The 56,380-nt window shown below is 71.0% G+C and carries 53 protein-coding genes and 1 pseudogene (1 of these 54 cut by a window edge); 21 read left to right on the top strand and 33 right to left on the bottom strand.

The features are described 5' to 3' along the window. The 17 genes and pseudogenes from DAETH_RS00270 to DAETH_RS00190 form a co-directional block, all read right to left on the bottom strand. Positions 1-832: the 5' portion of a pyridoxal phosphate-dependent aminotransferase gene (locus DAETH_RS00270; RefSeq protein WP_264775974.1), read on the bottom strand. The gene continues 194 nt to the left of window position 1, outside the view; 832 of the gene's 1,026 nt are visible here — the first part of the coding sequence; its start codon is at positions 830-832; the stop codon falls past the left edge of the window. After that, positions 829-1,773 (bottom strand): CobD/CbiB family cobalamin biosynthesis protein, encoded by a 945-nt coding sequence (locus DAETH_RS00265; protein ID WP_264775973.1) that lies wholly within the window; start codon positions 1,771-1,773, stop codon positions 829-831. The genes DAETH_RS00270 and DAETH_RS00265 overlap by 4 nt, the downstream gene beginning before the upstream one ends. 184 nt (positions 1,774-1,957) lie before the next feature. Beyond that, complete coding sequence (locus DAETH_RS00260) at positions 1,958-3,670, bottom strand: VWA domain-containing protein (RefSeq protein ID WP_264775972.1); 1,713 nt, start codon at positions 3,668-3,670, stop codon at positions 1,958-1,960. Between the two features lie 16 nt (positions 3,671-3,686). Next, positions 3,687-4,076: a type II toxin-antitoxin system VapC family toxin gene (locus DAETH_RS00255; RefSeq protein ID WP_264775971.1), complete on the bottom strand. Its 390-nt coding sequence runs from the start codon at positions 4,074-4,076 to the stop codon at positions 3,687-3,689. Continuing rightward, positions 4,073-4,315, bottom strand: coding sequence for a type II toxin-antitoxin system Phd/YefM family antitoxin (locus DAETH_RS00250; RefSeq protein ID WP_264775970.1), 243 nt, complete (start codon positions 4,313-4,315; stop codon positions 4,073-4,075). The genes DAETH_RS00255 and DAETH_RS00250 overlap by 4 nt, the downstream gene beginning before the upstream one ends. A gap of 43 nt (positions 4,316-4,358) precedes the next feature. Continuing rightward, complete coding sequence (locus DAETH_RS00245) at positions 4,359-8,768, bottom strand: cobaltochelatase subunit CobN (protein WP_264775969.1); 4,410 nt, start codon at positions 8,766-8,768, stop codon at positions 4,359-4,361. Beyond that, entirely contained in the window at positions 8,765-9,448 is a 684-nt protein-coding gene (locus DAETH_RS00240) for a HoxN/HupN/NixA family nickel/cobalt transporter (RefSeq protein WP_264775968.1), read from the bottom strand. The genes DAETH_RS00245 and DAETH_RS00240 overlap by 4 nt, the downstream gene beginning before the upstream one ends. A gap of 22 nt (positions 9,449-9,470) precedes the next feature. Beyond that, the gene (gene cobO, locus DAETH_RS00235; protein WP_264775967.1) at positions 9,471-10,085 is read right to left on the bottom strand and encodes a cob(I)yrinic acid a,c-diamide adenosyltransferase; all 615 of its coding nucleotides are present in this window, start codon (positions 10,083-10,085) and stop codon (positions 9,471-9,473) included. Further along, positions 10,082-10,957, bottom strand: coding sequence for an ABC transporter substrate-binding protein (locus tag DAETH_RS00230; RefSeq protein WP_264775966.1), 876 nt, complete (start codon positions 10,955-10,957; stop codon positions 10,082-10,084). Before DAETH_RS00230 ends, cobO begins: the two co-directional genes overlap by 4 nt. Before the next feature lie 305 nt (positions 10,958-11,262). Further along, entirely contained in the window at positions 11,263-11,829 is a 567-nt protein-coding gene (locus tag DAETH_RS00225) for a histidine phosphatase family protein (RefSeq protein ID WP_264775965.1), read from the bottom strand. A gap of 4 nt (positions 11,830-11,833) precedes the next feature. Continuing rightward, positions 11,834-12,574: an adenosylcobinamide-GDP ribazoletransferase gene (locus DAETH_RS00220; RefSeq protein WP_264775964.1), complete on the bottom strand. Its 741-nt coding sequence runs from the start codon at positions 12,572-12,574 to the stop codon at positions 11,834-11,836. Between the two features lie 147 nt (positions 12,575-12,721). Then, a complete protein-coding gene (locus DAETH_RS00215; protein WP_264775963.1) occupies positions 12,722-13,606 on the bottom strand; it encodes a metal ABC transporter permease in 885 nt (294 codons plus the stop codon). After that, positions 13,603-14,529: a metal ABC transporter permease gene (locus tag DAETH_RS00210; RefSeq protein WP_264775962.1), complete on the bottom strand. Its 927-nt coding sequence runs from the start codon at positions 14,527-14,529 to the stop codon at positions 13,603-13,605. Before DAETH_RS00210 ends, DAETH_RS00215 begins: the two co-directional genes overlap by 4 nt. Continuing rightward, positions 14,526-14,807 (bottom strand): hypothetical protein, encoded by a 282-nt coding sequence (locus DAETH_RS00205; protein WP_264777457.1) that lies wholly within the window; start codon positions 14,805-14,807, stop codon positions 14,526-14,528. Before DAETH_RS00205 ends, DAETH_RS00210 begins: the two co-directional genes overlap by 4 nt. 42 nt (positions 14,808-14,849) lie before the next feature. Further along, positions 14,850-15,331 (bottom strand): annotated as a pseudogene (locus DAETH_RS00200) (metal ABC transporter ATP-binding protein); the annotation flags it as partial. Then, positions 15,328-16,239: a metal ABC transporter solute-binding protein, Zn/Mn family gene (locus DAETH_RS00195; RefSeq protein WP_264775961.1), complete on the bottom strand. Its 912-nt coding sequence runs from the start codon at positions 16,237-16,239 to the stop codon at positions 15,328-15,330. The gene DAETH_RS00195 and the pseudogene DAETH_RS00200, both read right to left, overlap by 4 nt. Then, complete coding sequence (locus DAETH_RS00190) at positions 16,236-16,913, bottom strand: metal-dependent transcriptional regulator (protein WP_264775960.1); 678 nt, start codon at positions 16,911-16,913, stop codon at positions 16,236-16,238. Before DAETH_RS00190 ends, DAETH_RS00195 begins: the two co-directional genes overlap by 4 nt. Before the next feature lie 128 nt (positions 16,914-17,041). Between DAETH_RS00190 and DAETH_RS00185 the strand changes: the two genes are divergently transcribed. The 6 genes from DAETH_RS00185 to DAETH_RS00160 all read left to right on the top strand — a co-directional run bounded on the left by DAETH_RS00185 (position 17,042) and on the right by DAETH_RS00160 (position 21,930). Then, a complete protein-coding gene (locus DAETH_RS00185) occupies positions 17,042-17,620 on the top strand; it encodes an RNA polymerase sigma factor (RefSeq protein ID WP_264775959.1) in 579 nt (192 codons plus the stop codon). 39 nt (positions 17,621-17,659) lie between these two features. Beyond that, positions 17,660-17,935, top strand: a complete 276-nt coding sequence (locus tag DAETH_RS00180; RefSeq protein ID WP_264775958.1) for a hypothetical protein — start codon at positions 17,660-17,662, stop codon at positions 17,933-17,935. Continuing rightward, positions 17,932-18,732, top strand: coding sequence for a LolA-like protein (locus DAETH_RS00175; RefSeq protein WP_264775957.1), 801 nt, complete (start codon positions 17,932-17,934; stop codon positions 18,730-18,732). The genes DAETH_RS00180 and DAETH_RS00175 overlap by 4 nt, the downstream gene beginning before the upstream one ends. A gap of 33 nt (positions 18,733-18,765) precedes the next feature. Then, entirely contained in the window at positions 18,766-20,037 is a 1,272-nt protein-coding gene (locus DAETH_RS00170; RefSeq protein ID WP_264775956.1) for a DUF1800 domain-containing protein, read from the top strand. A 274-nt stretch (positions 20,038-20,311) separates the two neighbouring features. Next, positions 20,312-21,487, top strand: coding sequence for a DUF1501 domain-containing protein (locus DAETH_RS00165; RefSeq protein WP_264775955.1), 1,176 nt, complete (start codon positions 20,312-20,314; stop codon positions 21,485-21,487). Continuing rightward, on the top strand, positions 21,475-21,930 hold the full coding sequence (locus DAETH_RS00160) for a hypothetical protein (RefSeq protein ID WP_264775954.1): 456 nt from the start codon (positions 21,475-21,477) through the stop codon (positions 21,928-21,930). The genes DAETH_RS00165 and DAETH_RS00160 overlap by 13 nt, the downstream gene beginning before the upstream one ends. Positions 21,931-22,074: 144 nt before the next feature. On the opposite strand, the gene DAETH_RS00155 is transcribed toward DAETH_RS00160, so the two are convergent. Both DAETH_RS00155 and DAETH_RS00150 read right to left on the bottom strand, forming a co-directional pair. Further along, positions 22,075-22,275, bottom strand: coding sequence for a hypothetical protein (locus tag DAETH_RS00155; protein ID WP_264775953.1), 201 nt, complete (start codon positions 22,273-22,275; stop codon positions 22,075-22,077). A gap of 85 nt (positions 22,276-22,360) precedes the next feature. After that, positions 22,361-23,299: a GNAT family N-acetyltransferase gene (locus DAETH_RS00150; protein ID WP_264775952.1), complete on the bottom strand. Its 939-nt coding sequence runs from the start codon at positions 23,297-23,299 to the stop codon at positions 22,361-22,363. A 383-nt stretch (positions 23,300-23,682) separates the two neighbouring features. Here DAETH_RS00150 and tkt point away from each other — a divergent pair, with 383 nt between their 5' ends. After that, the gene (gene tkt, locus DAETH_RS00145) at positions 23,683-25,668 is read left to right on the top strand and encodes a transketolase (protein WP_264775951.1); all 1,986 of its coding nucleotides are present in this window, start codon (positions 23,683-23,685) and stop codon (positions 25,666-25,668) included. 264 nt (positions 25,669-25,932) lie between these two features. Here tkt and ahbA read toward each other — a convergent pair whose 3' ends face one another. After that, entirely contained in the window at positions 25,933-26,988 is a 1,056-nt protein-coding gene (gene ahbA / locus DAETH_RS00140; protein WP_264775950.1) for a siroheme decarboxylase subunit alpha, read from the bottom strand. Between the two features lie 136 nt (positions 26,989-27,124). Here ahbA and DAETH_RS00135 point away from each other — a divergent pair, with 136 nt between their 5' ends. After that, entirely contained in the window at positions 27,125-27,418 is a 294-nt protein-coding gene (locus DAETH_RS00135; RefSeq protein WP_264775949.1) for an Lrp/AsnC family transcriptional regulator, read from the top strand. Between the two features lie 266 nt (positions 27,419-27,684). Here the strand turns inward: DAETH_RS00135 and DAETH_RS00130 are convergent, their stop codons facing one another. The 4 genes from DAETH_RS00130 to ddrC form a co-directional block, all read right to left on the bottom strand. After that, positions 27,685-28,974, bottom strand: a complete 1,290-nt coding sequence (locus tag DAETH_RS00130) for a DUF4388 domain-containing protein (RefSeq protein ID WP_264775948.1) — start codon at positions 28,972-28,974, stop codon at positions 27,685-27,687. Positions 28,975-29,124: 150 nt separating this feature from the next. Further along, positions 29,125-30,243 (bottom strand): LptF/LptG family permease, encoded by a 1,119-nt coding sequence (locus DAETH_RS00125; protein ID WP_264775947.1) that lies wholly within the window; start codon positions 30,241-30,243, stop codon positions 29,125-29,127. Beyond that, complete coding sequence (locus tag DAETH_RS00120) at positions 30,240-31,295, bottom strand: LptF/LptG family permease (RefSeq protein ID WP_264775946.1); 1,056 nt, start codon at positions 31,293-31,295, stop codon at positions 30,240-30,242. Before DAETH_RS00120 ends, DAETH_RS00125 begins: the two co-directional genes overlap by 4 nt. Positions 31,296-31,472: 177 nt before the next feature. Further along, positions 31,473-32,171, bottom strand: coding sequence for a DNA damage response protein DdrC (gene ddrC, locus DAETH_RS00115; RefSeq protein WP_264775945.1), 699 nt, complete (start codon positions 32,169-32,171; stop codon positions 31,473-31,475). A 268-nt stretch (positions 32,172-32,439) separates the two neighbouring features. Here ddrC and DAETH_RS00110 point away from each other — a divergent pair, with 268 nt between their 5' ends. The 3 genes from DAETH_RS00110 (at position 32,440) to DAETH_RS00100 (ending at position 35,263) form a co-directional block, all read left to right on the top strand. Next, on the top strand, positions 32,440-34,308 hold the full coding sequence (locus tag DAETH_RS00110) for an acetate--CoA ligase (RefSeq protein WP_264775944.1): 1,869 nt from the start codon (positions 32,440-32,442) through the stop codon (positions 34,306-34,308). A 57-nt stretch (positions 34,309-34,365) separates the two neighbouring features. Further along, positions 34,366-34,572 carry a hypothetical protein gene (locus DAETH_RS00105; protein WP_264775943.1) on the top strand — a complete coding sequence of 69 codons (207 nt, stop codon included), beginning with the start codon at positions 34,366-34,368 and terminating at the stop codon, positions 34,570-34,572. A gap of 103 nt (positions 34,573-34,675) precedes the next feature. Next, on the top strand, positions 34,676-35,263 hold the full coding sequence (locus tag DAETH_RS00100) for a uracil-DNA glycosylase (RefSeq protein WP_264775942.1): 588 nt from the start codon (positions 34,676-34,678) through the stop codon (positions 35,261-35,263). 177 nt (positions 35,264-35,440) lie between these two features. On the opposite strand, the gene ubiE is transcribed toward DAETH_RS00100, so the two are convergent. Together ubiE and DAETH_RS00090 are read right to left on the bottom strand one after the other, a co-directional pair. Next, positions 35,441-36,187 (bottom strand): bifunctional demethylmenaquinone methyltransferase/2-methoxy-6-polyprenyl-1,4-benzoquinol methylase UbiE, encoded by a 747-nt coding sequence (ubiE, locus tag DAETH_RS00095; RefSeq protein WP_264775941.1) that lies wholly within the window; start codon positions 36,185-36,187, stop codon positions 35,441-35,443. A 34-nt stretch (positions 36,188-36,221) separates the two neighbouring features. After that, positions 36,222-36,617, bottom strand: coding sequence for a GNAT family N-acetyltransferase (locus DAETH_RS00090; protein ID WP_264775940.1), 396 nt, complete (start codon positions 36,615-36,617; stop codon positions 36,222-36,224). Positions 36,618-36,722: 105 nt separating this feature from the next. Here DAETH_RS00090 and DAETH_RS00085 point away from each other — a divergent pair, with 105 nt between their 5' ends. From DAETH_RS00085 to DAETH_RS00045, 9 genes are all read left to right on the top strand, one after another. Next, a complete protein-coding gene (locus DAETH_RS00085) occupies positions 36,723-37,448 on the top strand; it encodes a roadblock/LC7 domain-containing protein (RefSeq protein ID WP_264775939.1) in 726 nt (241 codons plus the stop codon). Continuing rightward, entirely contained in the window at positions 37,445-39,034 is a 1,590-nt protein-coding gene (locus tag DAETH_RS00080; RefSeq protein ID WP_264775938.1) for a hypothetical protein, read from the top strand. Before DAETH_RS00085 ends, DAETH_RS00080 begins: the two co-directional genes overlap by 4 nt. 43 nt (positions 39,035-39,077) lie before the next feature. After that, positions 39,078-40,991, top strand: coding sequence for a hypothetical protein (locus tag DAETH_RS00075; RefSeq protein ID WP_264775937.1), 1,914 nt, complete (start codon positions 39,078-39,080; stop codon positions 40,989-40,991). A 33-nt stretch (positions 40,992-41,024) separates the two neighbouring features. After that, on the top strand, positions 41,025-41,471 hold the full coding sequence (gene tsaE / locus DAETH_RS00070) for a tRNA (adenosine(37)-N6)-threonylcarbamoyltransferase complex ATPase subunit type 1 TsaE (protein WP_264775936.1): 447 nt from the start codon (positions 41,025-41,027) through the stop codon (positions 41,469-41,471). Positions 41,472-41,568: 97 nt separating this feature from the next. After that, positions 41,569-42,759, top strand: a complete 1,191-nt coding sequence (locus DAETH_RS00065) for an acetate kinase (RefSeq protein WP_264775935.1) — start codon at positions 41,569-41,571, stop codon at positions 42,757-42,759. Beyond that, positions 42,756-44,867 carry a phosphate acetyltransferase gene (pta, locus tag DAETH_RS00060; protein WP_264775934.1) on the top strand — a complete coding sequence of 704 codons (2,112 nt, stop codon included), beginning with the start codon at positions 42,756-42,758 and terminating at the stop codon, positions 44,865-44,867. The genes DAETH_RS00065 and pta overlap by 4 nt, the downstream gene beginning before the upstream one ends. 433 nt (positions 44,868-45,300) lie before the next feature. After that, positions 45,301-45,762: a hypothetical protein gene (locus tag DAETH_RS00055; protein WP_264775933.1), complete on the top strand. Its 462-nt coding sequence runs from the start codon at positions 45,301-45,303 to the stop codon at positions 45,760-45,762. Between the two features lie 92 nt (positions 45,763-45,854). After that, positions 45,855-46,580 (top strand): guanylate kinase, encoded by a 726-nt coding sequence (gmk, locus tag DAETH_RS00050; RefSeq protein ID WP_264775932.1) that lies wholly within the window; start codon positions 45,855-45,857, stop codon positions 46,578-46,580. A gap of 28 nt (positions 46,581-46,608) precedes the next feature. Continuing rightward, positions 46,609-47,148: a macro domain-containing protein gene (locus tag DAETH_RS00045; protein ID WP_264775931.1), complete on the top strand. Its 540-nt coding sequence runs from the start codon at positions 46,609-46,611 to the stop codon at positions 47,146-47,148. A 123-nt stretch (positions 47,149-47,271) separates the two neighbouring features. On the opposite strand, the gene DAETH_RS00040 is transcribed toward DAETH_RS00045, so the two are convergent. From DAETH_RS00040 to DAETH_RS00030, 3 genes are read right to left on the bottom strand one after another with little or no spacing between them, the layout of a single operon-like run. Beyond that, the gene (locus tag DAETH_RS00040) at positions 47,272-47,949 is read right to left on the bottom strand and encodes a tRNA (adenine(22)-N(1))-methyltransferase TrmK (protein ID WP_264775930.1); all 678 of its coding nucleotides are present in this window, start codon (positions 47,947-47,949) and stop codon (positions 47,272-47,274) included. Then, positions 47,930-48,178, bottom strand: a complete 249-nt coding sequence (locus DAETH_RS00035; protein ID WP_264775929.1) for a hypothetical protein — start codon at positions 48,176-48,178, stop codon at positions 47,930-47,932. The genes DAETH_RS00040 and DAETH_RS00035 overlap by 20 nt, the downstream gene beginning before the upstream one ends. Next, a complete protein-coding gene (locus DAETH_RS00030; RefSeq protein WP_264775928.1) occupies positions 48,175-48,735 on the bottom strand; it encodes an MOSC domain-containing protein in 561 nt (186 codons plus the stop codon). Before DAETH_RS00030 ends, DAETH_RS00035 begins: the two co-directional genes overlap by 4 nt. A 206-nt stretch (positions 48,736-48,941) precedes the next feature. Here DAETH_RS00030 and tyrS point away from each other — a divergent pair, with 206 nt between their 5' ends. Next, positions 48,942-50,177: a tyrosine--tRNA ligase gene (gene tyrS, locus DAETH_RS00025; RefSeq protein WP_264775927.1), complete on the top strand. Its 1,236-nt coding sequence runs from the start codon at positions 48,942-48,944 to the stop codon at positions 50,175-50,177. Between the two features lie 283 nt (positions 50,178-50,460). On the opposite strand, the gene pyk is transcribed toward tyrS, so the two are convergent. The 4 genes from pyk to dnaA form a co-directional block, all read right to left on the bottom strand. Further along, positions 50,461-51,909 (bottom strand): pyruvate kinase, encoded by a 1,449-nt coding sequence (pyk, locus tag DAETH_RS00020; RefSeq protein WP_264775926.1) that lies wholly within the window; start codon positions 51,907-51,909, stop codon positions 50,461-50,463. Positions 51,910-52,014: 105 nt separating this feature from the next. After that, a complete protein-coding gene (eno, locus tag DAETH_RS00015) occupies positions 52,015-53,283 on the bottom strand; it encodes a phosphopyruvate hydratase (protein ID WP_264775925.1) in 1,269 nt (422 codons plus the stop codon). 205 nt (positions 53,284-53,488) lie between these two features. Further along, positions 53,489-54,571 carry a DNA polymerase III subunit beta gene (gene dnaN, locus DAETH_RS00010; protein WP_264775924.1) on the bottom strand — a complete coding sequence of 361 codons (1,083 nt, stop codon included), beginning with the start codon at positions 54,569-54,571 and terminating at the stop codon, positions 53,489-53,491. Between the two features lie 381 nt (positions 54,572-54,952). Next, complete coding sequence (gene dnaA, locus DAETH_RS00005; protein WP_264775923.1) at positions 54,953-56,380, bottom strand: chromosomal replication initiator protein DnaA; 1,428 nt, start codon at positions 56,378-56,380, stop codon at positions 54,953-54,955.

Here is a 56,380-nt window from a genome sequence, read left to right as displayed (position 1 = left end):
TGCCGTGGTGCTCGACCGGGCCGAAGTTCGAGAGCGCCGCCGCGAGGACGCGCGCTTCCCGGGCCACGCGGGGCAGCGTTTCCCCCAGAAACCCCTCCCCCTGGGGCAACGCGGCGAGGACGGCGGCGGTCGAGGCGGGGAGGTGCCACGCGGGGGCCAGGTTGTCGAGGCGGGCGGCCACCTCCGGGGAGGCCAGCGCGTAGGCGGGCCGCGCGCCGACGAGCCCGTGCGCCTTGCCGGGCGAGAGCACCCGCACCACGGCGGGGTGGGGGGGTAGGGTCGGGGCGGCGGTGAAGGGTGCGTACGCCTCGTCCACGATCAGGAGCGCCCCGGCGGCGTGGCAGGCGTCGGCGAGGCGGCCCAGTTCCTCCGCCGTGTGCGCGTGCCCGGTGGGGTTGTGGGGGTGCCCGACGTACACGAGCGACACCCCGGGCGTGATTCCGGCGACAGCCCGCTCAGACGTCGTCACCCGCACCCCGGCGCCGACGAGAGCGGCGGCGCGGGCAAGTTCGCCGAAGGGGGCATGAACGCTCAGCAAAGTTCCGCCTGGCGGCAGGAAGGCGCGGGCGAGGCGATGCAGCAGGTCGGACGCGCCCACCGAGAGGGCCACCCCCTCCGCGTCCCAGACGTGCCACCCGGCGAGGCGGGCCCGCACGTCCCGGTAGGTCGGGTCGGGGTAATGGGCGTGGTCGGCGGCTCGAATCGCCTCCACGAGAACGGGGTTGGGACCGTACGGGGTGGCGTTCACGCTGAAATCCAGCCCGGTGAAGGGGCGGGAGGTCGGCCCGCCGTGTGGGGCGCGGGGCAGGAGGGGCGGGAGGAGGTCGGTCACCTACGCCCCCTGCGGGGTGCGGGCAGCAGCAGCGAGAGCACGGCGAGCGCGAGCGTCCAATGGGCAAGGCGCAAGGCGCGTGGCACGTCTGCCGCCTCCGGGTCCCGTCCGCCCGAGTTCAAAACGTACACCCCCCGCTTGTCGAGCCGCACCCCGAGCGCCCCCGCGAAGGCGCTCATGGGATGACCCGCGTTCGGGCTGGGGGTGGCGGGGGCGTCCCGCCGCCACCCCCGCCACGCGCCGGGGAGATCCAACCCCGCCGGAAGGGCCGCGAGGACCGCGCACAGGGCCGTCAGCCGGGCGGGCGCGAGGTTGAGGAAGTCGTCGGCGCGGGCAGCAGGCTTCCCCGCGTGTTCGAGGTCGGGCGTGCGGTAGCCCCATATGGCGTCGGCGGTGTTCGCGTACCGGTAGAGGGCGGCGAGGGGCAGGCCGCCCGCGCGAAACATCAGCAGGGGCGCCACCACGCTGTCCGAGAGGTTCTCCGCGAGGCTCTCGACGCAGGCGCCCGCCACCTCCGCCTCGCTCAACTCTCCCGTCTCCCGGCTGACGAGGTGCCACGTGAGAAGCCGCCGCGCCTCAGGGAGATGCCCGGCGGCGAGGGCGGCGTGGACTTCCCCCACCGCCCCGAACAGGGCCCGCCGCGCGAGGAGGGGTTTGAGGAGAACGCCGCGCGTGACCCAGGCGCCCGCAAGGCGTTCGGCCAGCCACCCCGCGCCCGCCGTCAGGCCCGCCCCGAGGGCCCACCACGCGCCCCCCTCGGTGAGTTGCCCCAGAGGTGTCCTCGCGCGCCAGCGGCCCCGCGCCCCCTTCAGGAAAGTTCCCATCCAGACCACCGGATGCACGCTCGCGGGCGGCTCCCCCAGCATGTCCAGCGCGAGGGCGAGGAGGAGGGCCGACCGCCTCCCCCTCACCCGCAGGTCCCCGCCAGACGGCGCCTCCATCAGCGGGTCCGTCCCGTGGGGCGGCGGGCAGGTGAGGACACGGGGAGCCCACCTCCACCCTCTGCCCGGAGCCGTTCACCCGGGCGTAAGCGGCCCGCACCGGCGAGAGGATGAGGACGCGGTGCTGGAACTCGTGTCCGTGCAGGACGGTCCCCAGCGGGGCGGGCGGCGAGGTCGGGCCGCCTCACGCGGGGGCCCCCAGGGTCGTGAGTTCCGCCCCCAGCGCCCCGGCGAGTTGCGCCGCCCGGCCCAGCCGCACGTGCCCCGTCTCGGTGTCCACGACGAGGGCGGACACGCCGCGCAGGGCACGGGCCGCGCTGAGAGCGTCGGCCCAGGCGTCCCCGCCCGCCGTGAGCGGCACATTCGCCCGCCCGTCGGTGAACAGGACGAGCTGCGCCCCCCGCTCCCCCACCAGCACCTCGGCGGCGAGGGTCAGGGCGTGGGCGAGGGGGGTGCGGCCCCCGGTCGGCGCGGCGGTAATGGCAGCCTCGGCGGCCTGCGGGTTGGGGGTGAAGCTGAGGGCAAGCGTGGCCCCCGTCGCCCGGAAGGTCACCAGGGCCACCCGGTCGCGGCGCGTCTGCTCGTGTAGGAGGCCGAGCATCGCCCCCTTCACCGCCCCCATCCGCTCGCGCGTGCCCATGCTGCCGCTCGCGTCCGCGACGAAGAGGACTCGCCGCCCGCCCGTCTCCTCGCGGACAGGGGCGTGGAAGTCCTCACGGCGCAGGGTGACCATGCCGCCCCCGCCGACCGCCGTGCGGGTCAGGGCGGCGCGCAGGGTGTCGGGAACGGCGAGGGTGACGGGCTGGGGGTCGGGGACGGCGCGGACGGTGCGGCCTGGGGTGCCCTCGCCCCGACCCGCGCCCGGAGCGGCGGAGACGGGCGGGAGGTTGAGGCGGGCGGTGTTCGCGGTGGGCGCGAAGACCTCCTCGGGGCCGTCCGTCGAGGGGACCTGTGAGGATTCCTGCGGCATGTCCGTCTGGGGTGGTGGAGTCTCCTGCGGCGGAGCGGGCAGTGGGGGTGGCAGCGGCGGCGTCCTGGGATCACGGCGGTGCGTCAGCACGAGGGGCGCGACGCGGTGCAGGTCGCCTTCCCGCACCTCCTCCCGGCCCTCCAACGCGGCAAGAGCCCGTGCGGCCCGGTGCAGCACGAGGTCGCCACGCAGGCTCCGCACCCCCGCCCCGGCACTCAGGGCGGCGATGGTGTCCAGGAGTCCATCCGGCATGACGACACGAGGCAGCCGGACACGGGCGGCGGCGAGGCGTGCGGCGAGGGTTTCCTCCTCCCCTCGCCACTCCTGCACGAAAGCGGGCGGGTCGGCCTCGAAGCGCATCCGTCGCCGCACGATCTCCGCCCGCTCCCCTGGCGCGGCGGGCGCCTGCACGTCCACGCACAGCCCGAAGCGGTCGAGGAACTGAGGGCGCAGCCCTCCCTCCTCCGGGTTCATGGAGCCGACCAGGGCGAGGCGGGCGGGGTGCTCGGCGCTCAGGCCGTCGCGCTGCACCCGGTTCACCCCCATCGCCGCCACGTCGAGGAGCACGTCCACGAGGTGATCGGCGAGCAGGTTCACCTCGTCGATGTAGAGCACGCCGCCGTGAGCGGTGGCGATCAATCCTGGCCGCAGCCGCACCTCGCCCCGCAGCGCCGCGTCGAGGTCGAGGGTGCCCACCACCCGGTCCTCGGTCGCCCCGAGGGGCAGGTTGACGAAGGGGGCGGGCGTGCCGTCCGGTGCGGGGGGCAGCAGGGCCGCGAGCCCGCGCGCCGCCGTGCTCTTCGCCGCGCCCCGGTCGCCCCGGATCAGGACGCCGCCGATGTCGGGCGAGACGGCCAGCAGCGAGAGGGCCAGCACGAGGTCCGGCTGGTGGGCGACGGCGGAGAGGGGGTAGAGGGGAACGGTCATGGGCGACCCCCCGGTATTAACGCAGGATGGGCGCCTGTGGATAGGAGGTGACGCTCTCGTCGAGCGTGACCAGCCGCAAGCCTTCCTCCAACGCCTGCGCGACGAGCATCCGGTCGAAGGGGTCGCGGTGGGCCCAGTCGAGCGCCTCGGCCCTGATGGCGTGCGCTGGCATGATGTTCAACACCTCGGCACCCAGGCTGGCGGCCACTGCGGGAAAGTCGGTCAGGAGTGGGGCGGCCTCGGGCAACTTTCCCGCGTGGTGTTTGATGGACATCTCCCAGGCATTGACAGCACTCAGGATGATCTGATGCTCCGGGTCGAGCAGTCGGGCGCGCAGGGAGGAGGGCAGAAGGTCGGGTTTGAGCGTCACCCACAACAGGATGTGGGTGTCGAGGAGCAGCCTCACTCCCAGTCCGCCAGTTCTTCCTCACTGAGAGGGCGCATGGACTCGCGGGCGAAATCCTCGGTAATTTCGACCTGTCCGGCCAGGAAGCCGAACTCACGCTGCCGGGTCGGCGCCAGAGGCACGAGGCGTGCGCTGGGTTTCCCAGCCCGGGCGATAATGATCTCCTCTCCCCGCTCCGCACGCTCCACCAACTTTGAGAGGTGTGTCTTGGCTGCATGGATGTTGACGATCTCAGGCATGAGCTAAGCTTAGTCGAACTGACCCAAAGGAACGTGAGGGCGCTCATCCCCCCACCCGCCCCACCTCGCCCCGCCCCTCCAGCAGCCCCTCGCTCTCGGCGAGGAGGTTCTGGAGAGCGTTCAGCGTCTCCGCCTCCGGCCTCCACAGCTCGCGGGCGTGGGCTTCGAGCAGTCGCCCGGCGATGGCATTCAGCGCCCAGGGATTCGACTCGCGCAGGAAGGCCTGGTTCTCGGGATCGAGGGCGTAGGTCTGCGCCACCCCCTCGTACATGAAGTCGTGGGCAATCTGTGCCGTCGCGTCGAAGCCGAAGAGGTAGTCCACCGTCGCCGTCTGCTCCAGCCCGCCCTTGTAGCCGTGGCGGCGGATGCCGTCGAGCCACTTGGGATTCACCACCCGCGAGCGGTACACCCGCAGCGCCTCCTCCCCCAGGTCACGCACGCGCGCCCGCTCGGGGTTCGCCGTGTCCCCGAAGTAGTGCCGGGGCTGGGCGCCGCTCAGGGACCGGACCGACGCGATCATCCCGCCGAAGAACTGGAGGTAGTCGTCGCTGTCGAAGAGGTCGTGTTCGCGGTTGTCCTGGTTGTGCAGCACGAGCTGGGTGACGGCGAGGCGGGCGCGGAAGTCCTCGCGGGCGTCCGTTCCGGCCTCGGCGGCGGTGTAGGCGTACCCGCCCCAGTTGACGAAGGTGCGCGCGAAATCCGCGTCATCCTTCCAGTTCCCCTCGTTGATCAGGTCGAGCATGCCCGCCCCGTAGGTGCCCGGCGCGCTGCCGAAGAGGCGGTAAGCGGCGCGTGACTGCGCCTCCTCAGGGGGCAACTCGGCGAGGCGGCCCGCCAGGTCGGCGAGGTAATGCTTGCGCGGGTAGTTCTGTTCCTGGGGCTCGTCGGCCTGCATGGCGAGGTTCACCGCCTCGTCGAGCAGGGAGATCAGGTGCGGGAAGGCGTCGCGGAAAAAGCCGCTGATGCGCACCGTCACGTCGATGCGGGGGCGGCCCAGCTCCTCCAGCGGGATGAGTTCGACCCCCGTCAGGCGGCGGCTCTGCGGGTGCCACACGGGCCGCGCGCCGAGCAGCGCCAGAATCTGCGCCACGTCGTCCCCCTGCGTCCGCATGTTGCTCGTGCCCCAGACGCTGATGGCGACGTGTTCGGGGTAGGCGCCCGCCTCCTTCAGGTGCCGCTCCAGCACCTCCCGCGCGAGGTTGCTCCCCACCGTCCACGCCGCCTGCGAGGGCAGGGCGCGCGGATCGACGGCGTAGAAGTTCCGCCCGGTCGGCAGGATGTGGGCGAGGCCGCGAGAAGGAGCGCCGCTTGGCCCGGCGGGGACGTAGCGCCCCGAGAGGCCCGCGAGCAGGTGGGTGATCTCGTCGGTCGTGGCGTCCAGATTGGGTTTGAGCACCCGGCAGGCGTAATTGAGTGTGGCGGGCAGAGTGCCGAAATGGTCCAGCGAACCCAGCGTGAGGGCGAGCGCATCAGGGACAGCAGCGGGGTCGAAATTTCGTGCCTGGAGCGTCTGGTAGAGGTGCAGCGCCAGTTCGTCGATGAGTTCGAGCGCGTCGCCGTGGGTCAGGACGGGGCGGCCCGCGAGGTCGCTGAGGTCTGGAGTTTTGCTCCCTCTCCCCTCGTGGGACTGGTACAGCTCCGAAGGAGAGAGGGCCGGGGTGAGGGGGCCCATCCGCGACTCCCCCGTCAACCTCCCCCCCGGACTGTCCAGCAGCGCCCCCAACTCCAGCCCCAGCACCCCCGCGAGCCCCGCGTGCAGCCCCGGCACCTCGGCGTTCGCCAGCCGTGTCAGGGCGCGCAGCATCTCGGGTAGCTGTTCGCCGCGCGGCGGCTGCCCCAGCACGTGCAGCCCGTCCCGAATCTGCGCCATGCCCAGTTCGCACAGGTAGCCGTCGATGTCTTCAAGCAGGTGCGCCACGTCGGGGCCGTTCATCTCGGTCAGGGTGACGGGCACGCCCTCGGGGGTGAAGGCCTCGTCCCACTCGTGCACGTGGTCGCCGTGGTCACGCCGCAGCATAGTGCCCAGGTCCGTGCCCAGGTTGGCCCGCTGCACGAGGTCCCAGATCTGCCCCTGAAGGAGCGGCAGCTTCGAGGGGTCGAGGAGTTCGAGCTGGTAATACTCGTCCACCAGCGCGGCGAGTTCGGCAAGCGGCCCGTAGGTGTCGGCCCGGGTCAGCGGCGGCGGCAGGTGGTCGAGGACAGTCGCGTGCGCCCGCCGCTTGGCCTGGGTACCCTCGCCCGGGTCGTTGATGACGAAGGGGTAAAAGAGGGGCAGGTCGCCCAGCAGGGAGTCGGGGAAGCATTTCGCGCTCAGCCCTACCCCCTTGCCCGGCAGCCATTCGAGCGTGCCGTGCTTGCCGACGTGAACGATGGCGTCCGCGCCGAAACCCCCCTGCTCGGGAGGCTCGCGCAGCCAGCGGTACAGGGCGTGGTAGTGGTGGGTGGGCGGCAGGTCGGGCGTGTGGTAGATCGCGTCCGGGTCCATGCCGTACCCGCGCGGCGGTTGCAGGGCGACAAACATCTTGCCGAGGTACAGCCCGGCCAGGGCGAGGGCGCCGTCGTGGACGTAGGCCGACCCCGGCGCCTCGCTCCACTGCTGCCGCATCCGGCGTTGCTGTGAATCGGGGAGGTCGGCGAACCACGAGCGGTAGAGGTCCGCCGGGACGTGCGCGGCAGCCTGCGCGAGTTGTCCGGGCGTGAGTTGCGTCGTGTCATACGTCGTGCGCGCGAGGAGGGCGTGCATGAGTTCGTCGCTCGTGTCCGGCAACTCGCCCACGTCGTACCCTTCGGCCTCCAGCGCGCGGAGGATGTGCAGGAGGGAGGCGGCAGAGTCGAGCCCCACGGCGTTCCCCACCTGCGACGCCTTCGCGGTCGAGTTGGTGAAGACGAAGGCAAGCCGCTTTTCGTGGTTCGGCAGGTGACGCAGGCGGGCGAGCCGGACGGTGATGCCAGCGAGGCGGGCAGTGCGTTCGGGATCGGCGACGAGGCGCGCGGCGTCCCCCGCCTCCTTCTCCTTGAAGGCGAAGGGCACGCCGATGATGCGCCCGTCGAACTCGGGGAGGGCGACGTTCATAGCCGTGTCAAGTGGGTTCAGCCCCCGCGCGCTCGTCTCCCAGGGGCCGCGCGCCCCGCCGCTCGTGATGCCCTGCACGACGGGCACGCCCAGCCGCGAAAGCGCGCCGACGTTCGCCCCCGCCGCCGTTACGTCCCCCGCCTGCACGTCGGCCATAGCGAAGGAGAGGGTGGAGATCAGGGCGTCTATCTGCCCCCGCAGCAGGCCGAAGGCTTTCGGGTCCCCGTTCCCGTCCACGTCCTTCAGGCTAGTCGTGAAGACGGGCAGGGCATCAGCCCCCGCCTCATCGAGTGCAGTGACGAGCGCATCGACAAAGGCCGTATTGCCGCTCAGCGCGTGCGCCCGGTAGAGCAGGACGCCGACGGCGGGGCGGCCCGGGGTGCGGAGCCGCTGCCAGTCCTCCAGCGTCGCGTTCTCCGGCAGGTCGGGGTGATGGATGCCGTGTTCGGGCAGGGCAAGGGGCGGCTGGGCCCCGTACCCCGTCAGCCGCAGCGTGTCGCTGAGGGACAGCAGGAGTTCGCGCGTGTTCTGCCACCCGCTCGCGGCCAGGTACGCCCGCGCCGTGTCGAGCGTGTGCGCGGGCGCGAGGCTGAGGGCCGCCAATTCCGTATCCGGCTCATTCGTGCCGCTGACAAGGAGGAGGTGTTGCCCTGCCCGGCGCACGTGGTCGAGCAGCAGTTCCGCCCCCGGCACCGCCGAGAACTTCCCGTGAATCCGCACGAGGACGATCTCGGCCTGCCCCACCGCACCGGAAAGCAGCGTCGCCATCTGCGCCTCCGAGCGGACGCCGCCCAGCGCCACCCCCGTCAGCGGGCCGAAGTCGGGGGGCAAGGTCTCCTGCGCCGCGCGGAGGTTGAGGAGGTCCGTGTCCGCATGGGTCAGGAAGGCGAGCCCGGAAAGTTCGGCGGGTGCGTCCGGCGTGGCGAGGGGCAGGGGGACGGTCCCGGCAGGCGCGCCCCCCGCCGCGTCCCACGCGTAATAGTTGAAGGTGTACTCCACGAGTTCGGGCGGAGGCGGCAGATACCCGTCCGCGCTGAGCATCGCCTCGATGTAATCGAAGATGGCGCGCACCAGCCACGCGTCGTTCACCGAATGGAACCACACGTCGTGCCCGTCGAAGACGAGGTGGGCCACGTTGGCGAGCGAGCAGGGCCCCAGGCAGCCCCCCTTGGTGAGGTGGACGGCGTTCCTGATCTTGCGCCGGGTCCACTCCTCCTTGTAGACCTCGACGGGCGCGGCGGCGTACCCCTTATCCGTCCGACCGCAGCAGCAGCCGTGGAAGCAGTAACTCAGGTGCCCGCGCTTGCGGACCACGTTGATCGTGCGCCCGTCGGCCCGCGTCACGCGCTGTCTGGAATTGGTTTGCCGGGACGTGCTCATGCGGGCTGTCCTCCCCGTATTCCCAGGCGGCTCCAGACCCGCAGGGCGACGAGGGCCCCGAACACCACGAGGCCAAGGGGACCAGCCACCCCGCCGAGGTCCACCGCCGCGAAGCCCGAGAGGGCGAACAGCATGGAGAGTCCCACGACCATCCACCCCATCGCCCGTGAGGCCAGTGCGGAGCGGCGGGGGTCCGCATTCCGCCCCCTCTGAAGCTGCGCGGCGAGCAGGCCGTCGAACCCGTCCGCCAGCACCATCCCGAGCGTGAAGGTGAGCCCCAGGAGGAGCGGCGGGACGCTGTGCGCGAGCGAGAGCGCGGCGAGCTGGCTGCTCGTCTCCATGCCGACCGCCAGCAGCAGCCCCACGACGAACGGCCCGGCGGTGAGCAGGGGCGAGGAGCGGTGGGTGTGCGGAGCGGCGGGACGCGACAGACGCCAGAGGTTCAGCCCCGCCACCCCCAGGAAGAGGTACGGGGCGAGGCCGTCCAGCCCGAACCCTTCCCCCAGATCCCCGACCAGCAGCGCCAACACGGTCACGACGAGCCCGTGCCCCAGCCCGAAGAGCACGCCGGTCCAGCGGCTCGGCCGCAGCCGCGCGAAGCCGTCGATGGCCGCGAGGTGATCGGCGTCGAGGCCGTGCCGCAGCCCCAGCGCGAAGACGAGGGCGAGGGTGAGGGTCACCGGCTCCTCCCGAGGGGGCGCATCAATGCTCGATTCCCGCCTGCGCGCCGATCCCCGCGTTGTAGGCGTGCTTGACGGGCTGAATCTCACTCACGGTGTCGGCGAGTTCGATCAGTTCCGGCAGCGCGTCCCGCCCGGTGATGACGACGTGGAGCCCCGGGTCACGGGCTCTCAGGATCGCCTCCACGTCGGGCCAGGCGACCCAGCCGAACTTGAGGGGGTAGGTGAACTCGTCGAGGACCACGAGGTCGTATTCCCCGGAGAGGATCGCCGCCTTCGCCAGCTCCCAGCCGTGCGCGGCAAGATCGGCGGAGTTCTCCAGGTCGCGCGAGCGCCAGGTGAAGCCATCGCCCAGCCCCTCGTACTCCAGCCCCAGCACGTCGAGGGTGCGGTGCTCGCCGAATTTCGCGTTCTCATGCTTGAGGAACTGGAAGAGCCGGACCCGCAGCCCCCGCCCGTGCGCCCGCATCATCAGGCCCAGGGCGGCGGTCGTCTTGCCCTTGCCCCTGCCGGTGTTCACGATCAAAAGGCCCCGGCGCCCCCTGGAGAGGTCCTCGCGCTTCTGGTGGGAGTCACGGGCCTCGGCGAGTTCTCGCATCGCGGCCTCGCGGCGGGTGGCGGTCTCGGGGTCGGTCATTTCAGCGCCTCCGGGTGCAGCCACCGGATCAGGGCGCGCAGGGCGTCGGGCAGGCGGGGACCCGGGCGCGAGAGGGCGTCGCGTTCCTCGGGGTTGGGGGTGTACACGCGCCCGGCACGAATGGCCTGGAGCCCCGCCCAGCCGGGGCGGGTGCGCGCCTCCGCCAGCGGCACACCGACCATGACCTGCGGGTTCGCCTGCACGATGAGTTCGGGGTCGATCTTGGGGAAGTCCCCCAGCCGCGCGGGCACGATGGTCCGCCCCCCCGCCTTGGTGATCAGCGTGCCGATGAAGGAGTTCGGGCCGACGGAGTATGGCGCGGGGTCCACCTCGTAGTACGTGCTCACCTTGGGTAGCCGGGCAACCGTGGCCTGAAGGGTGTTCAGCTCGCCGCGCATCCGGGTGATCAGGTTCAGGGCCGCCGCCTCCCGGTTCGTGAGCTTGCCGAGCACCCCGATCTTCTCGAAGACCTCGTTGTACGTCTGGGCGCTGCCTCCGTACACGGTCAGGCCTGCCTGCTCCAGCTTCTGGGTCAGCCGCGAGCTGCTCGACTCGTCCGCCAGCACGAGGTCGGGCTTCAGCGCGAGGATCGCCTCGATGTCCGGCTGGAAGGCACTGCCCACCTTGGGGAGCCTGTCGGTGACCGCCCTGGGATAATTGCTGAAGCGGTCCACCGCCACGAGCCGTTCCCCCGCCCCGAGGGCCACGAGCGTTTCCGTGTGGCTCGGCAGCATGGAGACGATGCGCCGGGGCTCGCGGGTCAGGGTGACGGTGCGCCCCAGGTCGTCCCTGACCGTGAGGGGGTAGGAGGTGGCGAGGCCAGCGCCGGACAGCAGGGCGGAGAGGGTGAGCAATCGGGGAAGGTGACGCATGGGGAGAACTCCGGCGTGCGGGGCGGGCAGCGGGAGGGGGCGCACGGCGAAAGCCCGCTCCAGCCGGGGCCGGAGCGGGCATCACGGCGCAGGGCCGGGGGATGCGCGGTCGAAGCTGGCCCTCTAACGGCGAGAGGTGCCTCCGTCTGGAGGCGTCCCTGGGTGGCATTCGGGCTTGCGGGGCCAGGAGCCCGCTTACCGTTGCGCGACAGCGCCGGACTCTCACCGGACTTCCCCGACACCAGGTTCGGGCAGGGTAACAGAGGAAAGGGGGTCAAAGGCAACCCGGGGGACAATTCGGAACCTCACCCGGGCGGACACAGGGCCGTCAGCCACCAGTCTTCCCCCGCTCGCCGCAGGGTGGCAACGGTGCCGGGTGGGGCGGCGACGGCACGCAGACCGACGGTCAGGCGCAGGGCTGCCCGGACGGGCCCGGCGTGGGTGAAAGCGACGACCTCGCCGGAATCGGGAAGGGTGGCGAGCCACTCCCAGACGCGGGCATGGAAGGCCCGGCCCGTCTCCCCTCCCGGAGCCCCACCGTCCGCGCCGGGGTCATCCAGAGCGTCGATCCAGGCGCGCGGCGCGTCCCCGAACGTCTCCTCCAACTCCGCCCAGGTCCGCCCCGCTATGACACCAAAGCGGGCCTCCGCAAGGGCCGGGGTGGGAACGGCCTGAGTGAATCCGGCGAGCATGGCAGTCTCACGCGCACGGCGGCTGGGGGAGGTGAAGGCCGCCGCGTGCGTGGGCAGGCGCAGGGTTCGGGCGAGGTCGCGACCTTCCGGGGAGAGCGGCGCGTCCTCGTCCTCGCCGGGATAGCGGCGCTCGGCGTTGGGAAGGGTGGGCGCGTGGCGGACGAGGTGGAGGGTCAGCACGCCCTCACCCCCGCCCCCATGCGAAGGCGCACAGGGCGGCGAGTTCCGCCGTCACGACGACGAGCCCGTAGGTGTCGCCGTTCAACCCCCCGCCGAGCCGGGCGGCGGCGAAACGGGCGACGAGGAGCGCGGCGGCGAGCCCGGCGAGGGTGGCCACCCACGCGCCCGGCAGCAGCAGGGCGGGCAGGGCGATCAGGAACGCGGCCCCCCAGCGCCCCTCCCGCGAGTGGGCCCCCAACGACTCCTGCCGCGCGGCCGGGTACAGGTTCATGGGCGCGAGGAGCACCGTCCGCGCCACCACCGCCGCGACGACCGGGGCATAGGCGGGGATCGGCGCGGCCAGCAGACTCCACAGGGTCAGCAGCGCGAGTACGCCGACGGCGAGGCCGAACGCCCCCACGTGCACGTCCCGCAGAATCTCCAGCCGCCGCTCGGGGCTCTTCATGGCGAACAGGGCGTCGGCGCTGTCCACCAGCCCGTCGAAGTGCAGCATCCCCGTGACCGCCAACCATGCCCCCACCGCCAGGGCCGACTGCACCCCGTCCGGGAGGGGCAACGGGAACCACAGCAGGAGGGCCACCACCCCGCCCACCGCGTACCCGGCGAGCGGGTAGTAGGCGCTCGCCCGCGCGAAGTCTCCTTCCCTCACCTCGCGCACGTGCGGCAGGGGCAGCGTGGTCAGGAAGGTCAGCGCGAGGTGGGCGGCGTCGAGTTGGCGCCGCCAGGGGGAGCGGGGGTCGGTCATGGACGAATCACGAGGGGGATGGTGGCACAGGGAGGCGGTGGATGCTGGGCGAGCGGGGCGTTTCGCTCCTCCCCCTTGAGGGCGGAGGCCGGGTGGGGGTGAACGGGCGGGGTGCCCCGGTAACGTGGTCGGTGCGACTCCCTCTTCTCACCCACCCAACCGCGCACTCCCTCTCACCCGACGGGCCCGCACCGCCTGGACCAGCAGCGCCAGCGTGAACTGCACCCCCAGCACTCCCGCGATCACCCCCGTGATGCTCGCGTCGAGGGCGAGGGCGAGGGCGTAGCCGACGGCGCTGGCACTCAGGCCCGCCAGCAGGGTGAGCCCCAGGGCCTGCCGCAGGCGGCGGGTGAGGAGCAGGGCGGTGGCGGGGGGCACGATCATGAAGGCGACGACGAGCACCGCCCCCACCGCGTCGAAGGCCGCCACGGTCGTCAGCGCGACGAGGGTGAGGAGCGCCCCGCCGATCAGGGCGGGCGAGAAGCCCAGGGTGCGCGCGAGGCACGGGTCGAAGGTGCTCAGCCGCAGCTCCTTGAAAAGCAGGCCGACGAAGAGGGCATTGACGAGCAGCATCCCGCCTATCAGGAGCCACCCCACCGGCAGGCCGAGCCACCCGGTGCGAAAGGGCGTGTACGCGATCTCTCCGTACAGCACGGCGTCGAGGTCCAGGTGAACGTTGCTGTAGTTCAGGCTCACCGCGATCACCCCGGCGGCGAAGAGCGCGGGAAAGACCAGCCCCAGCGCCGCGTCCGCCTTCACCCGTCCGCTGCGCGTGAGGAGGGCGGTCAGGGCCACCGTGACGAGCCCGAAGAGCGCCGCCCCCACGAGCGCGGGCAGCGTGGCGAGGCTGCCGCCCGTCACCCAGTATCCCGCCACGATGCCGGGCAGGGCGGAGTGGCTGATCGCGTCGCTCATCAGCGCCTCCCGCCGCAGCACCAGGAAGAGGCCCAGCAGCCCGCACGCCCACGCCACGAACACGGCGGTCACCACGATCACGAGGTCGAAGTCGAGGGGGAGCGGCGCGGGGGTCATGCCCGCCCCCCGGAGTTCGACCCACGCAGGAGCCGGGCGCGAACCCGCCGCTGCCGGACCACCCCGGCGAGCACCCCCCGGCGCGGGGCGACGAGCAGGGACAGCACCGCGAGCGCGGTCGCGGCGAGCACCGTCACGGCCCCCGTCGGCAGGCTGCCCGCACCGGGGGAGACGCTCAGGCCCAGCCCGGCCCCCAGCGCCCCGCTGAGCGCCCCGAGGGCGCCCGCGAGCCCCAGCATCCCCGAGAGGCTGCGCGTCCACTGCCGCGCGGCGACGGCGGGGGCGATCAGCATGGCGGCCATCAGCACCACCCCGACCGTCTGGAGGCCGATCATCACCGCGAGGACGGTGAGCGCGGTCGAGAGCGCGGTAAGCGCCGGAACGGGCCAGCCCTGCACCCGCGCGAAGTCCGGGTCGAAGAGGGTGACCTTCAGCTCCTTGTGGAGCAGGGCGGCGGTGCCCAGCGCCAGCGCCCCGAGGAGGGCGAAGCGGATCACGTCCCCCTGCGTCAGCGCGGCGGCCTGCCCGAAGAGGAACTTGTCGAGCCCGGCCTGCGCGGCGTTCCCGCCCTTGCCGATGGCGGTGAGCATGGCGATCCCGACCCCGAAAAAGGCGCTGAAGGTCACCCCCAGGGCGGCGTCCTCCTTCAGGCGGCTGTACCGCAGGATGGCGAGCGCGAGCAGCGAGGCGGCGAGCCCGCTCACCCCTCCGCCGAGGAGCAGCCCCAGCGTGTCGCGCGTGCCCGTGAGCAGGAAGGCCGCGCAGATGCCCGGCAGCGCGGCGTGGGCCACGGTGTCCCCGATCAGGCTCTGGCGCCGCAGGACGCTGAAGGTGCCCAGCGTGCCCGCCACGAGCCCCAGCAGCGCCGAGCCGAGCAGGATGCTCCGCAGGGTGTAGTCGCCCAGGAAGTCGAGGGGCGTCATGTCGCCGCCCCCGGCAGGTCCCCGGCGAGGGCGGCGGCGAGGGCCCCGTGGCGTTCCCCGTACGCGGCGCGCAGGTTGGCCGGGGTGAAGGCCGCCTCGGTCGACCCGCTGGCGACGAGGGAGACGTTGAGCAGGGCCACGTGGTCGAAGTAGTCCCGCACCGTGTCGAGGTCGTGGTGGACGGCGACGACGGTGCGGCCCTCCCGCCGCAGCTCGCGCAGCACGTCCACGATGGCCCGCTCCGTCACCGCGTCCACCCCCGCGAAGGGCTCGTCCATAAAGGTGAGGTTGGCCTCCTGCGCGAGAGAACGGGCCAGGAACACCCGCTGCTGCTGCCCGCCCGACAGCTCGCTATCTGCCGCCCGGCGAGGTCGGCGAGGCCCACCCGCTCCAGGCAACTCAGGGCCGCCGCCCGCTCGCGGCGCCCCGCGCGACGCAGCCAGCCCAGCCGCCCGTACAGGCCCATCGTCACCACGTCGAGGGCGCTCGCCGGAAAGTCCCAGTCCACGCTCGTCCGCTGGGGCACGTAGGCCACTCTGGACCACACCCGCGCGAGGGGCTGCCCGAAGAAGAGGGCCTCGCCGGAAAGCCGGGGCACCAGGCCGAGCGCCGCCCTCAGGAGGGTGCTCTTCCCCGCCCCGTTCGGCCCGATGATCGCGGTCAGGGAGGCGGCGGGCACGTCCAGCGAGACGTTCCACACGGCGGGCTGCTCGCGGTAGGCGACGCTCAGGTCACGCAGGGCGAGGGGCGGGGCGGGGTGGGTTGCCGCCAGGGGCCCGTCGGCCCCGAGGGTCACGGTCATTTCAAAGCCTCCACGATGGTCCCGATGTTGTGCCGCACCATCCCGAGGTAGGTCCCCTCGGGCGTGCCGCGTTCCCCGGCGGCGTCGGCGTACAGCTCGCCGCCGACCTCCACCTCGTGCCCGCGCGCCCGGGCCGCCTCACGCACCGCCTGGACGGCCCGGGGCGAGACGGTGGACTCCACGAACACGGCCCTCACGTTCCGCTCGGCCAGAAAGGCGGCGAGGGACCGGACGCTTTGCCCGCCCGCCTCGGCGACGGTGCTGATGCCCTGGAGGCCGCGCACCTCCACCCCGTAGCGGCGCGAGAGGTAGCCGAAGGCGTCGTGCGCCGTCACCAGGACCCGCTGCCGTTCGGGCACGCTGCGGAACAGGGCGGCGGTCCAGGCGTCCAGCTCCTGCAACTCGGCGAGGTAATCCTTCAGGTTGGCCTCGTACACGCTCCGTCCGGCAGGGTCCACCCGGGTCAGCGCCTCCCCGGTCGCCCGGGCGGCATAGGCCCACAGGGTCGGGTCGAACCACACGTGGGGGTCGTGCGCGCCGTCCAGGGTGAGCAGCCGGTCTTCCGGGATGGCCTCGGAGACGGCGACGCTGGGGACCCGGGCGTTCAGGGCGGCCAGAATGTCCACCATCTTGCCCTCCAGGTGCAACCCGCCGTACAGCACGAGGTCCGCGTTCGCCAGCCTCCGCACGTCCCCGGCGGAGGCCTTGTAGAGGTGGGGATCGACGCCCGGCCCCATCAGCCCGGTCACCCGCACCCGGTCACCGCCGAGTTGCGCGGCGAGGTCGGTGATCATGTTCACGGTGGTGACGACCCGAACGCGCCCGCCTGGCACGTCCCCGTCGCCCGGCGTGGCCGCACAGGCCGTCAGGGTGAGGGCCAGCAACGTGGCGGGGAGAAGCGCCCTCAACCCTCCACCTCCCCCGCGTGGACCCCCACCTGCGCGGCGACGCCCAGGGCGAGGGTGAGGGGCAGGTCCCCCGACAGGAGAAGGGTCAGGGTGCCGAGCGCGGCGTCGATCCGCTCCACCCGCACGGAAACACCCGGCGTGAGCCCCGCCGTGACGAGGGCGCGGAGCTGGGCCGGGTCCGTGTCGGGCACGCGGGCGACCGTGGCCGTCTCCCCGGGCGCGAGCTGGATCAGGCGGCGTTCGGCACGCTCGGGCACCTCCCCGGCAAGGGTCGGGATCGGGTCGCCGTGCGGGTCGTGGGTGGGGTCGCCCAGCCACGCGGCGATGCGCGCCTCCAGCCGCTCGGAGAGGACGTGCTCCAGCCGCTCGGCCTCCTCGTGAACCTCGTCCAGGGGCACTCCCAGGGCCCGGTGAAGGAAGAGTTCGAGGAGGCGGTGGTGCCGCAACACCTCCAGCGCCACCCGCTGCCCCTCGCCAGTGAGCTGTGCCCCCTGGTACGGCGCGTGCGCCACCAGACCCTGCTCGCCGAGCTTGCGCAGCATTCCCGTCGCACTGGCGGGCGCCACGCCCAGCGCCTCCGCAAGAGACTGCGTGTTCACCTTGCCGTGCTGCCCCAGCACGTACAGGTGTTTGAGGTAATCCTCGGCGGAGGGAGAGAGAGTCAGAGCCGACATGCTCCGATTTTAGGTTCGACTAAAAAATTGTCAAGGCTCTTGAGGACTCAGGATGAGGCTCCTCCTGTCCGGCCTGGCCCTCGAATGCAGGGAACTTTTCCGCCCTGTCCCCGCTCCTACTCTGTGAGGTGACCTTGACCCGCCCTCCTCCCGACACCCTGGGCGAGCTGACCGACGCGGAGCTGGTGCTGCTCGCCGCGCACCCCGGCCCACGCCGGGAGGCGGCGTTCGAGGCCCTGGTGCGGCGGCACGCCCCGCGCGTTCACCGCCTCGCCTCGGGGCTGGTCGGGCCGGGGACGGCGGACGACGTGGTGCAGGAGGTATTTATCAGCGTGGACCGGAACCTGGGGGGCTTTCGCGCCGAGGCGCAGTTCTCGACCTGGCTGCACCGGGTCACCCTCAACGCCTGCCACCGCCTGCTCGCCGCCCGCGTCCACCTGCCCCTGGACGAGGCGCCCGAGCCCCCCGCCCCGCACAGCCCCGTCCGGGCCGGGGAGCAGGCCGACCTGCGGGCCCGCCTCGCCCGGGCGCTCGCGCAGCTTCCGCCCGAGCAGCGCGAGGCCGTCAGCCTGCGCGAACTCTCGGGCCTCGACTACGCCGAGATCGCCGAGGTGACGGGCGCGGAGGTGGGCACGGTGAAAAGCCGCATCCACCGGGGCCGGGCGGCGCTGCGGGCGCTGCTGGCCGGGATGGGGGTGACGCCTTGAGGGGGAGGACGGAAGTCAGAGCACAGAGGGGGAAGCGACATGGATGATGGGGAACTCGACACGTTGTTCGCACGGGCCCGGCAGGAGACGCCCGGGGACGCCGGGGCCGCCGAACGGTTCCTGGCATGGCGGCGGGAGGGGCAGGCGGCGGAACGGGTCCCGGCGCCTGCCCCCCGGTCCCGGACGGCCCGCTGGCCCGCCCTGCTCGCGGTGGCCGCCGTCCTGACGGGCGCGCTCGTGCTGCGGCCCGCGCCCCCGCTGCCCCCCAGCGCCGCCTACGACGCTTACGAGGGCACGCTCGGGGAAGGGTGGTGAGGGCGGTGCGTCGGGCACGCTTCCCCCTGCTCCTGCTGATGCTGGGCCTGTCGGGCGTGGCGCATGCCAGCGACGCGGACGACCTCGCCTCCGCCCTGCGGCAGGCCCGGACGCTGGCGGCGCGGGGCACGGCGGAGGTGAGCGTGTACTTCCCTCCCCGCGCCGCCTCCACCCCCGGGCCGACCCGCACCGCCGACCGCCTGCCGGTGGTGCCGTTCCGCCCGGCGCTGATCAATCAGCACTTCACGGTCACCCGGGCCGACGCTCCCCCGGTCGCTGGCCGCGACGTGACCCGTTTCGACCTCACGCCGAAGGTGGGGCAGGCCGCCTGCTGGACCCTGTGGGTGGACCGCGCGTGGAACGTGCCCCTCGCCTTCGAGGAACGCGGCGCGGACGGCACGCTCGCCCGCCGGGCCGTCTTTACCCGGGTGAATCCTCGTCCGGTTCGGATAAATCGTCTGGTTCCTCCCGTTCCGGCGGGGCTGCGGGCAGCGGTCCTGGCCGCGCTGCCCGGCCTGCGCCTCCCGCCCGGCTTCATGCCCACCGGAATTTCCGCGCGGGAGAACGGCGGCCTCAAGGTCACCCTGGGCGACGGCGCGAACGTCCTCGCGCTCGTCCTCGCGCCCCGGAACGTGCGCGCGGCCCCCGGCGTCGCCTCGCGGAGGGTGGGGGATTCGTTCGTGTGGCTCGTCGGCAACCTCCCGGACGGGCCCCTGCGGGCGGCCCTGGCGGACATCCGGGCGGTGGACGGGGGGAGGCTGGGAACTTTCGTGCGGGAGAACGGCTCCAAGGAGTGAGGCCTCGACCCCACCCCCTTTCCCGGAGACCCCATGCCCCTGACTCCCCACACCCGCCCCCTCACCGCCGCGGACGCCGCCCACCTGCTGAGGCGCACGGCCTTCGGCGGGACCCAGGCGCAGACCCGCGCGCTCACCGGACGTGACGCCCGCGAGGTGGCCCGCGAGCGGCTCGCCTTCACGGACGCGGCGGCCCCCGGCAACCCCTTCGACCCGACCGACGCGGCGACGCCCGGCGCCGGAGTTCAGCTTACCCGCGCTGCGTGGCTGTTCGAGCTGCTCTACGGCCCCCACCCCCTGCGCGAGCGGCTGGCGCTGGCCTGGAGCAACCATTTCGTGATCGGCACGGACAAGGTGCGCAACGTGCCCATGCTCGCCTCGTACCTCGCCCTGCTCAGGCGCCACGCGGCCACGGGCGACTTCACGCGCTTCGCCCTGGAGGTGGCACAGTCCCCGGCGATGCTGCGCTACCTTGACAACGCGCAGAACCGCCGGGGCAAGCCCAACGAGAACTTCAGCCGCGAACTCCTCGAACTCTTCACGACCGGCATCGGCCACTACACCGAGGACGACGTGCGCGAGGGGGCCCGCGCGCTGACGGGCTGGACCTACGAGGGCGGGCGCGGCAACAAGAACTACCTGGAGGAGACCCGCTTCGTCTTCCGGCCTGCCCAGCACGACGCGGGCCGCAAGACCTACCTCGGGCACGGCGGCAACCTGACAGGCGAGGACGTGGTGCGGCTCGCCGCCACCCATCCACAGACGGCCACGTTCGTCGCCCGCAAGCTCCACCGCGCCTTCGTGCGCGACACCCCCGACGAGCGGGCGGTGGCGGCGAGCGCCGAGACCTGGCGCCGCACGAACGGCAACGTCCGCGCGGTGCTGGAGGAACTGCTGGGCAGCGAGGTCTTCTACGCCCCGGAGAACCGCTCGGCGGTCATCCGCAGCCCGGTCGAGTTCATCGTGGGGGCGGTGCGCGCCCTCGGGCAGCCAAAGCTGGAGCCCAAGCAGATCCTCAACCTCGCCCAGACGGCCGGGAAGATGGGCCAGCTCCTCCTCCAGCCCGACACCGTGAAGGGCTGGGACGGCGGGCGCGAGTGGATCAACGACTCCACCCTGCTGACCCGGATGCAGGTCGCGGCGGCGCTGACCCTCGGTCCCCAGGCGCCGCAACTCGCCGAGCCGCCCTCCCTGCTCGCCCTGCTGGGCAGCGAGCGTCCACCCCTGACCGCCGCCCTGGACGGGCTGGGGCCGAAGCAGCGGACGTACCTGGCGCTGATCAGCCCGGAATTTCAACTCGCCTGAGAGCCTGTTTTAAAAGTCGGCCCCGGCTTCTGACGGGCACGATGAGGGCGAGGTTGTTGCTCCCCTCCCCCCGGCGGGACTGGTACAGCTCGCACCGCGAGAGGCTGGGACGGGTACAGCTCCGCAGGAGAGGGGGGAACGCAGACGACCGCCCGGCGCACTCCACGGACGATCAGGGGCCTTTTGAAACACGCTCAGAGCGGGGGTACGGCCCGGGAACGACGCCCCCCCTCCCCACTCCCCAACCTCTCACTCCTTCCCCCGAGGTTCCCCTATGGCCCTGGACCGACGTGATTTCCTCAAATACTCCGCCCTCGCCGTCGCCGCGACGACCGGGATGCCGGGCTTTCTCGCGCGGGCGGCGACCCAGGCGGGCGGGACGAAGACCCTGGTGGTCATCCAGCTCACGGGGGGCAACGACGGGCTCAATACCCTGGTGCCGTACTCGAACGGGGCGTACTACGCGGCGCGGCCCAACATCGCCGTCCCCAGGAAGGACGTGCTCACCCTCACGCCTGACCTGGGGATGCACCCGGCCTTGAAACCGCTGACCGGCCTGTGGGACGCCGGGCACCTCGCGTGGCTGGAGAACGTGGGCTACCCCAACCCGAATCGCAGCCACTTCGCCAGCATGGCGATCTGGCACACGGCGGACCCGTCGCAGGCGCGGGCGGAGGGTTGGATCGGACGCATTGCCGAGAAGATCGGCGACCCCTTCTGCGCCTCCAACCTGGGCGGCACGACCCCGCAGGCGCTGCGGGCGGAGAGTTTCAGCCTCCCCAGCATTGACGGTGTGGACCGTTTTCAGGTGCGGCTCCCGGCGGGGCTCTCGGACGCCTTCGAGACGATGCTGAGCCTGCCGCGCCAGGGCGAGGCGGCGTACCTCGGGCGGGCCACCCGGCAGATGCTGGCGAACACGGGGAAGATGCAGAAGAACGTCTCCAGGTACCGGGCGGGCGCGAAGTACCCCGAGGGCCGCTTCGCCGAACGGCTGCACGACGCCGCCCGGTTGATCGCCTCGGGAACCGGGCAGCGGGTGCTCTACGTCTCGCTGGGCGGCTTCGACACCCACGCCGGGCAGCGGGCGGAGCAAGACGCCCTGCTGGGGGAACTCGCCTCGGGCCTCGCGGCATTTCAGGCTGACCTGGAGGCGCAGGGCCTCGCCGAGCGGGTGATCGTGATGGGCTTTTCCGAGTTCGGGCGCCGGGTCGCCGAGAACGCCTCGGCGGGCACCGACCACGGCCAGGGCGGGGTGATGTTCGCCCTGGGGCGGGGGGTCAGGGGCGGCGTCCACGGCGACAGCCCCGACCTGGAGAACCTGGAAGGCGGGGACGTCCGTTACCGCCAGGACTTCCGGGGCGTGTACGCGGGGGCCCTCACCCGCTGGCTGGGGCTGAACGCCCGGGACATCCTGGGCGGCGACTTCGCGGGGCCGCAATGGGTGGCCTGAGCACCCGGGGAGCGGGGGCCGTCCTCGCCGGGCTGGTCCTCCTCGGGGCCCCCGTCGCCCTCGCCCTGCCCAGATACCGGCTGATCACCGCCCAGCAGGTCGGCCACGACCAGGGCGACCCGCTGTGGCAGCTCTCGCGCCGGGTCGTCCCGTGCACGACCTGCCACCTCAGCCCCGGGGGCGGCCCCGGCTGGAATCCCTTCGGCGAGAGCCTGCGCGCGGGCTTCCGGGCCGAGCCGGGCGCGAGGTTCAGCGACGTGCTCTACCGGGTGCTGGAAGCGCGGAAGGACGCGGACAGCGACACCTACCCCGACGCCCTGGAATTCTTCGCGCGCACGAACCCGGGCGACCCGCAGAACCGACCGGACAGGACCCGGGCCGAGCTTCAGGCCGAGTTCGAGGCGGCGGGTGGGATGGGGCAGTACGCGCCGAAGGAGAAATAGACCTTCTGCTGAAGTGGGGGATGGGGCGGGCAGAAGGTCAAAGGCAGAAGGCCAAGGGCGAGTGCTTTCTGCGACGTTCGCGGCGACTCCAACAAAAACCCCGCCGGGGCGGGGCGCTGAAATCGGAGGCGGGCGGAAGCGCGCTCAGGCGGCGAGTTCGGCCTGAATCACCTGGATACGGCGGCCATCCGCGAGTTGGGCCACGATCTCGTGCCGAAGGGCGTTGGCGTTCTCCAGGCCCAGTTCCTCGATCAGCCGCACAAAGTCGATCTCGTGGTACGTCCGGTCACCCGGCTGAGCGTGCGCGAAGTAGGCCACCAGTTCTTCGAGAGTCAGAGGAGACACACCCCCAGCTTGCTCCCAAAGTATTAAGGTTTCCTTATAAAACTTCTCAAGATGCTGAGGTCGAGTATCGAGCGATCCGGCAACCTTAGCCGGGGTACCCCAGCTCCCGCTCCCACGTCACCCACATCGCCTCGGTGACGTAGCCCAGGCGGGCATTGACCCTCAGCATGGGCACGTTGAGCACCGCGCCGCCCGTGCTCGCCCGCGTGAAGCCCTCCTCCCGTGCCCAGGCGAGGGCGGCCGCCTTGGCGAGCGTGGCGAGCCCGCGCGAGCGGTGGCCGGGGTGGGTGACGGTCTGCTCACTTTCCACCTCCCGGCCCCTCGGGCTCAGGCGGGTGCTGGCGACGATCTCGTCCCGCAAGTGGACCACGAAGGTGACCTCCTCCCGCAGGACCGTGTCGCGCAGGGCAGCGCGGGTCAGGGAGGCGGGAGTGGTCGTGGGGTGGCGCGGCGCGTCCCGCACGCCCGTCTCGTGCAGCGCGTGCAGACGGTCCCAGTCCTCCTCCCGGGTTTCCGGGCCCAGCCGCCCGACCTCGTAGCCCTGGAGGTACAGCCGTTCCTCCAGCGGGCGGAAGCGCCCGGGGTCGAAGTCGCCCAGGTTCAGGTGCGCGCCCCACGACTGCCAGGCGTTGCGAAAGCCCGCCGCGTGGAAGAACCCCATCGTCTCGGGCCAGTCCTCGCGTGTGACGCCCAGCAGGCGGGTGAAGCCGCCCGGAAGGTCGGCCAGGGCCGCCAGGTACAGCGCCGTGAAGGCCGGGCCGTCCCCCGCCAGGTCGAGCCTCAACGCATTCGGGGCGGCGGGGCCGAAAGGGCTCAGCCGCAGGGTCGCCACGACCTCGCCCCCACGCTCGGCCACCAGACGCAGGTGCCGGGGATCGTCACTCTCGCGGAACTGCTCCGGCGTGTACGTCCAGTGTCCCTGCACACCGTCCGTGACGAGCCGCGCGACGGCGTGCGCGTCGGCGTTCTGGAAGGGGCGTACCGTCAAAGGCGTCTCCGTCGGGGTCGAGGCGGCAAGATTCATGCCCCCATGGTGTGACGGCCCTGACCCCGGACGCGAATCCTGGGGGTAGGCCGAATGGCGGAGGGCTGCATATGCGCCTCCTTCCCGGGCAGACCCAGCCGTGGTGACCGTCTCCTTCCCCTATGCACCTCGACTCATACTCAGGTCACATTCACGTACTGATTGACAGGATTACGCCATGGTCATATTCTGTTGCTACCGGAATGGAAGCGCCGTGGTGTGCTTGTCGTCCGAACCGGAGGGAGCCGAGCGCCCCCACCCTTGTTTCAGACGGTGCCCCTGCCTGTGTCCGGCGGGGGCATGTGCTTTTGGAAAGACTTCTCTGGTGATGGGGTGAAGACAGACCGAACCGGACCCTTCGCGAACGCGCTTACACTGGCCGCATGACTGTCACAGAGCAGCAAAGGGGCGTGGACCAGCTCAGCGTGAACACTATCCGCACGCTGTCCATCGACGCCGTGCAGCAGGCCAACAGCGGGCACCCCGGCGCGCCGCTGGGCATGGCCCCGATGGGCTACGTGCTGTGGCAGCGGTTCCTGCGCCACAACCCCAAAAACCCCGAGTGGGTCGGGCGCGACCGCTTCGTGCTGTCGGCGGGGCACGCCTCCATGCTGATCTACTCGCTGCTGCACCTCACCGGGTACGACATGCCGCTGGAGGACATCAGGAACTTCCGCCAGTGGGGCAGCAAGACGCCCGGGCACCCCGAGTTCTTCCACACCAAGGGCCTCGACGCGACCACCGGCCCGCTCGGCCAGGGCGCGGCGATGACGGTCGGCATGGCGATGGCCGAACACCACCTCGCCGCGCGCTACAACCGTGAGGGCTTCCCGGTCTTCGACAACTACGTGTACTCCATCATCGGCGACGGCGACCTCCAGGAGGGCGTGAATCACGAGTCGGCCGCACTCGCCGGACACCTCAAGCTCGGCAAGCTGATCTGGCTGCACGACGACAACTCGGTGCAGCTCGACACGGCAGTGGATAAGACCACCGACGAGGACACCGCCGAGCGTTACCGCGCCTACGGCTGGGAGGTTCTGCGGGTCGAGGACGGCAACAACCTGGGCGAGATCGAGGCGGCGATCCGGCAGGCGCAGGGGAACCTGGACCAGCCCACCCTGATCCAGGTGCGGACCATCATCGGCTTCGGCAGCCCCCGCGCGGGCACGAGCAAGGCACACGGCGAGCCGCTGGGGGCCGAGGGCGTGGCGGCGACGAAGGCCGCCCTGGGCTGGGACTACCCGCCCTTCACGGTGCCCGACGAGGTGCGCGCCCACATGGACGCCACCGGGCGCGGAGCGCAGCAGGAGGCCGAGTGGCAGGCCATGTTCGACCGCTACCGCGAGGCGCACCCCGACCTCGCCGCCGAGGTGACGGCTCTCCTCAAGCGAGAACTCCCCGAGAACCTCGCCGACGCGCTGCCCAACTTCGAGGTCGGCGGCAAGGGCGTCGCCACCCGCAACGCGGGCGGGGAGGTTATCAACGCGCTGGCGAAGGTCGTGCCCGGCCTGATGGGGGGCAGCGCGGACCTCAGCGGCAGCACGAAGACGACGATCAAGGACGGGGGCGAACTGATGCCCGGCCATTACGAGGGCCGCAACATCTACTTCGGCGTGCGCGAGTTCGGCATGGCCGCCGCCGCGAACGGCCTGGCGCTGTACGGCGGCCCGCGTCCGCTGGTGGGCACCTTCCTCGTCTTCGCCGACTACCTCAAGCCCGCCTTCCGCCTCTCGGCGATCCAGATGCAGCCCGTGACCTACGTGCTCACCCACGACTCCATCGGCCTGGGGGAGGACGGCCCCACCCACCAGCCCATCGAGCAGCTCGCCATGCTGCGCGCGGTGCCGAATGCCCGGGTGATCCGCCCCGCCGACGCGAACGAGACTGCCGCCGCGTGGCTGATGGCGCTGGAGCACGGCACCGGGCCCACGGCGCTCGCCCTGTCCCGCCAGGACCTCCCCGTGCTGCCCCGCAACCACGCGGGCGTGAAGAAGGGGGCCTACGTCGTCCGCGACGCGGAGGGGGCGCGGGTCATCCTGATCGCCTCGGGGTCGGAGGTCAGCCTGGCCCTCGACGCCGCCGAGGCCCTGAGCGGGGAGGGCATCCCCGCCCGCGTCGTCTCGATGCCCTGCATGGAGGTCTTCCGCGAGCAGGACGCGAGCTACCGCGACTCGGTGCTCACCCCCGGCGTGAAGCGCGTCGCCATCGAGGCCGCTGCCAAGCAGCCCTGGTACGAGTGGGTGGGCGAAGGCGGCGCCGTGATCGGCATGGAGGGTTTCGGCGCCTCCGCCCCCGCCAAGGTGCTGTTCGAGAAGTTCGGCTTCAGCGTGCCGAACGTGGTGAAGGTGGTGAGGGGGATTTTGTAGGCGGTCAGCTTTCAGTCGTCAGCCGTCAGCAGAAGAGAGGCGTTCATCTTCCGATATGGGGTGAACGCTTCCTCTTTGGGTGGGAGGCCGGGTTTTTCACTTCTCTGCTGCACAGCTCTACGAGGCCCCCCTCGTGGGGCAGGCTGGGACTTGTAAAGCCCCGCAGCAGAGAGGGGCACGCCCACGCCCCACCGCTTGCCCTCCACCTCCAAAAAGAAAGGCGCCAAAGCCTCCGCCCCGGCGCCCTCCTGATTTCTCTGATCCTTACGCCTCGGTCCCCAGATTCACGCGGGCCCACTTGTAGAACTCCGGTTTATAGAATTCCAGTCGAATCTTCTTGTACTCCTTTGTCGAGTACAGGATGGCGTGGTCGAGGCCGGGGGCGACCTCGCGCTCGATGGCGTCAATCTTGCCGAACGCCTCCTCCTTGCTCCGGCCGTGGACCATCGTGAAAATCGTGTAGGGCCACTCGGGGTAGGTGGGGCGCAGGTAGCAGTGGCTCACCGCCTTGAACTCGGCCATGCGGCGGCCCGTCTCGGCGACCTCCTCCTGCGGCACGGCCCACACGCCCATCGCGTTGAAGGTGAAGCCCGCCTTCTGGTGCCGGAAGACGGCGGAGACGCGCCGGAGGGCCCCCGCCTCCTTCATCTTCCCCGCGTGGGCAGCGAGTTCGTCGATGCTCAGACTCAGGGCCGCGCAGGCGTCCGCGTAGGGCTCCTCGGTGACCGGCAGGTCCTTCTGAAACTCCAGCACGAAGGCGCGGTCAAGATCGGTCACCTGATAACCAATGTTGCGGTCGGCGTTCGTGTACTGCGGCGTGGCCTTGGCGTTCCAGTCCTCCTTGCCGGTCATGTCGAACTCGACGCCGATCTTGAAGAGGTGCAGGGTCGGCATCAGCCGGGTCATCCGGGCGCCGCTCAACTCGTGGAGCTTCTGGACGTGCGCCTCCAGGTTGCTCTCGGGCGGCACGGCGATGGTGTACCAGAGGTTGAAGCTGTGGTTGCGCCTGTAGTTGTGGCTGACCCCCGGGTGCCCGTTCACGACCGAAGCCCCCGCATCCAGATGATCCTCGTCATATACGGCGGCCACCAGGCTCGACTTGTAGCCCAGGGTGCGAGTGTCGAAGATGGCGCTGACCTGCCGCAGCACGCCCTCCGCCTTCACCTCGCGCAGGATGTCCATGGCCCCCTCCTCCGTCAACCCGACCTCCTCGGCGAGGACGCGGTAGGGGCGCTGGACGATGGGGATGTCACGCTGGATGCGGTTCAACAGTTGCTCACGCGGGGTCACCTGCGCGGGCGTGGTGGCAGGGGCAGTCATGCGCGCAGAATACGTCCCGCCCACGCGGCAGAACGTCCCCGAACGAACGGTCAGGGAAGTCTTCAGGCGTCAGCTCTCAGCATCGCTCCTGCTGACGGCTGAAGGCTGATAGCTCCAGATGGTCCACAATACGGGCATGGTGACCGCAATCGTGATGGTGCAGGCCGAGCGCCAGCGTATTCAGGAAACCGCCGAGGCCCTCGCAGGGGTGCCCAGCGTGCGCGAGGTGTATTCGGTAACGGGCGAGTGGGACATCGTGGCGATCCTGCGCCTCGTCCGCTACGAGGACCTCGACGACGTGGTGACGGGGCACCTCAGAAAGGTGGACGGCATCACCCGCACCCAGACGATGCTCGCCTTCCGCACCTACAGCGAGGCGCTGCTCGACCAGGGCTTCGGCGTGGGGCTGGACGAGGGGGCGGGGACCTGAAGGAAGTTGAGTCGGGAGCGGGAGCGGCGCAGGCCCTCCGCTTCCGGAAGGTTGAGGGTGACCGGGTGCACATCCTCTTATGCCGGGTGCAGGCCCGGAGGGAGTGCCTGAGTCCCGCTCACCCTCCCCACGTCCGTGCCTCGCCCGCTCCCGGGGCCACCTCAAGGTAGCAGCCCCAGGAACGAGGGGGTTTTCCCGCATCCCGTGGGGCCCGGGCGGAGGAACGCGCCGGAACCGGCGTCCGAGGGTGCGGCCCGCCCGATGCGCTACAGGATGCTGATGTCCTTGACCAGGGCGCGCAGCCGGTAGCGGGCCATCGCCAGGTTCGATTTGTCCTTTTGCAACACGAGGTACATGAAGAGCGGCTGGTCGGGAACGATGTAGATGATGTGGTACTGATCGTGCAGAGTGATCAGGATGTCCTCGATCTGCCCGCTGATACCCAGGGCGTCCATCGTTCGCAGCTTGGCGCGGACCACCTCGGTGTTGCCCGCAGCGGCCACCTCCAGGTTGATGCCGCTGCCGATAGTGCCCAGCGCCATGCCGCTGGTGTACTCGACAAGGGCGGCGGCGCTCGCCCCCTCGATGTTCATGGTGGAGTTGAGGGTCTCTTTGACGTTGGGCATGTTGAACTCCTTCGCGCCGCTTTGCGTGGCGCCTGGTAGAGGGTCGTGGGGTGGCAGTTCGGCTGCCGAGGCGCCGAGAGTGGGCGGGTCTTCGTACCCGGGCTTCTTGAGGTGGGTGGTCGAGCTTTTCGGCCTCCTGAACACGTTCTCCTCCAATGCCTCCGGGCCGCCCGGCGGGGGAACGCTCTCCTCCACCGGTTCAGCCCGGCCCACCTCGTCCGTCCGCCGCATCGCCTCTATCAGCAGCGAGGTTAGGGTCGGCAACTCCGTGCCCTGGCCGTTGTGGTAGGAGCGTTCAAGCCGGATCACCACGTCGCTCCAGGCCATGATGGTCAGGGCCGCCGCCTCCCCGGTCTCCTCCCCCGGGAAGGCATAGGCGTCCACCAGCCGGCCCTCCAACAGATGCAGACGCCCCCACCCGGCGGCGGACTCGACTCGCACCGACAGGCTCTTGCGCTCCCACTCCATCATCTGGAGGAACCCTGGCAGCGACACTCCCCGAATTGAACCGTGGCTCAGGGCGCCGACCTCACGCTCGATGGTCTGGGCCACCCGGGGGACGTCGGACCCGTCGACCACGGGCATGACCCCGTACCGCTCGAAGACCTCCGGCAGGTTCGTCACCGTTCCGGCGACCACCAGGACGAACGACGTGTGGGGCCAGTTTCGCTTGGCGTGTTCAAGCAGCGAGAAGAGATGCTCGCAGAGGGTCTGCGCTGATTCGGTGCACACCGCCACGACGAGGTCCGGCGCGAGCCCGGATGCCTGCCGCAACGCCCCAGCAGCATCGGCGGCGGTGTGGAGCGTCCAGCAGTGCGACGCCGGGACGTGGCGGCGCAGGCTGTGCTCGACGAGACCGTGTTGGTCGCCGATGAGCAGCAGGGAGACGTCGCGAGTTGTCGTGTTCAGACAAGACCCTCCTTCAACCATAGGGCCGAGAGAAGTGCCCCCAGCCGGACACCGAAAGGGTAAATATTGAACCATCACAGCTTCCTCACAGGGGCGGGGGTTCCGCCGGTGAGGTCTGGAGAAGCGAACTCGCGGGCAGTCTCGAAAGGGCGCCCTGGGGACGCCTCCGTCCTACCGCCGACCTGCCCGCCACAGCAGCAGCCCGCCCGCCAGCACGGCGATCAGGTCGGGCGCGTAGGCAGCGAAGGGCGGCGGCAGGGCCCCGTTCTCGCCCATCACCCGGAAGACGCTCCAGGTGGCGTAGTAGGCGAAACTCAGCAGCAGCGCCCACACCAGCCCCAGGTTGAGCCCGCTGCGGAAGGTGTAGACGGCGAGGCTGACCGCGAAAAAGGCCAGCGCCAGCGCGGCAAGCGGTTCGGCGAAGCGGCGGTGCAGGGCGGTGAAGTCGGCGGGCATGCGAATGTTCTGCTCGCGGTAGGTGTTCGTCCGCTCGATGAGTTGCGCGATGGGCAGGTAGATGGGCCTCAGCGCCGCGTTCCCCCCCTCGAAGCTCGCCTGCACGTCCTGCACGGGGAGGGTGCCCCGGGCAAAGGTGAGCACCGTGACGGGCCGCGCGTCCTGAAAAGTCTCCCGCCGCCCGTCCTCCAGTTCCAGCACGTTGCTGCCGGGCCGCAGCCGCCCGCGCCGCGCCGTGATGACCTCGCGGGGGGGCGAGCCTGCCTGCATGGTCACGATCCGCAGGTCGCGCAACTCCCCGCCCGGCAACGCCTGCCCCACGCTGATCGCCCGGCCCAGGGCGTCACGCAGGACCAGGCCGCTCCCCCCCGGCCCCGTCTCTCCCAGCCCGATCACGCGGGGGTTGTCGAGGACGATCTCGCGCTGCACCTCCTGCACGCGCACCTTGGCGCGGGTGACGAACACCTCGCTCAGGGCGAAGGAGAGCACCGTCACGCCCGCCGCGAGGAGGAGCACGGGCCGGAAGAGCCGCGAGGCCGGGACGCCGCCCGCGAGCGCGGCCTTGATCTCCGAGTCGGCGGCGAGGCGCGACAGCGCCAGCAGGGCGGCGAACATCAGGGCGATGGGGAGCGCGGTGGCGACCGCCTCGGGCACGTTCAGGGCGACGAGCCGCGCGACGAGGACGGGGTTCGCCCCCTTGGCGAGCAGGGGCGCGATGGCGTCTTCGAGCAGGCTGAGCAGCACGAGCACGATGACGGCGGCGAGCGCGCCGACGAGCGTGGGGAGAATCTCGGCGAGGACGTACCGCTCGAACCGCTTGAGGGGTAGCTTCACCGCAGCCTCCAGGCGAGCAGTCCGGCGAACAGCAGGAACACCAGGTTGGGCAGCCACGCGGCGAGGGTAGGCGCCAGCGCCCCCGCCCGCGCGAGTTGCGGCACGGTCGTCCACACGACGTAGAACACGACGATGAACACGAGCACCGCCGCGAAGGCCGCCGCCCGGTTGCGGATCAGGAGCCCCAGCGCCCCCGCCGCGAGCGCGAACACCACGGGCGTCAGGGGATCGGCGACCCGGGCGGCGAGTTGAAAGGTATCGTCGCGGCGCTGCTGGGGGGTCAGCCGGTCCGACGCCAGCCGCTCGCGCAGCCTCGGGGTGCTCACCTTGTTCGCGGGCGGCTGCGGCAGGCTCAGGGCGTCACCCTGCGGGAAGACGAGCGGCCCCTTCACCTGCCGGGGGTCTTCCCCGGGGCGGGTAACCCAGGCGTCCTTCACCGTCCAGGTGTGCTTCGCCGTGTCCCAGGTGCCGGACTGGGCGGTCACCGTCTCCCCGCCGCGCTGGACGAGCACCCCGTCGAGTTGGGCGACGGTTCCGCCTGAGTCGTTGCGGACCCGCCCCGCGTAGAAGAGCGCCCCGGGAGGCGCGTAGGTGTAGTTGTCCTGGGTGGGGGGCGGCGGGGTGGTGCCGTAGATGCCGTACCAGGCCCGGTCCCAGCGGTCGAGCCCGGCGGGGACCACGTACCCGGCGTTCACGTAGGCCACGAGCCCTACCAGAACGAAGGGCAGCGCGAGCGGCCACACCAGCCCCAGGGGCCGCACGCCCGCCGCGAACATCGCCTTGAGTTCGCTGTCCCCCTGGAGCCGCCCGAAGGCGAGCAGCACCGCGAAGGGCACCGCCAGCACGAGCGCCCGGTTGAGGATGGTGGGCGCGAAGGCCCCGAAGGCCGTCAAAGCTTCCAAAGGCGTCGCGTCGTAGCCGAGGAGCAGGCCGACCGTGGTGCTGAGGATGTCCGCGAGCTGGAGGACGAGGAACAGGGCCAATCCCGCCGCGTACCACCGCAGGACCTCGCGCAGCACGGAGCGGATCAGGATGGCGGGCACGGGCGGCATTCTAGGGGAAGTTCCCTGAGGGCAACTGAGGAGTTCGCCACGGGGTCAGGGCATGGAAAAGAGGCCCCACCGGGGAAACGGTGGAGCCTCTCGTGGGGAGGGCGTCACAGCGGTAACCGGAGAAGTCGCGGAGTGCCTGCGCAACTTCTCCGGTCCGAGCGGAGCGAGAATCCGCGATCAGCCCGCTTTGGGGGTCATGGGATGGTCCCACAGGTGCCGCTCGCGGCGAGCGACCTCCTCGTGCAGGCGCAGGATCGCATCGTTGCCCTGAGCGCCCCGCTCGGCGATGGCGCGGGCGGTGGCAGTATCGAGGTAGGCGAGGCGCAGCAGTTCCTCGCTGCGCAGGCCGTCGCGGGTGTGGCGCACGCCCCGCTCGCGGCGGATGGTGGCGGAGTCGGTGCCCAGCACGCTGCGGTTGCTGATCGAGCCGAGCTGGCCGTACACGGGTCCCTCGCCGCCGTGGCGGGCCACCGTGCTCATCAGGGCGCGGCGGGCTTCGGTGCTCTCCAGCCGGGCGGTGAGCCAGCGCCGGGCCTCGGGGTTCGCGTTGCGCTCGGCGATCTCGGCCGCCAGCCGCACGTCGCCGGTCAACGCGCGGGCGAGCAGTGTCTGGGCCCGCTTGCGCCAGCGCCGCGCCTCGGGCGTGCCCAGGGCGAAGGAGAGCCCGGCGAACTCGGCGGGGCTGAGGGTCGCCTCCGGCCCCACCCCGAAGTCACGCTCCGGGCTCGTCAGGTCGTGTTCTTCCGCAAAGGCCGTCCAGTCCTCGGGCATGGACACGCCCAGGGTCGTCAGGGCCGTCGCGGCGTGCAGGAACCCGTCCGCGCTGGCGGGCAGGCGCTGCGTGCCAAATTCCAGGATTACGGGAGCCGTCTTCATGCGTATATCTTAGCATAAATTATGTTTTTGACGTAAAATATCCGGCCTGGGCCGGAGCGGGTAAGAGTGGAAAGTACCGTCCCTGACGGCGATTCTTTTTGTGTCTCGTAGAACAGGACACAGCGCTTTGCGCCGATATTCTGCATAGAGCCGCATTGCACCGAGGCCGTTTCTCCGCTGGGGACACGGCTGCCGGACGGACTTTGCTCGCCTTACACTGCGCCTCAAGCCACAACCCACGCCCCGGCTTCCACAGGAGGACGCGCCCATGACCGACCGCATCCCCACCCCGCCCAGCGTCCTTTCCCGCCTGCGCTACGATCCCCAGGCCGACATCGACCGCGCCCGCCACGACCCCGACGGCTTCTGGCTGGACGAGGCGCGGAGCTACGAGTGGACGCGCGAGCCCACGACCGGGCTGACCTGGAACCGCCCCGAGCACGGGTGGTTCGCGGACGGCGAGACGAACATCACCCTGAACGCCCTCGACCGCCACGCGCGGGGGGAGGCGCGGACGCGGGCGGCCCTCATCTGGCTTTCCGAGACGGAGGAGCCGCAAGTCCTCACTTACGGAATGCTGCACGAGCGGGTCCAGCGGGCGGCGGCGGGGCTGCGGGCACTCGGTGTCGGGGTGGGTGACCGGGTGGTGATTTACATGCCGCTGACGCCCGAGGGCTGTATCGCCATGCTGGCCTGCGCGCGGATCGGGGCCGTCCACAGCGTCGTGTACGCCGGGCTGGGGGTGAGTGCCCTGCGCGACCGCATCACCGACGCGGGGGCCAGGGTCGTGGTCACCGCCGACGTGGGCCACCGACGGGGCAAGCTGGTGGACCTCTACGCCATCGCCGCCGAGGCCGTAGCCGACCTGCCGCAGGTCGAACACCTTGTGCTGTGGGAGCGGATCAAGACCTTCTCGCGGGAGCACGACGTGCGGACGGTGGCGTGGGAGTCCCTCTTCACCCACGGGCGGGCGCCCGCCGTCCCGGTGCCCGCCGAGCACCCCCTCTTCGTGCTCTACACGAGCGGCAGCACGGGCAAACCCAAGGGCGTCGTCCACGCGCACGGCGGGTATATGGTGGGCGTGGCGTACCACCTCAAGGCGCTTTTCGACGTGCATCCGGGCGACATCTTTCTGTGCACGAGCGACATCGGCTGGGTGGTCGGCCACAGTTACATCGTGTATGGGCCGCTGGTGGCGGGGGCGACGGTCCTCTTTCGGGAGGGGGCGCCCGACTTTCCCGACCCCGGCGTGCTCTGGCGCACGATTGAGCGGTACGGGGTGGACGTGCTCTTCACCGCGCCGACCGCCCTGCGCCTGTTCATGAAGCTCGGAGAAGAGGTGTTGAAGCCGTACGACCTCTCCTCGCTGCGGGTGATCGCCTGCGCGGGCGAGCCGCTGAACCCCGAGGCGTGGCGCTGGGCACAGGAGCACGTCGGCGGCGGGCTCGGGGAGGAGGCGCACGGGATCGTGATCGACAACTGGTGGCAGACCGAGTTGGGTGCCCCGACGCTCGGCACCCATCCGCGCTGGCCCGCTCGTCCCGGCTACGCGGGGAGGCCCCTGGCGGGCGTGGAGGCCGACGTGGTGGACGAGGCCGGGAACTCGCTGCCGGACGGCACGCAGGGCCAGTTGGTCATTCGCCGCCCCTTTCCCTCCATGCTGCGCGGCCTGCACGGGAACCCGGAGAAATACGCCTCCCTGTGGAACGCCAACCCCGCCGGGTACCTCAGCGGTGACCTGGCCGTGCGGGACGAGCACGGGTACTTCAGCATCCTGGGCCGGGCGGACGACGTGCTCAGCGTGGCGGGGCACCGCATCGGCTCCGCGGACGTGGAGGACGCGCTGGTGTCCCACCCCGCCGTGGCGGAGGCGGCGGTGATCGGCATTCCCGACGAGCTGAAGGGCGAGAGCATCGTGGCCCACGTCATCCTGCGCGCTGGGCACGAGGACAGCCCGGGCCTGTGCGCGAGCATCACCGAACACGTGCGGCGCGAACTCGGGCCCATCGCCGCGCCGGGGGCGGTGCATGTGGTGCCCAGCCTTCCCAAGACCCGCAGCGGCAAGATCATGCGGCGCCTTCTGCGGGCCCAGGCGCTCGGGCAGGACCCCGGCGACCTGACGACGCTGGAGGGCTAGCAAGACCGAAAGCCGGGGCTCACGGGCGGGCGGGGGCTGCCCCCTACACTCGCCCCCATGGCCGCCGAACTCCACAGGCAGCGAGAGAAGGCCTGCGCCCGTTGCGGCCAGCCGTCGCCCGTCATGTACCGGGTGGTGCGCCGCGAGGAGGAGGGCTGGGTCTTCCTGTGCCCGCCCTGCCGCCGCACCGAGGCCCAGGACAACCCCGAATACCGTTACGGCGGCACCTGGAAGGCCGCCAAGGGCCGGGGCGGGTCGGCGTAACGGGCGGGCAATAAAAAAGCCGCCTCGCCGGGCGGTGATAAGAACAAGGTAGCGTGGGATGCAGGGCAAGTCAAATCATGCAGCCCGGTGGTAGAAGGGCTCTGTGCAGACCCGAAGCCTTGGCCTTCCTGACGTGCGGCAGGCTCGCGTGGCCCAGCGCCTCGCCCCCCACGTCGCTTCCCTGAACGCCTGGGTGGATCGGCTCAGCGCCGAACGCTGGACCCCGTCCTTCGATCCGGCGGACGGGGGCGTGGGGGCGCGGGTCCTCCTGCTCCTCGAATCCCCCGGCCCGACGGCGAGTGTCACGGGCTTCGTCTCGCTCGACAACCCCAATGCGACCGCCGAGAACCTGACCTGCCTCCTGCACTTGTCAGGCTTACCCCGAAAGCAGATCGCCCTGTGGAACGCCGTGCCCTGGCAGATGAGCGCGGGAGGCGTCGTCGCCCCGGTGCGCGCCCACCACGCCGAGGCCGCGCCACTCACCCGGCATGTGCTCTCCCTGCTGCCGGAGCTGCGCGCCGTGGTCCTCGTCGGGCGGCACGCGCAGGTGGCGTGGCCTCACGTGGGGTCCAGCCTGCCTACCTTCGCCTGCCCGCACCCCAGCCCCCAGAACTTCCACACCCGGCGGGAGGAGGCGGGGACGGCCCTGCTGGCGCTGCTGGACGCCCGACGCGCCGCGCGGAGCGGGTAGGACACCCTGGAAGCGTGAGGTCAATAAAAAAGCCGCCTCTCAGGCGGTGATGTAAAAAGAATAGCGCGGGATGCAGCCGTTGTCAAACTTATGCACCGAGTCCGGGAGGAGAACTCTCTTCCGGCGTGATGGGCAGTACGTCACGGTGGGTGAAGCTGACAAACTGCCCTCAGTCGTTTACCCCTTGTCCCCGACGTGGATGGCCGCGATGCCGAAGGTGAGCAGGCGGTAGCGGGTGCGGAAGCCGGTGGCGTGCATGAGAGACGCCAACCGTTCTGGCTCGGGGAAGGCGAGCACGCTCTCGGGGAGGTAGGTGTACGCCCCCGCGTTGCCGCTGACGAGGGCCCCGATGCGCGGCAGGACGTAGCGGAAGTAGAGGCGGAAGATAGACCCGAAGAGGCCGGGGCGGGGCGGCGGAAACTCCAGCAGGACGAGGCGGCCTCCCGGGGTGAGGACCCGCCACATCTCGGCGAGGCCGCGCGCGTAGTCGGCGAAGTTGCGGAAGCCGAAAGCGCAGGTCACCGCGTCGAAGCTGCCGTCCGGGTAGGGGAGGTTCAGGGCGTCGCCCTCCTCCAGACGGAGTTCCAGCCCCCGCGCCCGCGCCTTCGCGCGCCCGATCTCCAGCATCTGCGGCACGAAGTCGCTGCCCACGACCTCAACTCCCGGGGCGCGGGCCCTCAGCTCCAGGGCGAAGTCCGCCGTGCCCGTCGCCACGTCGAGGATGCGCGCGGGGTTCAGGCCCAGTGCCTCGCGGGCCGCCCCGCGCCGCCAGCCCCGGTCCACGCCGAGGCTGAGAAGGCGGTTGAGCAGGTCGTAACGGGGGGCGATGGAGGCAAACATCGCCTGTACCTCGCGGCCCTTGTCGCGGGCACCGTCGCGCGGCCCGCCGTGCCGGTCGCCCACAGGGGAAGTGGAAGAGGTCATGGCAGGGATGATAGGTGGCCGAGGGCGGGACGCGTTACCTTAGCCGCCACAGGCCCGCCGCCGTGGGCCGGAACCCGCAGCCCGCGTAGAAGGCCGCCAGGTGAGGCCCGAAGTCCACGTGAAGCCAATGTGCCCCGCCTGCCCGCGCCGCGTCCGCCGCCATCCTGACGAGCCGCGTCCCTATTCCCCGCCGCCCCACCTCCGGGTGAACGGTGGTGTCGAGGAGGAAGGCGTGTGCGCCCCCGTCCCAGGCGACGTTCACGAAGCCGACGAGGCGCTTCCCGTCGTGCGCCGTCACCCAGGTCAGGCTGCGGGCGAGAACGGCGGGCCAGGCGCCCCCGTCGTCGGACTCGCCCCACGCGGCCCGGCGCAACTCCCCGAGGGCAGGAAAGTCGGGCTGAGCGCGCACCCGGTACTCGATCTGCGGCATGCGTCGCAGTGTACCGGGAGCGTGCGGCTCCTCCGGGCACGGTGAGAGAGGCCCAGTGAGAGAAAAGTGTAAGCGGTCGCTTCCTACACTGCTCCCAGGTCTGCCATGACGAATGCCGTGTACAACTTGACCGTGCGCACCCTGTCCGGCATCGTGTCCGAACGGGCCGCCGAGACGATGCTGCGGGCCGCGCTGCGCGAGCAGGGCCTCGCTCCCGAGGGCGTGAGCGCCCGGGACATGGGGCGCGTGCTCGAAGGCCCGCTGCTCGGGCGGCTCTCCAGCGTCCTGCCCGCCGCCCAGGCCCGCGCTGAACTGGGGGCGCTCGCCCGGCAGCTCGCCGGGCCGCCCGCCGGGGAGGCCACCCCCGGCGTGGAGGCGCCCGTGGCCGCCTGGGACGAGACGCTGGGCGCCGAGACCGGCAGTTGGGACGACGGCCCGCTCCTGGGGGCCGACGACTTCGAGTTCGACGATCCCGACCACACGGTCGTGCCCGGCGAGCGGGTCTACGCGCTGGGCAACCCCGGCGACCAGGACGCCCTGATCGCCCACCTGGGCCGAATGGCGGGCGTGCAGGGCGTGCTCGTGTGCCGCGCGACGGGCGAGGTGCTGCGCGAGCGTTCCCTCTCCGGCGCGGCGAACCTGGGGAGCGTGATCGCCGCGACCGCCCTGCTGTTCCAGAGACGCGCCCTGCGGCTGATGTCCGCCGACCTGGGCGGGCGAACGGTCTGCATGCGGCCCCTCGGCGCATTTTGCGTGGCGGTCGTGGCCGGGCCGCAGGTCAATGTCGGGCGGCTGCTCGCCGAGTTGCAGCTCCTGCGGGAGGCCCCATGAACCGTTTTCACCACGTCGCCGGAACCCTGGCCCTGGCCGCCGCCCTCGCGTCGGGGGCGGCGGGCGCGCAGGACCTCGGGGCCTACCGCGCCCTCGCGGGCAGCCTGGAGGCCGCTTCAAGGGCGCGTCCCGCCAGCGCCGAGCGCGCCCTGGTCCAGCTCGACCGCGCCGAGACCGCCTACGCGGGGCTCGCGCCCACCCTGCGCAATCCGCAGCTCGCGGGCGGCCTGAAAGACACCCTGGGCCACGCCCGGGGCGCCCTGGCCCGCACGCCCGCCGAGTTGCAGGCCCAGGTGCTCCTCGCCCGTGGCCTGATGCGCAAGGCCCTCTACGACCAGACCCTGACCCTCCTCGCGGGCACGCCCGGAAACGGCGCCGAGGCCGTGCGCCTCCTCGGGCGCGAGTTCGGGCTGGGCGAGACGGCGGGCGCCGCGCTCGCCCGGGACGCCGGGGCGGGGCACCCGGAGCGGGTCGCCTGGCGCCTCCAGCGGGCGGCGGCGGCCAAGGTGAGCGCGGCCCTGAAGGCCACCCGCGCCCAGCGCAGCCCCGCCGCCTACCTCGACCTCGCCCGGGCGGCGAGCTGGTTCACCGTCGTGCAGGACGCCGGGACTCCGGGAGGGTTGCAGGTCGCCGGGTTCGACGAGGCCCTGCGGCAACTGACGGCGGGCGACACGGCGGGCCTCACCGCCTCGCTCGGGTCGCTGCGCCGGGGGGCGGCGACGCTGAACTCCACGCTCGCCACCCCTCCCCGCATGACGACCCAGGCGGCCCAGCCCACCACCCAGGTCCAGGCGAAGCCCCCGGCCTCCTCCCCAGCATCCCAACCCGCCCGAACGGTCGCCCGCCCCCCGGCCCAGGGCACTCCCACCCGGGCGAGCGGGGTGGACGGCGCCTACGCGGCCCTCGGCCGGGCGCTCACGGCCGCCGGGCACGGGGACGGCGAGGGGGTGAGGGCGGCGCTGGCACGCGCGCACAAGGCTCTCTCCGCCGCCCCGGGCGCCCTGCGGAAGGCGGGCGGTTACGACGAGTTCTTAGAGCGCCTCGCCGCAGCGGGAGACCGGCGCTCCCCGCGCCCGGCGGACGTGCAGGCCCTGATCGCCGGGCTGGGCGTGCTGGAGCGCGAGGCCGCCGGGGAACGCCCCAGCCGTCTCGACGCGGCCTCGGCGGGCGTCTCGCGCTCCTTCGGCGGGGGGCTGCGGGCCGCCGTGTTCCTGGGGCTGGCGCTCCTGGCCCTCGTGCCGCTGTACCTCCTCAACCTCGCCTTCGGAGGGCGCAACCCTTCCTGGCGGGCGATCTCGGCGGGCCTCGTGCTGCTGCTGCTGCCCGTCTTCCTGGAGGGCGTCTTCGGATTCCTGGGCTGGCTGGGTGACCGCCTGGGGGTCCCGCTCCTCGCGCACGCGAGCACCCTCACCCTGTCGCAGGGCGCGTACGGGGTGCCGCTCTGGGCGCTGACGGCCGCACTCGGCCTCGGGCTGACCGCCTTCGGCTTCCGGGGGCTGTGCGTGCAGTTCGGGTTGCTCGGCGGCCCGTCGGCGCCCCGCCCCGCCCTGTCCCAGGGGCTCGACTGGGACGAGGAGCCCACATGACCCGGGCCACGCAGCCTGCCCCAACTGAACGCGGAGGCCGCACGTGACCGTCGATACCGGCCTCGCCCGCCTGCCCGCGCGGCTGCTCGGCGACCTCGTCTCGCCCCGCGCGCTCGAACGCATCGTCGGGGAGGCGGCGCAGGCCCGGGGGCTGACCCCGGCGGGGCTCGACGCCGCCGCCCTGGAGGACATCCTCAAGCGCGAGGTGTTCAAGCGCCTTCAGCTCAGCGTGCCCGCGCCCCTCGCCAAGCGGCGGGTGTCGGACGTGATCGCCGAGCTGCACAGGGCGGCGAGTGAGGGCGCCCCCCCGCCCCTGCCCGGCAGCAACCTGACGGCCCTGGAGGAGGGCGTGCGGCGCTTTTCCCTGTATTTCGACTGGCCGGAGACCCAGCGGCTGCGCGGGGTGCTGGGGGTGGCCCGCCAGGAGGAGGACGCCGGACGCGACGTGACGGCCCTCGTCCGCGAGGGGCAGGACCTGATCGGGCTGATGGAGCGCCGTCTGGAGGAGGGGCTCGTCACCCAGGCCCAGGACCTCGCGGAGCTGCGCGCCGCCTTCGCGCGGGTGCAGGGCATGGGCGGCAAGGACGTGCGCCGCCTCGACAACCTGATCGGGCAGATCGACGAGGCCCAGCGTCAGGGCACCCTCCTCCCCGCTGAGGTCGAGCGCGCCCGCACGATCACCTTCAACCTGCGCAAGCTGCTCGAATCGTCCCTGGTTCAACCCGTGACCCCGCAGGGTGCTCCCGTCGCCCCCGACCCGGACGCCCGGGCCCGGGTTCTCGCCCTCGAACAGGAGCACGCCGGGAGACTCCTCGCCGACCTGACCCGCGAGTTCGCGGCGCTGCTGCGCGCCCGCCCGGACCTGGAGGAGCGGGGCGCGGCCCTGCGCGAGGCGCACGGGGCCGGGTCGCTGGGCGCAGAGGCCGCCCTGGCCTGGCGCACCGACCTGGAGGCCGCCCGCGACGAGGCCCACGGGGTTCAGACCGCCGAACTTGCCCGCATCGAAGCCCGCCTGGCCGCCCTTCCCGAGAGCCCCGCCCTGCGCGAGGCGCGGGTGGCGCTCGATGTGGCCCGGCTCACCCTGAGCGGGGGCGGGCTGGCGGGCGACGAGCTGCGCGACCTGAACGCCACCCTGGGGGCGCTGGAGGCCACACCCGGGGACGCCGGGCACGTCCTCGCGGCTCAGCGCGAACTCGCCGAGGTCGAGCGCGCCGCCCGGGACGTGCCGGGAGCCGCCGCCGACCTCGCCCCGGGGCTCGCCGCCGCCCGCGAGGCGCTGGGCCGGGGCGCGGTGGTGGACGCCGCGCCGCTGTGGGCCATCCTGGAGCGCCGCATGGGCGAGGCTGCCCGCCAGCGCGAGGATTTCGACGCCCGCGCCGACTTTGTGATCCGCGAGTACGACACCGTGCGCGGGCTGGCGGGCGAGACCACCCAGCGCCTCGGGCGGCTGGCCGACACCCTGCGCGCCCAGCGCCGCCTGGGGCCGATGTCGCAAGACGCCCGGGGGCGCTACGCCCAGACCCTGGAGGAGGCGGAAGCCCTGCTCCACGAGGCCCACGCCGAGTACCGCGCCGCCCAGGAGGTCACGGCGACCTTCGGCGCGGACGCCCTGAGCGACCTTCTGGGGGTGTTCGACCTGGGGGCGCTGGGGGGCGAGACACCCCAGGAGGCGCCCGGTCGCCAGTCACCAGCCCCCAGCGCCGAGGCCGTCGGGGAGACCTGGACCGCCCAGGACGGCCTGCTCAAGGACGGTCCCCACGACCCGACCGCCCAGGGCATCGCGGCCCTGCTCGCCCAGGCCGCCTTCCTCGGCCTCCGGCAGGCGCAGTTCGAGGACGACCGGGGCGTGTGGGCGTGTGTCCGTCTGCCCAACGGCTCCTGGCGGTTAGCGCGCGGCCAGGACGCGGCGGCCCTCGACCGCCGGGCCGGGGCCTGGCCGACGGGCACGCACGGCTGAACCTCCCCCCGCCCGTCTGCTTTACTCGGGGGCGTGACCTCTCCCCTTCCCCTGCGGCCCGGCGAGGTGCGTCTCCTGCGCGGTGCCGAGGAACAACGCGCCCTTGGCGCCGCGCTCGCCCGCGCCCTGCCCCCCGGCGCGGTGCTCTTCCTGGAGGGTGAGCTGGGGGCGGGCAAGACCACCCTGACGGGTGGGCTGGTGGCGGCGCTGGGCTTCACCGACCCGGTGACCAGCCCGACCTACGCCCTGATGCACCCCTACCCGACGCCCCGGGGCCGGGTGCTCCACGTGGACGCCTACCGGGTGCGCGACCCCGGGGAACTCTACGAGATGGACCTCGAAGACCTGATCAATGGGAGCCGACTGAGCGTGATCGAGTGGGGTGAGGGGCTGTACGCCGACTACCCGGACGCGCTCATCCTGCGCCTGGAGCACGTCGCGGGTGAGCCGGAGGTGCGTCGGGCGGTGCGGGCGCGCTGAGGAGGGGCGACAAGTCCTAACCTTCCCTCAACCTCGGGGTCCCGGAGCCCGGGTGATCTCCTCCTGAATCGCCTCCCGGGTGGGTGAGAATGCCCCCATGTGGACCTTGGTTCTCAACTGCGGGTCGAGCAGCGTCAAGTTCGCCCTCCTCGACCCCACCTCAGGCGAGGTGCGGCTCTCGGGCCTCGCCGAGCGGCTGGGGTCGGGGGCCGCGTCGGTGCGGGTGGACCGGGGGGGCGAGCGCGTGACCCACCCTCTCCCCGGCGGCTCCTACCCGGAGGCCTTCGGGGTCCTGCTCTCCGAACTGGGCGCGCTGGGCGTGCGGGGGGACGTGGGCGCGGTCGGGCACCGGGTCGTCCACGGCGGCGAGCGGTTCAGCGCCCCGGCCCTCGTCACGCCGGAGGTCTTGGAGGCCATTCGCGCCTGCGTGCCCCTCGCGCCGCTGCACAACCCGGCCAACCTGGCGGGCATCGAGGCGGCGCGCGAGGCCTTTCCCGATCTTCCCCACGTCGCGGTGTTCGACACGGCCTTCCACCAGACCATCCCCGAGGTCGCCTACCGCTACGCCGTGCCGGAGGCGTGGTACACCCAGCACGGTGTCCGTCGTTACGGCTTCCACGGCACCAGCCACGCCTTTGTTTCGGGCGAGGCGGCGCGGATGCTGGGCCGTGACCTCTCGGACGTGAACCTCGTCACCGCCCACCTCGGCAACGGGTGCAGCGTGACCGCCGTGCGGGGCGGGCGCAGCGTGGACACCAGCATGGGCCTCACCCCGCTGGAGGGCGTCGTGATGGGCACCCGCAGCGGGGACGTGGACCCCGGCCTGCACGACTTCCTCGCCCGGCAGGCCGGCCTGAGTCTGGGGGAGATCACGGCGGCGCTGAACAAGGAGAGCGGGCTGCTGGGCTTATCCAACCTCACGAACGATATGCGCGAGCTGGAGGAGGCCGCCTCGCGCGGGCACGCGGGCGCGCGGCTCGCCGTGGACGTGTTCGTGTACCGCCTGGCAAAGACGATTGCGGGCATGAGCGTCGCGCTCGGGCGTCTGGACGGTCTGGTCTTCACGGGCGGCATCGGCGAGAACAGCGCGGGCGTGCGTGCGGCGACCCTCGGGCGGCTCGGCGTCCTGGGTTTCGAGGTGGACAAGGCGGCGAACGCTCAAGCGGTGCGCGGGCAGGCCGGCTTCATCACCACGCCGCAGAGCACCCCCGCCCTCGTCGTGAACACCAACGAGGAACTGATGATCGCGCGGGAGACGGCCCGAATCCTGCAAGGAGAACACGCGTGAAAACTCTCTTCGTCGCCCCCACCCGCAACGGCGTCGGCCTGACGAGCACCGCGCTCGGCCTCGCCCGCGCCCTGGAGCGCCAGGGCCTCAAGGTCGCCTTCCTCAAGCCCATCGCCCAGACACACGAACGGGCGACGGACGACTCGGTCCACTTCGCGCGCACGCTTGCCCACGCCGACGCGCCCGAGCCCATCCCCCTCGCCGACGCGGAGGAGCAGCTCAGCCAGGGCGGCGAGGAGGACCTGATGGAGAACGTGATCGCCCTCGCCCGTCAGGCGGCAGCGGGCGGGACGGGGGCGGCCGACGTGCTCGTCGCCGAGGGGCTGGCCCTGAACGAGCGCAACGTGTACGCGGGGGCGCTGAACGCCAGCCTCGCCCGCAACCTGGAGGCCGACGTGGTACTCGTCTCCAGCCTCGCCGGGGTGGAGCCCGCCGCCCTGGCCGACGAGCTGGAGATCGCCGCCCAGGCCTACCGCCGCTCGGACGGCTCGGGCCTCGCCGGGTACGTCCTCAACTTCGCGCCGCTGAACCTCGATTTCGGGGGCCTGCTTGCGGAGTTGCGCGCCCGCAGCCGGGTGCTGGCGGGGGGCGAACTCCCCCTGCTCGGCGTCGTCGCCCAGTCCCCGGCGCTCAGCGCCCCGCGCACCCTCGACGTGGCCCGACATCTGAAGGCGGTGGTGCTCAACGAGGGGGAGGCCACCTTGCGGCGTGTCACCAGCACGGTCGTCACCGCGCGCACCGTGCCGCGCATGGCGCACCTTTTCGGCCCCGGGGCGCTTGTCGTGACGCCCGGCGACCGCGAGGACGTGGTGATGGCGGCGGCCCTCGCGCACCTCAGCGGGGTGCCCCTCGCCGGGCTGCTCTTCACGTCGGGGAGCAGCCCGGAGGAGTCCATCGAACGCCTCTCCCGCGCGGCCCTCACGAGCACCCTCCCCGTGCTGCGCACCGAGACGAACTCGTACGAGACGGCCTCCCGCCTCTCGCGGATGGACCCGCGCGTCCCGCACGACGACCTGGAGCGGATGGAGCGCATCCTCGACTTCGTCGCCGACCGCCTCGACACCGTGCCGCTGGGCACCCGCCTGCGCTCGCCGGACGCCCAGGGAGAACGCCGCCTGCCCCCCTCCGCCTTCCGTTACGAGCTGATCCAGAAAGCCCGCGCGGCGAACAAACGGATCGTCCTGCCGGAGGGAGACGAGCCGCGCACCGTCCGCGCCGCCGTCCGCTGCCTGGAGAAGGGCATTGCCCGGCCCGTGCTCCTCGCCAAACCCGACCGGGTGCGGCAGGTGGCGGAGGGCCAGGGCCTCACCCTCCCCGACGGGCTGGAACTCCTCGACCCCGACGCCATCCGCTCGCATTACGTCGAGCCGATGGTCGAGCTGCGAAAGAGCAAGGGCCTGACCGCCCCCCAGGCGGAGGCGCAACTGGAGGACAGCGTTGTCCTGGGCACCATGATGCTCGCGCTGGGCGAGGTGGACGGGCTGGTGTCGGGGGCGGTGCACACGACCGCGAACACAGTGCGGCCCGCCCTGCAACTCATCAAGACGGCGCCGGGAGTGCGGCTCGTCTCCTCCATCTTCTTCATGCTGCTGCCCGAGCAGGTTCTGGTGTACGGGGACGCGGCGATCAACCCCAACCCGAATGCGGAGGAACTCGCCGACATCGCCATCCAGTCGGCGGACAGCGCGAAGGCCTTCGGGATCACGCCCCGGATCGCCATGCTGAGCTACTCGACGGGCGAGAGCGGCGCGGGCAAGGACGTGGAGAAGGTGCGGGTCGCGACCGGGCTCGTGCGCGAGCGCCGCCCCGACCTCCCGGTGGACGGCCCCCTCCAGTACGACGCGGCCTCGGTCCTCAGCGTGGGCCGCCAGAAGGCCCCGAACAGCCCGGTGGCGGGCCGCGCGACCGTCTTCATCTTCCCCGACCTCAACACCGGCAACACAACGTACAAGGCCGTGCAGCGTTCGGCGGGCGTCGTCGCCATCGGCCCGATGCTCCAGGGGTTGCGCAAACCCGTCAACGACCTCTCGCGCGGGGCGCTGGTGGACGACATCGTGTACACCATCGCGCTCACGGCGATTCAGGCAACCCAGGGCAGCACGGCCTGAACGCGACGCAATCTGGTCACAGGACCCGGAGGGCACGCTCAACAGGTGTGCCCCCGCGTCTTGGAAAAGTGCGTCCCCTCCATGAAGCCGCTGCATGGGACGGGAGCTTCCGGCACCACAAGCACGAGGCGAATGACCGGCTTCATACAAAACGCTTTCCCGATCTCCTGCTCTTTCGCCGTTTCCCCATCCGCCGGGACCGGAAAACCGGACAGGACCCCAGCGGGAAAGGGTTCGAGGTGATCGTCCGGGCTGCCGCTTTCTTGGCCGAGAGCCGGTCTCCTGCTTCGCGCCGTGCGTGTCGTTACTCAACGCGTCTTGACCTCTTCACGGTGTGGCTGCACGTGGCGTCATCCTTTAAGAGAACCCTCTCCCCCTTTGCCTTTACATCCCGTCTTCTTCCCCTCATAATTCAACAAAGGGGGAACACGGTATGGCCTATAAGAAACTCAGCGAACAGATGCACGAACTCGACAATGTTCAACGCAGCGACGCCTTTCTCAAGCAGTTCCGGGAGGCGGTGCGCGAAGGGAAGTTCGAGGCGACGTATCTGCCCGAGCGCTTCACGCTGCCCAAGCAGTTCAGCCGACGAGGTGGCGAGGGCACCTACCAGCGCGAGACGAAGGAGATGCTCTTCGAGGTCACGCCCGCCTTTGAAAAGTGGTTCGAGCAGACGAACAAGGATCTCGTCGCCACCCGCCGGGCGGGTACCGTGAAGCCCAGCCTGGAGGCCATCGAGTCGGGGCAGCTCGACTTCAAGGCGCTCGCGGCTGAGACCCGCAAGCGGATGCAGGCCAGCTTCGAGAAGGGGCAGACCCTGGGCAAAAGCCGCGCCAAGGCTGTCGCGGGCACGCGGTCGGGTGGAGGTGGGGGACGGCGCAAGAAGTCGGCCTGAGAGGGTGAGACGGGGGCCGGGGGCCGCGTCCGGGCTGGACGTCCCCGCCCCTTTTGTCGCCTCCCTACCTCCCCGTAAGATGACGGGTGAACATGGGCGCCCCCTCCGAGACCGTTCCCCAGCCTGATACCGCTCCCTCCACGCCCCGGCGCGGGCTGCTGCTCGTGATGACGGGCGCCTCGGGGGTGGGCAAGGGCACCCTGCGCGAACGCTGGCTCGCGGGGCAGGACGTCTTCTACTCGACCTCCTGGACGACCCGCGAGGCCCGGCCCGGCGAGCGCGACGGGGTGGATTACGTCTTCGTGACGCCCGAGGTCTTTCTGGAGAAGGTGCGGCGGGGCGGCTTCCTGGAACACGCCCAGTTCGTCGGCAACCACTACGGCACGCCGGTCGAGCCCATCGAGGCGGCGCTGGCGCGCGGGCAGGACGTGGTGCTGGAGATCGAGGTCGAGGGGGCCATGCAGGTGCGTGACCGCATGGGCGACGAGGCGATTCTCGTCTTCATCATGCCGCCCAGCCTCACCGAGCTGCGCCGCCGCCTTGTGAGCCGCGCGACCGAGACGCCCGAGCGGATCGAGAAGCGTCTTGCCCGCGCCCGCGACGAGATTACCCAGGCCCACGCCTTCCGTTACGTGATCGTGAACGACGACCTTGACCGCGCGGTGGCCGAACTCCACGCTGTCCAGCGGGCCGAGCGCGCCCGCCAGCTTCCGGAGGAGGAGTGGACGTCCCAGGACCACGCCGCCGCGCGTCTCGCCGAGACGGTGCGCAGCTCCGCGCTGACGGACGAGGACCTGAAGCGGGTGGTGGAGAGCTGACCCCACGCCCCCGCCCTATCCTGCCCGCATGACGCTGGAACTCGTGCAGGGGGACATCGGGCGGGAGCGGACGTGCGCGGTCGTGACCGCCGCGAACAAGGAACTCGCGGGCGGCGGGGGCGTGGACGGGGTGATCCACCGGGCCGCCGGACCCGAACTGTTGCGGTCCATCCGGCGGATTGGGGGCACGAAGGTGGGCACGGCGGTGATCACGCCCGCCTTCCATCTGGAGGAGCAGGGCGTGCGCTTCGTGATCCACGCCGTCGGCCCGATCTGGCGCGGGGGAACTCAGGGCGAGGCGGGACTGCTGGCGGGTGCATACCGCGAAAGCGTGCGCCTGGCCGTGGAGCACGGCTGCACCTCGGTTGCCTTCCCCGCCATCAGCACGGGCGTGTACGGCTACCCGCTGGAGGCGGCGGCGTGGGTCACCCTGCGGACCCTGCGCGAGGAACTGGCCCGCCACCCCGACCTGACGGTCCGCCTCGTGCTCCACGGGGAGGGGACGCTCAACGTGTTCCGCCGGATGCTGGAGAGGCTGGAGGAGGACACTGGGGGACAGCGACCGTAAGGAGGCGTCACGCGCCCTGTACTCCGGGTTCACGGGCGCCCGGCGCATAGGGTTGACAACCCGTGCATACCACGCTATTCTTTTGACATCACCGCCTGAGAGGCGGCTTTTTTATTGCCCGCTTTATTGCCCGCCCAGCACCGCGAGGGCCGACAACGCCGCGTCCAGCTCCACCCCGGCGGTGCGTCCCGGAGCGGCGAGGGGAGTGAGGCGCGCGATGTCGGCCCGCACCAGCTTCAACAACACCTCCGACCCCTCGCGCAGGAGGTGGGGGCCGTAACGCAGGGCGGCTTGTTCGGGAAGGTCCGCGTAGGCCGGGTCGGGGCCGTCCCGGCGCTCCAGGCGCAGTACGGGGTAGGGCCAGTGGCCGGGGATCAGACGCTCGGCCTTCAGGTGGTGGCCGTTTTCCCGCGCCCATAAGCGTAGGGTCCGGGCGGAGTCGTTCGGTTGCAGCACGAGGGCGGGCGGCAACCTCTCCCCCGCCCGGCGCAGGATGCCCGTGATCGTCCCCGCGCCCATCCCGCTCACGCTCGCGCTGTCGACCTCGCCGGGGAGGAGGGGGGCGAAGCCGTCCCCCTCGCGGACCTCGATGTGGTCGTGCAACCGGGCCCGGGCCACGTTGCGCCTCGCCAGCGCCAGGGGACCGGGGTTGAGTTCGACGACGACGCAGCGCCCCGCCCGCCCCTCCCGAATCAGGCGGATGGGGAGGTGGGCGTGGTCCGAGCCGATGTCCGCGTGTGCCTCTGCCTCCACCAGGGCGAGCACCGCTTCCAGCCGGGCGTCAAGGGCAGGGGCCAGCATCGGCTTCCCCGTGGGCGGGCAGACTGTCCCCCCCGGCCGCGAGGATCATGGCGGCGATCAGAAGCTGCCTCGTCGTGCTCTCCTCCCCCAGGTGCCGCAAGGTGTTCCCGGTGGTGACGTGCGCCGGTTGGGCGGCCGAGGTGAAGAGGGCGACGAAGGCGCGGGCGAGCGTCGGCGAGCGCGGTGGTCGGGAGGGGGGCGGAGCCACGGCACCGGGAGAGGGACTCACGGGAGGGGCCTCACCTCGTCCCCCACGCGGATGACGCCGCCTCTCAGCACCCGCGCCGTCAGGCCCCCGTGCCCGCGCACCGCGTTGTACCCGCCCGGCCCCAGCGTCTCCTCCATCCGCGAGCAGGGGTGGCACTCTCCCGTCCCCTCCAGCACGACCTCCCCGATCTGCATGCGCGCCTCCTTGAGTGCCAGAAGCGGAATGCCCGAGACGAGCAGGTTGCGCCGCAGCATCTCGGGTGTCGCCTCCTCCAGCCCTGCCAGCGCCGCGATCACGGGCAGGTGTTCGGCCTGGAGGAGGGTGACCTGCCGCCGCCCGGGGCCGCCGGGGATCGGCTGGACGGGCCGCGCGGCCCGCATGACCTCACCGGGGTCCCCGGTCAACGCCGGGACGCGGGCGGGGAGCGTCTTGCCGTGGTCCCCGAGGAGGCCGACGAGGGGGTGTGCCTCGGCTCCCGGCACGCTGAGCACGGGCCCCCGCCGCGCCTCGCGCAGGCCAATCCACTCCACCCGGCCCGGGCGGGGGAAGGTGGCGCGCAATTCGTGGATCGTCTTCACCTGGGCAGGGTAACGGGTGAGCCACACAGGAATGGGAATCAGTTGCTAGACTGGCAGGCATGAAGCGTCCGACCCGACGTTCCCCATCTGAGGAGCACTATCCGCCCCGCCGCACGGTGGGGTGAGGGTCGGCACAGCCCGAAATCCAGACCAGAGGCGGCGCACGGGAGAAGTCCAGTGCGCCGCCTCCCTTTTGTGGAGTCACCATGCAAGAAATCCGCCGAAATCTTCCCGTGGACGAACAACTCGCCATCCTCGAACGAGGCGTCGTGGACCTCGTGACGAGAGACGACCTGCGCCGCAAGCTCGAACGTAGCCGGGAGACGGGCGAGCCGCTCCGGGTCAAGCTCGGCGCCGACCCCACCCGCCCGGACCTGCACCTCGGGCACGCGGTCATTCTGCGCAAGATGCGGCAGTTTCAGGACCTCGGGCACAAGGTCATCATGCTGATCGGCGACTTCACCGCGATGATCGGCGACCCCAGCGGCAAGTCCAAGACGCGCCCGCCCCTGACGCTGGAGGAAACCCGCGCGAACGCGAGGAGCTACCTCGACCAGTGCAAACTCGTCCTGCGCGACGACCCCGAGGTGCTGGAGATTCGTTACAACGGCGAGTGGCTGGAGCCGATGGGCTACGCCGACGTGATCCGGCTGGCGAGCCGCTATACGGTGGCCCGCATTATGGAACGCGACGACTTCAAAAAACGCTTTGAAGGCGGCGTGCCCATTGCCGTGCACGAACTCCTCTACCCGCTCACCCAGGGGTACGACTCGGTGGCGCTGCGGTCGGACGTAGAACTCGGCGGCACCGACCAACTGTTCAACAACCTCGTGGGCCGCGCCCTGCAACGCGACGACGGGCAGGAGCCGCAGGTCGTGATGACGCTGCCCCTCCTCGTCGGCCTCGACGGGGTCGAGAAGATGTCCAAGAGCCTGGGCAACTACATCGGCCTGACCGACGAGCCGCACCTGATGTTCGCGGGGTTGATGAAGGTCCCCGACCCCCTGCTGGAGAACTACCTCACGCTGCTGACCGACCTTCCCCGTGAGCGGACCCTGGAACTCCTCGCCGGGCACCCCGTCGCCGCCCACCGCGAACTCGCCCGCGAGGTGGTGGCCTGGCTGCACCCCGACGCCGACCCGGGCGCCGCCGAGGCGCGCTTCCGCTCGGTGGCGAAGGGCGGCATTCCCGAGAATATCCCCACGGTGACCGTCCCCGCCTCCGAACTCAATCCCGAGGGCAAGATCAGCATGGCGCGGCTCGCCGTGCTCGCGGGCTTCGAGCCCAGCCTGGGGGCTGCGCGCAAGCTGATCCAGAACCGGGGGCTGAGGCTCGACGGCGAACCCTACCTCGAACCGCAGGGGACCCTCACCCTGGAGGGGGGCGGCGCGGTCATCCAGAAGGGCAAGGACCGCTTCGCGCGGCTCGTCCCGGGGTCCTAGCCACCCCAACCCTTCAAGGCACCTTTACGGGCCTCCTGTCAGGCCATCAGAAAAGGGGTTGGGTCCCCGGAAACCCAAAAGTTATGCACAGGACGCTGTGGATAACCCCTGAGGCTGTGGATAACGTCCTGGCGGGCATCAAGCACTGACGAGCCTGGAAGTTATCCACAGCCCGAGTGTGGAAAAGCCCGCGCCCTGTGGATAAAAACCTGACCGGCCCATCACACGGGCGTGGTGGGCTGGTCGTCTTTGATCGGTGGCCGGTCAGCGAGGCCGACCCAGCCTAGACTCGGTCGCTCAGATCCTCCTCGCGCAGCCGCTCGACGCGGAGCATGTTGGTCGTGCCGCGCACGCCGAAGGGCACGCCCGCCGTGATCACGTAGCGGTCGCCCACGTCGGCGAGGCCGCTCTTTTTCAGCTCGTCGTTGGCGATGCGGACCATGTCGTCGGTGTCGTGGGGGTCCTCGCTGAGCATGGGCACCACGCCCCAGGACAGCGCGAGCTGGTTGCGGGTCTGCTCGTTGGGGGTCAGGGCCAGGATCGCCAGCGGGGGCCGGTTCTTGGCGATGCGGGTCGCCGCGCCGCCCGTGCTGGTAAAGGTCACGATGACAGGCGTATCCAGCTTCTCGCCGATGGAGCAGGCCGCTGCGGCGATGGAGTCCTGGGCAAGCTCAGTCTCGATCACGACCTGACGCTGAAGCACCTTGTAGTGCTCGCTCCCCTCGGCCTCCCGGGCGATGCGGTCCATCATGGCGACCGCCTCGACCGGGTAGTGCCCGGCGGCCGACTCCGCACTCAGCATCACCGCGTCGGTGCCGTCGTAGATCGCGTTTGCCACGTCGGACGCCTCGGCGCGGGTGGGACGCGGCAGGTTGATCATGCTCTCCAGCATCTGGGTCGCGGTGATGACGGGTTTGCCGACCTCGCGGCATAACCGGATCAGGCGTTTCTGGATGGTGGGCACCTGCTCGGGGCGCATCTCCACGCCGAGGTCGCCGCGCGCCACCATGATGCCGTCCACCTCGCGCAGGATGTCCTCGAAGCGGTCCACCGCCTGGGGCTTCTCGATCTTCGCCATCAGCTTGGCGCGCGAGCCGAAGCGGGCGAGGTAGTGCCGGGCGAGCAGCAGGTCGTCGCGCGAGCGCACGAAGGAGAGGGCTACCCAGTCCACCCCGAGCCCCGCCCCGAACTCCATGTCCTGCACGTCCTTGTCGGAGAGGGCAGGCACGGCGAGGTCGGCCTGGGGCACGTTGATCCCCTTGTTGTTCTTCAGCACGCCCCCGATCACCACCGTGGTCTGCACGTCGTTGCCGCGCACCTGATCCACCCTCAGGTTCAGGTTGCCGTCGTCGAGGAGCAGGGTCATGCCGGGGTGAACGTCGAGCGCCAGCCCCCGGTAGGTGCTGCTCACCCGCGTCTCGTCGCCCTCCACGTCGTCCATCGTGATCGTGAACTTCTGCCCCGGCTCCAGCGTCACGGCCCCCTCGCGGAAGCGCCCCACCCGGATCTTCGGCCCCTGGAGGTCTTGCAAGATGCCCACCGTCACGCCTTTGCGCGCGGCGAGTTCCCGCACCATCTGCACCGTCTGGCGGTGGTCCTCGGGGTCACCGTGACTGAAGTTCATGCGGACCACGTTCAGGCCCGCGTCGATCATCCGCCCCAGCACCTCGGGGCTGCGGCTCGCCGGGCCGACGGTGGCGACGATTTTGGTTGCTCTGTCGAAGTGTTTCATGTTGAGTTCCTGCTTCCTGTGTGTGGGATCGTTTCCAGGGGCAGTCAGCAATCAGCGATCAGCCGTCAGCCGCTCCTGAAAGCTGATCGCTGACGGCTGACCGCTCTACCTCAGCGCCTTACGCCCCAGGTACACCGCCGAAGCCCCCAGCGCGTCCTCAATGCGCAGGAGCTGGTTGTACTTGGCGACGCGGTCGGATCGGCTGGCCGAGCCCGTCTTGATCTGCCCGGCGTTCGTGGCGACGGCGAGGTCGGCGATGAAGGTGTCCTCCGACTCGCCCGAGCGGTGGCTGATGATGGTACCGTAGCGGTTTCGCTTGGCGAGCTCTATGGCGTCCATCGACTCGGTGAGGCTGCCGATCTGGTTCACCTTCACCAGGATCGCGTTGCCCACCCCCGTCTCGATGCCGCGAGAGAGCCGCTCGGGGTTTGTCACGAAGAGGTCGTCACCGACCAGTTGCACCCGGTCGCCGATGCGCTGGGTCAGGAGTCGCCAGCCGTCCCAGTCGTCCTCCGCCAGACCGTCCTCGATGCTCACGATGGGGTAGCGCGAGGACCAGTCCGCCCAGAAGTCCACCATCTCCCCCGTCGAGAGGGTGCGGCCCTCGCTCTCCAGCACGTACTGGCCGTCCTTGTACAGCTCGGTCACGGCGGGGTCGAGCGCGATGCAGATGTCCTGGCCGGGCTCGTACCCGGCCTTCTGGATCGCTTCGAGGAGGACTTCGAGGGCCTCCTCGTTGCTCTTCAGGTCGGGGGCGAAGCCGCCCTCGTCGCCCACGTTCGTGTTGTAGCCGCGCCCGCTGAGCACCTTCTTGAGCGCGTGAAAGGTCTCGGCCCCGTAACGCAACCCCTCGCGGAAGGTCGGGGCGCCGACGGGCATCACCATGAACTCCTGGAAGTCCACCGAGTTGTCGGCGTGCGCGCCGCCGTTGATCACGTTCATCATCGGGACGGGAAGCGTCTTGGCGTTGCTGCCGCCCAGGTAGCGGTAGAGAGGGACCCCCAGCTCGTTCGCGGCGGCGCGGGCGGTGGCGAGGCTGACGGCGAGAATGGCGTTGCCGCCCAGACGGCCCTTGTTCGGGCTGCCGTCCGCTTCGAGCATCGCGGCGTCCACCGCGCCCTGCTCGGAGGCGTCGAGGCCGACTACGGCGGGGCCCAGGACCTCGTTCACGTTCTGGACGGCCTGTTGCACGCCCTTGCCACCGTAGCGGGGGCCGCCGTCACGCAGCTCCAGCGCCTCGTGGGACCCCGTGCTCGCCCCCGACGGCACGATGGCGCGCCCCGAAAAGCCGCTGTCGAGGTGGACTTCGGCCTCGACGGTCGGGTTCCCGCGCGAGTCGAGCACTTCACGGGCGATGACTTTCTCGATGTTCATGGCTTTCCCTCCCTGAGTCGAACCTGCGCTTCAAGCCTGAGCCCCCAGCCGGGTCGGGCCGGGGCGCTAGGTGTACCCGGCACACTATAAGCGGGCCCACGATCCCCGTGTCGGCGGCGGTCTAAAGCACGTCCGCATTCGGGCGGGTTCAGGTCGGAGGAAAGCTGCCGGGCAAACATGCCCCTTCTTGCCCCTGATTGGCCCCTTAAACGCGCAGCGTGACGATCACGGCCATGTACCCGCCTCCCCCGCTTCCCCGGAAGATGGCGGGGCTCGTGGAGCCCGAGAAGAGGAGTTCGGCGTCCCCCTCCACCGGACCCAGGGCGTCGAGCACGTGACGGGCGTTGAAGGCGAGGCTCATGGCGGGTTCGGGGCCACCCTGCACCACGTCCACGGTGTCCTGCGCGCGGCCGTAGTCCCCCTCGGCGGCCAGCCGCAGCTTGCCCTCGGTCACCAGGAACTCGACCCGGTTGTTCGCGTTCTTGTCGGCGAGGACGGCCACCCGGCCCACGGCCTCCTTCAAGGCGGTGGCGGGCAGGGTCACCTGAAGCTTGATGTCCTTGGGGATCACCCGCTCGTAGTCGGGAAAGTCGCCGTCGAGGAGCTTGAGGTTCATCCGCACCCGGTCGGTGGTGACGCTGAGCATCCCCTCGCCGTACGTGAAGCGTGCCTCGCCGTCCTTGAGGACCCGAATCAGTTCATCGGCGCTGCGGGCGGGCACGATCAGGCTGCGTCCGTCGCCGTTCGCCGGGAAGTCCCGGATGGCAACCCGGTAGCCGTCGGAGGCGACGACGCGGGCCCCGGTGGCGCGGTGTTCGAGTTTGATGCCCCGGAAGACCGCCTGGAACGCCTCGTTGCTCGCGGCGTAGCGCACGCTGCCGAGCGCCCGGGAAAGCTCGGCAGCGTCGAGGCTCAGGTCGGCGTGGTTCGGAAAGCTCAGCGGCGGGTAGGCGCCCAGGTCACCCGTCTGGAGCTTGAAGTCCGAGCCGCCCGCCCGCACGGCGAGTTCGGCGCCGCTCAGTTCGAGTTCGACGAGTTCCCCACCCAGGTTGCGGACGATCTGCGCGAACAGGTGCGCGGGCACCACGAAGCTCTGCGGGTCTTGCACCTCTGCAGGCACGAAGCACGAGAGGTCGATTTCGAGGTTGGTGCCGCTGAGGGTCAGGCCCGCTTCGGAAGGCTCCACCTTCAGGGAGGTCAGGAGGGGATTGCTGCTGCGACTGGGCACGACCCGTTCCAACAGGCCGAGTCCTTCACTCAGGGTCTTCTTGGTGACGTGCGCTCTCATCTTTTGGGTCTCTGGCCTCTCTCGGTTCCGGGTCTGTCTTCTTTTATCTTTTACCTGCTCTGTAGAAGATAAAAAGATAGTAGTAGTAGTAATAGGGCCTGTGGAAACTGTGGAAAACCCTATTCGGGCCGCGCTGGGCGCACGAAAGTTATCCACAGGCAGCCTGTGGAAACCTGTGGATAAGCTGTGGATAACTCCCGACTTATCCACAGGGGGCTCAGCCTGTGGATAACTGGCCGACTTTTCCACAGGGTTATCCACAGGGAAAAGCCACTTATCCACAGGTTATCCACAACCTTTTCCACAGGTCGTGAAAGTTTACACAGGTGTTTGGAACGGATTTTGGAACTTTTTCTGCTTACAGGAAAAAAAAGAATGAAATTACGCACCTATTTCCTCATCTTCCACACCTTTGATTTGGCGCCGAAGGGTGTCGAGGGCGGCCGTCAACTCCTCGTCCTTGCCCAGTTGCTCGGTGACCTTGGAGACAGCGTGCATGACCGTGGAGTGGTCACGCCCGAAGAACTGGCCGATCTCGGGGAGGGAGTGGGAGGTCAGCTCGCGAACGAGGTACATGGCGACCTGGCGCGGCACGACGACCTCGCGGACGCGGCCGGAGCCACGGATGACGTCGGGCGGCAGGTTGAAGTGGGAGGCAACCTGCCGCAGCACGTCCATCATCTCGATCTTGACCTCATGGGGCGTGAAGACGTTGCTCAGCGCCCGGGCGGCCACCGCGCGGGAGAAGGGGACGTTGTTCAGGCTGGCGAAGGCCACCACCCGCATCAGCGCACCCTCCAGCTCACGTATGTTGCTCGTGACCTGCCGGGCGATCAGTTCGAGCACCTCCTGCGGGATGTCGATGCGGTTGTGCTCGGCATTCATCTTGAGGATCGCCACCCGCGTCTCGAACTCGGGGGTCTGGATATCGGTGATCAGGCCCCACTCGAAGCGGCTGCGCAGGCGCCCCGCAAGCGTCTCGATGTCCTTGGGAGGACGGTCCGAACTCAGGATGATCTGCTTGTGGCTCTCGTAGAGCGCGTTGAAGGTGTGAAAGAACTCCTCCTGGGTGCGCTCCTTGCCCCCCAGGAACTGAATGTCGTCCACGAGCAGCAGGTCCACCGAGCGGTAGCGGTTCCGGAACTGGGTCATCCGGTCGTCGCGGATCGCGTTGATCAGGTCGTTCGTGAAGGACTCGGTGGAGACGTACTCGATGCGCTTCTCGGGGAAACGCTCGGCCATGTAGTGCCCGACCGCGTGCATCAGGTGCGTCTTGCCCAGCCCCACGTCCCCGTAAATGAAGAGGGGATTGTACGCTTTGCCGGGCGCGTCCGCGACCGCCAGGGCCGCCGCATTCGCCAGGTTGTTGTTGGGGCCCACCACGAAGTTCTCGAAGGTGTACTTCGGGTTGAGGGTCTTGCGGTTCTCGCCCGGGACCAGAATGACCGGGCTGCGCGGCGGGGGCTTGCCGCCCGGCGGCGAGGGCGGGGGCGGTGGGTCCTGCGGGAGGATCATCGCCTCCTGCACGGCGGGAAGCACCTGGAAACTCACCTGCGGGTGCTGCGCGCCGAGCGAGCGCAGGGCGTCTTCGAGCAGGCCCTGATACTGCCTGCGTACGAAGTCCTGGGCGAACGAGTTGCGCACACCCAGCACCAGCGAACCCTCCTGGACGCCCAGGTTCTTCATGGGCGCGAACCAGGTGTGGTACTCGACTTCCGTGATGTTCTTGCGGACGTACCCGAGCACGTCGGCCCAGATTTCCTGCGTGATAAGCCGCACCTCCCCCTCGAAACGAACGGGAGCCAGCAT

This window comes from Deinococcus aetherius (assembly GCF_025997855.1).
Lineage (GTDB): Bacteria > Deinococcota > Deinococci > Deinococcales > Deinococcaceae > Deinococcus > Deinococcus aetherius.
Note: the sequence above shows the minus strand (reverse complement) of the source record. Positions and strands in the feature narration are given on the sequence as shown.

Coding starts and splice junctions, on each gene's coding strand:
- DAETH_RS00265 (WP_264775973.1), bottom strand. CDS start 1,773: ATGGAGGCGCCGTCTGGCGGGGACCTGCGGGTGAGGGGGAGGCGGTCG.
- DAETH_RS00245 (WP_264775969.1), bottom strand. CDS start 8,768: ATGAGCACGTCCCGGCAAACCAATTCCAGACAGCGCGTGACGCGGGCC.
- DAETH_RS00250 (WP_264775970.1), bottom strand. CDS start 4,315: ATGCCTGAGATCGTCAACATCCATGCAGCCAAGACACACCTCTCAAAG.
- DAETH_RS00045 (WP_264775931.1), top strand. CDS start 46,609: ATGACGCTGGAACTCGTGCAGGGGGACATCGGGCGGGAGCGGACGTGC.
- DAETH_RS00180 (WP_264775958.1), top strand. CDS start 17,660: ATGGATGATGGGGAACTCGACACGTTGTTCGCACGGGCCCGGCAGGAG.
- DAETH_RS00230 (WP_264775966.1), bottom strand. CDS start 10,957: ATGCGTCACCTTCCCCGATTGCTCACCCTCTCCGCCCTGCTGTCCGGC.
- ddrC (WP_264775945.1), bottom strand. CDS start 32,171: ATGAAGACGGCTCCCGTAATCCTGGAATTTGGCACGCAGCGCCTGCCC.
- DAETH_RS00090 (WP_264775940.1), bottom strand. CDS start 36,617: ATGCCGCAGATCGAGTACCGGGTGCGCGCTCAGCCCGACTTTCCTGCC.
- ubiE (WP_264775941.1), bottom strand. CDS start 36,187: ATGACCTCTTCCACTTCCCCTGTGGGCGACCGGCACGGCGGGCCGCGC.
- dnaN (WP_264775924.1), bottom strand. CDS start 54,571: ATGAGAGCGCACGTCACCAAGAAGACCCTGAGTGAAGGACTCGGCCTG.
- DAETH_RS00150 (WP_264775952.1), bottom strand. CDS start 23,299: ATGAATCTTGCCGCCTCGACCCCGACGGAGACGCCTTTGACGGTACGC.
- DAETH_RS00040 (WP_264775930.1), bottom strand. CDS start 47,949: ATGCTGGCCCCTGCCCTTGACGCCCGGCTGGAAGCGGTGCTCGCCCTG.
- DAETH_RS00170 (WP_264775956.1), top strand. CDS start 18,766: ATGCCCCTGACTCCCCACACCCGCCCCCTCACCGCCGCGGACGCCGCC.
- tkt (WP_264775951.1), top strand. CDS start 23,683: ATGACTGTCACAGAGCAGCAAAGGGGCGTGGACCAGCTCAGCGTGAAC.
- tyrS (WP_264775927.1), top strand. CDS start 48,942: ATGCAAGAAATCCGCCGAAATCTTCCCGTGGACGAACAACTCGCCATC.
- DAETH_RS00055 (WP_264775933.1), top strand. CDS start 45,301: ATGGCCTATAAGAAACTCAGCGAACAGATGCACGAACTCGACAATGTT.
- DAETH_RS00260 (WP_264775972.1), bottom strand. CDS start 3,670: ATGACCGTTCCCCTCTACCCCCTCTCCGCCGTCGCCCACCAGCCGGAC.
- DAETH_RS00215 (WP_264775963.1), bottom strand. CDS start 13,606: ATGACCCCCGCGCCGCTCCCCCTCGACTTCGACCTCGTGATCGTGGTG.
- DAETH_RS00210 (WP_264775962.1), bottom strand. CDS start 14,529: ATGACGCCCCTCGACTTCCTGGGCGACTACACCCTGCGGAGCATCCTG.
- DAETH_RS00190 (WP_264775960.1), bottom strand. CDS start 16,913: ATGTCGGCTCTGACTCTCTCTCCCTCCGCCGAGGATTACCTCAAACAC.
- ahbA (WP_264775950.1), bottom strand. CDS start 26,988: ATGACTGCCCCTGCCACCACGCCCGCGCAGGTGACCCCGCGTGAGCAA.
- DAETH_RS00160 (WP_264775954.1), top strand. CDS start 21,475: ATGGGTGGCCTGAGCACCCGGGGAGCGGGGGCCGTCCTCGCCGGGCTG.
- eno (WP_264775925.1), bottom strand. CDS start 53,283: ATGAACATCGAGAAAGTCATCGCCCGTGAAGTGCTCGACTCGCGCGGG.
- DAETH_RS00120 (WP_264775946.1), bottom strand. CDS start 31,295: ATGCCGCCCGTGCCCGCCATCCTGATCCGCTCCGTGCTGCGCGAGGTC.
- DAETH_RS00205 (WP_264777457.1), bottom strand. CDS start 14,807: ATGGACGAGCCCTTCGCGGGGGTGGACGCGGTGACGGAGCGGGCCATC.
- DAETH_RS00220 (WP_264775964.1), bottom strand. CDS start 12,574: ATGACCGACCCCCGCTCCCCCTGGCGGCGCCAACTCGACGCCGCCCAC.
- cobO (WP_264775967.1), bottom strand. CDS start 10,085: ATGACCGACCCCGAGACCGCCACCCGCCGCGAGGCCGCGATGCGAGAA.
- dnaA (WP_264775923.1), bottom strand. CDS start 56,380: ATGCTGGCTCCCGTTCGTTTCGAGGGGGAGGTGCGGCTTATCACGCAG.
- DAETH_RS00110 (WP_264775944.1), top strand. CDS start 32,440: ATGACCGACCGCATCCCCACCCCGCCCAGCGTCCTTTCCCGCCTGCGC.
- DAETH_RS00105 (WP_264775943.1), top strand. CDS start 34,366: ATGGCCGCCGAACTCCACAGGCAGCGAGAGAAGGCCTGCGCCCGTTGC.
- DAETH_RS00080 (WP_264775938.1), top strand. CDS start 37,445: ATGAACCGTTTTCACCACGTCGCCGGAACCCTGGCCCTGGCCGCCGCC.
- DAETH_RS00065 (WP_264775935.1), top strand. CDS start 41,569: ATGTGGACCTTGGTTCTCAACTGCGGGTCGAGCAGCGTCAAGTTCGCC.
- gmk (WP_264775932.1), top strand. CDS start 45,855: ATGGGCGCCCCCTCCGAGACCGTTCCCCAGCCTGATACCGCTCCCTCC.
- DAETH_RS00135 (WP_264775949.1), top strand. CDS start 27,125: ATGGTGACCGCAATCGTGATGGTGCAGGCCGAGCGCCAGCGTATTCAG.
- pyk (WP_264775926.1), bottom strand. CDS start 51,909: ATGAAACACTTCGACAGAGCAACCAAAATCGTCGCCACCGTCGGCCCG.
- DAETH_RS00085 (WP_264775939.1), top strand. CDS start 36,723: ATGACGAATGCCGTGTACAACTTGACCGTGCGCACCCTGTCCGGCATC.
- DAETH_RS00165 (WP_264775955.1), top strand. CDS start 20,312: ATGGCCCTGGACCGACGTGATTTCCTCAAATACTCCGCCCTCGCCGTC.
- DAETH_RS00130 (WP_264775948.1), bottom strand. CDS start 28,974: ATGGTTGAAGGAGGGTCTTGTCTGAACACGACAACTCGCGACGTCTCC.